Below are 45,029 nucleotides of genomic sequence, written 5' to 3'. Positions count from 1 at the left end.
AACCCGGCGGTGACCAGTACGCCGCGCTGCTGCGGCAACTGTTCGACCTGGAGGTGCCGGGCACCTCCACCGCCGGCGACGTCCCGGACCTGACGGCGGCTGGCGTCCCGGACCTGACGGCGGGCGCACCTGGCGTGACCGGCGACGGCGCCCCGGAGCATGGAGGTGACCGGTGAACGCGCTGCGGCTGGGCACCCGGGGCAGCGCGCTGGCCATGGCCCAGTCCGGCCGGGTCGCCGCCGCGCTGCGCGCCGCCACCGGCCGCGACGTCGAACTGGTGGAGATCGTCACGGCCGGCGACCGGTCCTCGGCACCCGTGGCCGCGCTCGGTGTCGGGGTCTTCGTCTCCGCGCTGCGCGACGCCCTCGCCATGCGGGAGATCGACTTCGCGGTCCACTCGTACAAGGACCTGCCCACCGCCGGCCCGGCCGGGCTGCTGATCGCGGCGGTGCCGCCCCGCGAGGATCCCCGCGACGCGCTGCTCAGCCGGGACGGCCGGATGCTCGCCGAGCTGTCACCCGGCGCGACCATCGGCACCGGGGCGCTGCGTCGCATCGCCCAGCTGAACGCGCTCGGCCGCCAACTGGCGGTCACCCCGATCCGGGGCAACGTCGACACCCGGATCGGCCGGGTCCGTGGCCCGCAGGCAGATCTCGACGCGGTCGTGCTGGCCCGGGCCGGGCTGGCCCGGCTGGGGCGCCTCGACGAGATCACCGAGACCCTCGACCCGATGCTGATGCTGCCCGCTCCCGCCCAGGGAGCGCTGGCCGTGGAATGCCGGGCCGATGACACCGACCTGGTCGAGCTGCTCAGTGTGCTCGACCATGCACCGACCCGGGCCGCGGTCGACGCGGAGCGGTCGTTGCTGGCGACGCTGGAGGCCGGGTGCAGTGCACCCGTCGCGGCGTACGCCGAAGTCGCCGAGGGGGATGACGGCGACGAGATCTATCTGCGTGGGGCGGTGATCAGCCCGGACGGACTCCGGGAGATCCGCCTGTCGCGTACCGGTCCCCCGGACACCGCCGCCGAGATCGGTAAGGCACTCGCCGCCGATCTGCTCGACGCCGGTGCCGACACGATCCTTCCGGGGACCACGCCCGGCGGCCCGACCGGGGCCGCGCAGGTCGGGGTGGTCACCCAGCGACCTTCAGCGCCCGATCGGTCCGGCGCGACGACCCAGAACATGGGGAGCATAAATGACCCGCACCCGTAAGCTCGCAGGCCACATCGCGTTCGTGGGGGCCGGCCCCGGCGACCCGGGCCTGTTGACCCGCCGGGCGCACGACGCCCTGGTCGAGGCCGACCAGGTGGTGTTCGACCGTGCCGTGCCGGAGAGCCTGCTCGCGGCGGTCCGCGCCAACGCCAAGGCCGACGCCCAGCTCAGCCCGGCCGAGGGCGCCCCCGGCGACGTGGCCAAGGTGCTGATCTCCGCCGCCCGCTCCGGGCAGGCGGCGGTCCGGCTCGTCGCCGGCGACCCGTTCGGTCACCACGGCGTGGTGACCGAGGTGCAGGCGGTCGCCCGCACGGCGGTGCCGTTCGAGGTGGTGCCCGGGGTCAGCCAGGCCGAAGGGGTGGCCAGCTACGCCGGGGTCCCGCTGCCGGGGGTACGGACAGTGGCCGACGTCGACGACACGGCCGGTCTGGACTTCGACGCGCTCGCCGCCGCGATCGGCCGGGGCTCGTTGGCCGTCGCCGTGGACGCCGGTGAGCTGGCCGCCGTACGGGACGGACTGCTCGCCGCCGGCGTCGACGGCGCGACGTCGGTCGCGGTGACCGGCGACGGCACCGGCGAGACCCAGTACACGACCACGTCGACCGTGGACAACTTCGTCGCGGCGGCGCTCGGCTTCACCGGCCGGGTGGTGCTCACCCTCGGTGCCGGGGTCACCGAGCGGGACAAGCTCAGCTGGTGGGAGAACCGGCCGCTGTACGGCTGGAAGGTGCTCGTTCCCCGGACCAAGGAGCAGGCCGGGGTGATGAGCGCCCAACTGCGGGCGTACGGTGCCATCCCGTGTGAGGTGCCGACGATCGCCGTCGAGCCGCCCCGTACCCCGGCGCAGATGGAACGCGCGGTCAAGGGCCTGGTCGACGGCCGGTACGCCTGGGTGGTGTTCACCTCGGTCAACGCCGTACGGGCGGTGTGGGAGAAGTTCGCCGAGCACGGGCTGGACGCCCGCCACTTCGGCGGCGTCAAGATCGCCTGCATCGGTGAGGCGACCGCCGACGCGGTCCGTGACTTCGGCATCCAGCCTGAGCTGGTGCCGGCCGGTGAGCAGTCCTCCGAAGGGCTGCTGGCGGAGTTCTCGCCGCACGACGAGATCCTCGACCCGGTCGGCCGGGTGCTGCTGCCGCGCGCCGACATCGCCACCGAGACCCTCGCCGCCGGGTTGACCGAGCGCGGGTGGGAGGTCGACGACGTTACCGCGTACCGGACGGTGCGGGCGGCGCCGCCGCCGGCCGAGATCCGCGACGCGATCAAGTCCGGTGGCTTCGACGCGGTCCTGTTCACCTCGTCGTCGACCGTGCGCAACCTGGTCGGTATCGCCGGCAAGCCGCACGCCCGCACGGTGGTCGCGGTGATCGGCCCGAAGACCGCCGAGACCGCCACCGAGTTCGGCCTGCGGGTCGACGTGCAGCCGCCGCACGCCTCCGTACCGGACCTGGTCGAGGCGCTCGCCGGTTACGCGGTGGAGCTGCGGGAGAAGCTGGTGGCGATGCCGGCGAAGCAGCGGCGCGGTTCCAAGGTGCAGGGTCCGACCGCGCTGCGGTTCCGCTGAGCACCGGACGCCGCCGAGCCAGGGGAGCGCGTCGATGACGTACCCGCAGAGCAGGCCCCGACGGCTGCGCCGGACCGCGGCGGTACGCCGGCTGGTCGAGGAGACCCGGCTGGCCCCGGCCGAGCTGGTGCTGCCGATGTTCGTCAAGGAAGGGCTGGCCGAGCCGCGACCGGTTCCCTCGCTGCCCGGCGTGCTGCAGCATTCCCGGGACTCGCTGCGCAAGGCCGCCGCCGAGGCGGTCGCCGCCGGCGTCGGCGGGATCATGCTGTTCGGGGTGCCGGCCCGCCGCGACGCCGTCGGCTCCGCCGGCACCGATCCGGCGGGCGTGCTCAACGTGGCGATCCGTGACGTGGTCGCCGAGGTCGGCGACGCCACGGTCGTGATGAGCGACCTGTGCCTCGACGAGTTCACCGACCACGGGCACTGTGGGCTGCTCGCCCCGGACGGCACCGTCGACAACGACGCCACCCTCGCCGCGTACGGGCAGCTGGCGATCGCCCAGGCCGAAGCCGGCGCCGACATGCTCGGCCCGTCCGGAATGATGGACGGGCAGGTCGGCGTGGTCCGCCGAGCGTTGGACGCCGCCGGGCACACCGACACCGCCCTGCTGGCGTACGCGGCGAAGTACGCCTCGGCGTTCTACGGTCCGTTCCGTGACGCGGTGGAGTCGGCCCTGGTCGGCGACCGACGTACCTACCAGCAGGATCCGGCGAACCTGCGGGAGTCGCTGCGGGAGGTCGAGCTGGACGTCGCCGAAGGCGCGGACCTGGTGATGGTCAAGCCGGCGCTGCCCTACCTGGACGTGATCGCGGCGGTCCGCCAGCGGGTGCACGTCCCGGTCGCCGCCTACCAGGTCTCCGGCGAGTACGCGATGGTCGAGGCGGCTGCCGCCAACGGCTGGGTCGACCGGGACCGGGTGATCATGGAGACGTTGACGTCGATCAGGCGGGCCGGCGCCCAGGTCGTCCTCACCTACTGGGCGGTCGAGGCGGCCGAGGCCCTGGCCGGCTGATCCGACCTGGGCTCAGCTGCGTACGCCCAGGCGGTGCATCAACATCGGGATGTCCGCGCCGTAGTCCCACCAGTCCCGGTCCGACCGGTAGCCGATCTCGGTGTTGATCGAGACGATCTCCTCGTCGCCCTCGGCGTTCCAGGTCTGCACCTCGGCCAGCGCCGGTTCGACGGCACGCAGCTCCAGCAGCATCCGTGCCTTGATCGCCCGGTCGATGCCGCGTCCCTGGTGTGCCTGGGCGACGATGGTGTCGTACTGGTCGGCCCGGGTCGGGTGCTGCGCCGGCACCACCACCTCGGTCAGACCGGCGACCTCGCCGCTGGCCGGGTGCCGGGCCAGCACGATGTACGGCGTCATGCCCCGTCGGTGCAGGCAGCCGAGACTCTCCCGCAGCCGTTCCGGTTCGTACGAACTGGGCCGCAGGTCCAGGTCACCGTCGGCGGGGTCGCTCTGCTCGGCCTTGGTCCGGGCGTACGCCTCGACGAGATCGTCCGGCGGTCCACCGGGGTGGAACTCCACCTCGTAGCCGCTGACCGTGTCCTGGGCCATCTTCTCGATCGCCGCCCAGTCCACCGAGGCCAGCCGCAGGACACTGCGGATCTCCCGGAACTGCCGGGCGAAACCGAACGACTCGTAGAACTCCACCGCGCAGGTGCCGCCGATCACCTCGACCCCGACCGAGCTGAAACCCTCGTGGTACGCCCGACGCACCGCGAGCGACAGCAACTGCCGGCCCAGGCCGGTCCGCCGCACGTCCGGACGCACCAGGATCTCCAGGACACCGATGTCGCCGAGCAGCAGTACGTTCACGTGTCCGACGACCTCGGTGCCGCCGCGAGCGTCGGGCTGCTCCGCCAGCCAGCAGATCCGCCGGACCCCCGGCATCGTCTCGGTCAGGTACTCCCGCAGGAAATGCGGTCGCCACAGCGGGTCGCCCGGAAGATCGGTCCGGAAAACCTGGTTGAGACAGTCCAGCAGAGACGAGATCTCGGCGGACGACGCGGTTCGGGGGTCCCACTCGCGCACCATCACGCGTCTAGCTTGCCGGCAACGCGGCTGATGCGAAAGTGGCAGGCGCAGAATTGTGCCCGACCGATTGCGCTAAGTGCGACTCCGTACCCCGTACTCGTTGGCCGTGTCGAAGACCGACTGGGCGTAGGGTTGGACGTTGTTGTACGACAGGATGGCACTCCACCAGTCCGAAGGTGTGGACAGATCGCGTCCGTTCCGGCACAAGTAGTTAGCGGCGGCCAGGCTCGCGTCGTCGATATCCTGCGGATCGACCACCCCGTCGTTGTCGGCGTCCACCCCGAATTCCGCCCACGTCGTCGGGATGAACTGCATCGGACCGACCGCCCGGTCGTAGACCACGTCATTGTCGAGGCGTCCGTCGTCGGTGTCGGCGATTCGTTGCCGGCCGCCGGCCCCGTCGAGCGGCAGCCCGACGATCGGTGGTACGGCCCGCCCTTCGGTGTCCAACCTCGATCCGTTGGCCGTGCCGTGGGTCGACTCGATCATCCCGATCGCGGCCAGGGTGGTCCAGCTCAGCCGGCAGCCGGGAGTGGTGGTCGCCAGGACCAGTTCGGCGTAGCCGTACGCCTCCAACGCGACCACCGGGATGGCCAGCCGGCTGGTGGTCTGAGTCGCCCAACCGGTCAGGACCGCCGCCGGGCGGGTCGGCCCGAGCGGCGGCACCGGCCCGCCCGGGTCGTCGAGTGGCGGCGTCGTCGGATCGAGCAGGTCCGGGTCGGTGAGCGCGGGTACGTCCGGGACGGCGGTCGTCTCGACCGGCCCAGGGGTGCTGACGGGTTCCCGCAGTCCAGCGGCGGCCGGCACCAGCACCGCGCCTGCCGTACCGCTGCCGGCGATCAGTGCCAGCAGCAGCACGCCGGGTAGCGCCAGACGCCCGCTCGGACGGCGGCACCAGGCACCGACCGCGCGGGCCGCGCGACGGCCGGAGCGGGCGACCGGTCGGGCGATGGGCCGCAACCGTGCCGGGTGCAGCCGACCGACCCGGCGGGTGAACGGCGGATCGTCGCGTCGGTGTCGACCGGCCGGAGTCGGCTCGGTCCCCGCTTGGCTGGTCGGTTCCGCCCCGGTCCCCGCTTGGCTGGTCGGTTCCGCCCCGGTCCCCGCCTGGCCGGCCGGCTCCGCCCCGGTTTCAGGCTGATCCGTCCCGGCCTCAGCCGGCGTTCGCTGCTCCGGCAGGTCCGGCGTCGGCAGGTCCGGCGTCGGGCTCTGCGACGTCGCCGACGTGGGCGGCTCCGCCGTCGGCTCCGCCGGCGGGGTCGGCGTCGGTGCGGCCGACGTGGACTCAGGTGCCGGTGCCGGCACCGCCGGACGTAGCCGTGCCGTCGGCGTACCTGCCCCGTCCTCGACCATGCCGTCGAGTATCACCCATCCGGCCGACGACGTCAGTTCCCGCCGTACCCTTATCCACATGCCCCGGTACGAGTTCCGCTGTCGCGCCTGCGGCGACACATTCGAGGTCAACCGTCCGATGACCGAGGCCGGCGAGCCGGCGTCCTGCCCTCAGGGCCACGCCGACACAGTCAAACTGCTCTCCACCGTCGCGCTCACCGGCCGGGGCGGCGGCTCAGTGGGAGCGCTGCCGACCGCACCACCGTCCGGTGGTGGCGGGTGCTGCGGCGGCGGGTGCGGATGCTGACCGCCACCGCGCCCCGCTGACCGTCACCGACGACGCCGCAGGTCAGCTACCCGCCTCCTTCGTGACTGGCCAGGTTGCCGACCTGCGGCAGGATGAACTGCGACTTCCAGCGGGGCGGAGGTTCCACCGGTGTCGGCATCGACCGCACTGCCGAGCGGCCTGGTCACCTTCATGTTCACCGACATCGAAGGCTCTACCAGGCTGGCCCGCCTGCTCGGCGGCGACTACCGTCCGATGCTGCGCGAGCACCGACGGCTGGTCCGGCGGACGCTGTCCGCCAGTGACGGCACCGAGCTGTTCACCGAGGGCGACTCGTTCTTCGCGGCGTTCGCTGATGCGGCCGCCGCTCTCGACGCCTGCCGCCGGGCCCAGCGGGCGCTCGCCGCGCACGACTGGTCCGCGCCGGATGCCGTGCCACGGGTCCGGATGGGGTTGCACACCGGGTACGCCGAACCGGTCGGTGGCGAGTACACCAGTCCCGAGGTGCACCGGGCCGCCCGGATCGCGGCGGCGGCACACGGCGGGCAGGTGCTCTGCTCGGCGGCGACCGCCCGGGCCGCCGATCCGTTGCCGGCCGACGTCTCGTTGCTCGACCTCGGCCTGCACCGGCTTCGTGGCTTCGACGACCGGGAACGCCTGTTCCAGCTGATCGCCCCTGGTCTGGAGCGGCAGTTCCCCCGGCCACGTACCGCCGACGCGGCCAGTCACAACCTGCCGAACCAGATCAGCTCCTTCGTCGGCCGGCGGATCGAACGCCGGGAGCTGCGACGACTCGTCGCCGCGCACCGGCTGGTCACCGTGGTCGGTGCCGGCGGTTCCGGCAAGACGCGGCTCGCGGTCGAGGTCGCCGCCGCGTCCGGCACCGTCGACACCTCGTCCGACACCGCATCCGGCGACGTCGACACCGCGTCCGGCACCGCCGGCTACCCCGACGGGGTCTGGTTCGTCGACGTGGCCACCGTGACCGACCCCGGGCTGGTCGCGTTCGCCATCGCCGCCGTGTTCGGGCTGCGCCCAGAGCCGGGACGGCCGATCCTGGACACGGTCGTCGAGTACGCCGCCGCCCGACGGTTGTTGCTGGTGCTCGACACCTGCGACGCCCAACCGGCGGCCTGCGCCGAGGTGATCACCCGGCTGCTCACCGGCGGTCGGCAGGTCCGGGTGCTGGCCACCAGCCGGGAGCCGATGGGCGTACCGGGTGAGGTGGTGTGGCGGATTCCGCCGCTGTCGGCGGAGCCCGGCCCGGCCGGCGGGCCCAGCGACGCCGTAGCGCTGTTGCTCGACCGCACGGTGGCCGCCCGGGGCGGCCGGCCGTTGGCGCCGGCCGAGTCGGGCCAGCTGCACCGGGTCGCGTCCCGGCTGGACGGGCTGCCGTTGGCGATCGAGCTGGCGGCGGCCCGGCTGCGGGTGCTCTCCGTCGGGCAACTGGTGGATCGGCTCGACGACGTACTGGGGGTGCTGGACGCGGGCCGGGAGGAGCCGGCCGGGGTGGACCGCTCCGCCGGGCGGCGGCACGGCACCCTGCAGGCGACGGTCACCTGGTCCTACCGTACGTTGGCACCCCGGGCCGCCCGGCTGCTGCGCTGGATGTCCGTCTTCGCCGGCCCGGTCGACCTGGCCACGGTGGAGTGGCTGCTCGACGACGACCCGCTCGGCCCGCTGGCGGTGCTGGTCGACAAGTCGATGATCCAGGCCGAGCCGGCGGCCGGCGACACCAGCTACCGGATGCTCGACCCGATCCGGGCGTACGCCGCCCGGCGGCTGGTCGAGGCAGGTGAGGAGCAGTCGGCCCGGGACCGGCACGTCGACTGGGCCTTGCACGCGCTGCAACGTGCCTATCTGGGCCCGGACGGGCAGCCGGTCACGTTGTCGCTGTACGCGTTGGATCCGCTCGCCGACGAGTTGCGGGCGGCGCTGCGGTGGAGCGCGACCGGCGGTAGCGCCCGGCGTGGTCTGCAGCTCGCCAGCGGGCTGGACCAGTGGTGGCGGGAGCGCGGCCTGGCCCGGGAGGGGCGGCTGTGGCTGTTCCGGCTGTACGGGCGGATCGCCGAGACCGGCGAGGTGATCCCCGAGGCGGAGCTGGCGGCCGCGTACCACATGCATTCGCAGCATGCCGGCGCGGACGGTGAGTTCGGCGAGGAGCTGCGGTTCTCGCACCGGGCCGAGGCCGTGGCCCGGCAGGCCGGCGACGCGGGCCTGCTGGCCCGGGTGCTGGCCGGCCGGGGCGCCTCGTTGATCGACCTCGGTCAGTTCGACGAGGCGGAGCGGGTGTGCCGTGACGTCATCGACTGGGCGGCGGCCAACGGGGTGGCCGGTGACGCGTTGTTCGCCGTCTACAGTCTGGCGGAACTGCTGTGCCGGCGGGGGGCGCTGGACGAGGCGGCCGAGGTGCTGGCGGGCGCCCGGCCGGCCGAGGCCGCCCGGCCGGCCGAGCGTGGCCGGCGGACCGTCGACATGCTGCTGGGCCTCGTGGCGCTGGCCCGGGTGGACCTGGTCGCCGCCCACGACCACCTGGTGGTCGCGCTGCGGTCCCGGATGCGGTACGGCTTCCACCGGCGGGCCTGCGACACGTTGAACGCGATGGCGGTGCGCTGCGCGCAGGGTGGGGACCCGGCGACGGCGGCCCGGTTGTTCGGTGCCGCGCAGGCGACCCGTACCGCATTGCGCAGCAGCGCCGGGATGTTCGGCGGCTACTGGGCGCAGGAGCAGGACCGGGTGCGGGCGGTGATCGGCGATGCCGCCTTCGACGCCGGCTACGCGCAGGGCAGTCGGATGAGCCTGGTCGAGGCGGCGGCGCTGGCACTGGCGGTGGAGCATCCGGACCTGACCTCGGGTGCCCGCTGGTTCGGCGACGACCCGACCGGGCTCGCGGCCGGCCGCTCCGGGCTGGTCGTCGACCGGTCCGGGCTGGTGACCGACCGGTCGACCGGCGACGGGAGCGCCGCCGGCTGAGCGGCCGGCGGCGCGTCCGTACGGTGGCGTTGGTGGTTATCCGACGGCCGTCAGGTGCCCGGCCGGGACGAGCCGCTCGGCGCGTTGCAGGTCGGCGGCGTCGACGATCGGCGCGCCGAAGATCCGGACCGCCTGGTAGTAGGTCCAGGCGAGGCTGAGGCAGGCCGGCCGCACGACGCTGCTGTACCGGGCGCAGACCCGCTTGAGGTCCTCGTAGAAGGCGCTGTCCACCCGGGCCTTGTTGGTGGCGGAGAACTGGCCGATCGCCTTGTAGTTGCGGTAGCCGAAGTCGTGTCGGTGGCAGGAGAGCCGGAAGTCGAAGCCGAGTGGGTTGTCCGGGCTGGACGAGCAGTAGTCGGTGGACCAGTCGAACTGGTAGGCGGCCCAGGGGCCCGGGTTCGCCCGGGCCGAGTTCCAGGCGCTGTAGCTGCTGGCGCTGGTCTGCGTCCAGTTGGACAGCACCGCGGGCTTGTCGGCGGGAACGGCACTGGCCGGGGTGGCGAACCCGAGGGCGGCGGTGAGGCCGAGCAGTACGGCGCTGAGCAGTGCGGACGTGCGACGGTACATCGCGATACCTCCGGTGGACGGCTCGTGGTGTGTGGCGTCGGTGCTTGTTACCGGTGGGTCACAAGCGTGTCCACAGTCTTGCCGTATCCGCTGACATCGATCTTTAGGGCGCCTGTTTCTTTGTCGACCGGCGCGTAAACAGACCATCCGCCGCCGAACGGGCACTCAGCTGGCGGCGGCCTCGGCGCCGGGCAGTGCCGCCACCCGGACCAGTGCGACGACGCGGTCGTCGCCGGTGCCGTCCATCCCGATGGAACGTCCGATGATCCACACCCACCGGTTGTCGTAATACGCTGACAGATCGGGCCGTACCTGTTCAACCTTCAGGATCAGTTGGTATCCGCCGTACCGCCAGTCCTCCTTGTTCAGTTGCAGGACCGTCCCCGGGGTGATCGCGGGAATGGTGGGTCGTGACGGCGGTTTCACAGGCTGCTCCGAAACTGGCGGTTGACGGCTCGCCGAGAGAGCATCGACAACACACAGTCCCAAAGCAATGTCTCTAAGCAAGATTTGAGGCGACGGGATACGACCCGACGCCGGACGGACGCATTCGGGCCGAGGTGATGTCCAGGTGATCGCGATCCGCTGGTCCGCAACGACTATGTTGTGGACGTGAACGGGGACCCGAAAGTGAAGGTGGACCGGCGGTGATTCACTTTCCCGCCGTCCGCCAGGGCCCGTTGAAGGCGTTGAGCCTGCGCCTGTTCGCCGCGGTCGCCCTCGTCTTCGCGGTCGTGGCGGTGGTCTACGCCGACCGCGACGGCTACCGGGACGCCAACGGCGACGGGATCTCGCTGCTCGACTGCTTCTACTATGCGGTCGTCAGCCTCTCCACGACCGGGTACGGCGACATCGCGCCGATCAGCGACGGTGCCCGGCTGGTCAACGTCCTGATCATCACGCCGGCCCGGGTGGTGTTCCTGATCATCCTGGTCGGTACCACCCTCGAGGTGCTCACCGAGCAGTACCGGACGAACCTTCGACTGACCCGGTGGAGAAGGAAAGTGAAGGACCACGTCATCATCTGCGGCTACGGCACCAAGGGCCGCAGCGCCGTGTCGGCCCTGCTGGAGAACGGCTTCGACAAGCAGCACATCGTCGTCGTCGAGAGCAGCGGCATCGCGCTGCGCCAGGCCACCGCCGCCGGCCTGGTCGCCGTCGAGGGATCGGCGACCCGCTCGTCGGTCCTCAACGAGGCACACGTCAAGCACGCCAAGGCGGTGATCATCGCCACCGACAGCGACGACGCCTCCGTCCTGGTCACCCTGACGGCCCGCCAACTGACCGCCGGCAAGGTACGGATCATCGCCGCCGCCCGCGAGGCCGAGAACGCCGCCCTGCTGCGCCAGAGCGGGGCGCACCACGTGATCGTGTCGTCCGCCACCGCCGGCCGGCTGCTGGGCCTGTCCACCTCGGCGCCGCCGCTGATCGACGTCGTCGAGGATCTGCTCACCCCTGGTCAGGGCATGGCACTGGCGATGCGTTCGGCCAACCGTGACGAGGTCGGACTGCCGCCCCGACAGCTGAACAACCTGGTGATCGCGCTGATCCGGCGCGGCCGGGTGGTGTCCCTGGCCGAGCCGGACAGCGTCGAGGTGGAGACCGGGGACCTGCTCGTCTACGTCCGCGACGACCGGACCTCAGCGAGCACCCCGTCGACCAGCTGACCGCGTGCGGCCAGCCGGTCGACCAGGGCCGACCTCGCGCGGGGTCAGGGGGTCAGTCGATGGACCAGGTGTCGCCGCTGCGCAGCAGCCCGGCCAGTTGCTCCTCCGGGGTCCCCTCGGCCTGGGCCATCGCCGCGCCGACCTGTGCCTGGATCAGGCTGTCGTAGCTGGGCCGCGGCACGCTGCGGAACACCCCGATCGGCGTGTTGCGCAGGTCGGCACCGGGCAGCCGGGACAGGGCGAACGCGTACGCCGGCTCGTCGATCGTCGCGTCGTGCACCACGATCTCCTCGGCCGGTACGGTGGCCGTCTCGCGCACTTCGAGGCCGAAGCCGCCCGGCGGGTGGACCACGCAGAACCGGCCTTCGGCGCCGAAGGTGATCGGCTGCCCGTGCTCCAGCCGGATCAGGTAGTCGTCCCGGGTGGCCGGCTCCTTGAGCTGGTCGAAGGCGCCGTCGTTGAAGATGTTGCAGTTCTGGTAGATCTCGACGAACGCCGACCCGTTGTGCTCGGCGGCGGCCCGCAGCACCGACTGCAGGTGCTTGCGGTCGGAGTCGATCGTCCGGGCGACGAAGGTCGCCTCGGCCCCCAGCGCCAGCGACAGCGGGTTGAACGGCGAGTCGGCCGACCCGACCGGCGTCGACTTGGTGACCTTGCCAAGCTCCGACGTCGGTGAGTACTGGCCCTTGGTCAACCCGTAGATCCGGTTGTTGAACAGCAGGATCTTCAGGTTGACGTTGCGCCGCAGCGCGTGGATCAGATGGTTGCCGCCGATCGAGAGCGCGTCACCGTCGCCGGTCACCACCCACACCGACAGGTCCGGACGGGAGACCGACAGGCCGGTGGCGATCGCTGGGGCGCGACCGTGGATCGAGTGCATCCCGTACGTGTTCATGTAGTACGGGAAGCGCGACGAGCAGCCGATGCCGGAGACGAAGACGGTCCGCTCGCGCGGGATGTTCAGCTCGGGCATGAACGACTGCACGGCGGCGAGGATCGCGTAGTCGCCGCAGCCCGGGCACCAGCGCACCTCCTGGTCGGACTTGAAGTCCTTGGCGGTGAGCTTGAGTGCCACCGGCGTGCCGGTGCCAGCGCGGCCGTTGGGAGCGGGCTCAGACATTCTTCACGACCTCTTCCAGCATGGTCTCCAGCTCGGTGGCGGTGAACGGCAGGCCACGGACCTGGTTGTAGCCGATCGCGTCGACCAGGTACCGGGCCCGGATCACGTGCGCCAACTGGCCCAGGTTCATCTCCGGGATCACCACCCGGTCGTAGGAGCGCAGCACGTCGCCCAGGTTGGCCGGCAGCGGTGCCAGATGCCGCAGGTGTGCCTGGGCCACCGGCAGCCCGCGCTGGCGCAGGGTGCGGCAGGCGGCACCGATCGGGCCGTACGTCGATCCCCAGCCCAGCACCAGCGTGCGGGCGTCGCCGTCCGGGTCCTCGACCTCGACGTCGGGCACCGGGATCGTGTCGATCCGGGCCTGACGGGTGCGCACCATGAAGTCGTGGTTGGCCGGGTCGTAGGAGATGTCGCCGGTCTTGTCGGCCTTCTCCAGTCCGCCGATGCGGTGCTCCAGGCCGGGCGTGCCGGGAATCGCCCACGGCCGGGCCAGCGTCTGCGGGTCCCGCAGGTACGGCAGGAAGGTCTTGCCGTCGGCGTCGTTGGGCGCGGTGGCGAACTCGACCTGCAGGTCCGGCAGCGAGTCGACCTCCGGCAGCAGCCACGGCTCGGAGCCGTTGGCCACGTAGTTGTCCGACAGCAGAAGCACCGGCGTGCGGTAGGTCAGGGCGATCCGGGCGGCCTCGATCGCCGCGTGGAAGCAGTCCGACGGTGAGCGGGGCGCGATCACCGCGACCGGTGCCTCACCGTGTCGGCCGAACAACGCCATGTTCAGGTCGGCCTGCTCGGTCTTGGTCGGCATCCCGGTCGACGGGCCGGCCCGTTGCACGTCGACGATGAGCAGTGGCAGCTCCAGGGCCACCGCCAGGGAGATCGTCTCGCTCTTGAGGGCCACCCCGGGGCCGGACGTGGTGGTGATGCCGAGCGCCCCGCCGTACGAGGCACCGAGCGCCGCACCGACTGCGGCGATCTCGTCCTCGGCCTGCATCGTGATCACCCCGAGCCGCTTGTGCTTGCTCAGCTCGTGCAGGATGTCCGAGGCCGGAGTGATCGGGTAGGCACCGAGGAAGACCGGCAGCTTGGCACGCACCCCGGCGGCGACCAGGCCGAGCGACAGGGCGGCGTTGCCGGTGATGTTGCGGTACGTGCCGGGGCGCATCCGGGCCGGGTTGACCTCGTAGCGCACCGCGAAGTCCTCGGTCGTCTCGCCGAAGTTCCAGCCGGCCCTGAACGCGGCGATGTTCGCCTCGACCAGGTCCGGGCGTTTGGCGAACTTGCGCTGCAGGAACCGGATCGTGGACTCGTACGGCCGGGAGTACATCCACGAGAGCAGGCCCAGCGCGAACATGTTCTTCGCCCGCTCGGCGTCCTTCTTCGAGACCGACAGTTCGGCGAGCGCGCCGATGGTCATCGAGGTGAGCGCGACCGGGTGCAGGGCGTAGCCGTCGAGCGAGCCGTCCTCCAGCGGGTTCGCCGCGTATCCGACCTTGGCCAGGTTGCGCCGGGTGAACTCGTCGGTGTTGACGATGATGTCCGCCCCGCGCGGCAGGTCGGCCAGGTTGGCCTTCAACGCCGCCGGGTTCATCGCGACCAGTACGTTCGGCGAGTCGCCGGGGGTGAGGATGTCGTAGTCGGCGAAGTGCACCTGGAAGCTGGACACTCCGGGCAGGGTGCCGGCGGGTGCCCGGATCTCCGCGGGGAAGTTCGGCAACGTGGAGATGTCGTTGCCCAACTGCGCGGTCTCCGAGGTGAACCGGTCACCGGTCAGCTGCATCCCGTCGCCGGAGTCGCCAGCAAACCGGATGACCACCCGATCCAGTTGACGGACCTGCTTGGCCACGTGCGCTGACCTCCTCGTTTCCGGCCGGCGGCGCGGACCACGGTCCGCCTCGCCAGCTGCTGCCCGAATGTGCGGCGCGAGCCCGCCGGTGCCGCGACGCGGCGACTGTCGGTGCCAGGGTAAGGGCGTCCTAACCATCCTCGCACCTTCGGGAAAGCCTACGTCGGATCCAGTCGGATACCCGGCTCGGGTCCGCCGGGTGGGACTGGAATCACCTCGTGTTCACCCGGGCGCGGTCCGGGTGGCGGGCCCGGCGACACCCGGACGGGCGGGCACCCTTGGCCCGTCGGCCGGTAGACTGCCGGACATGCAGGGCTACCTCGGCTCGTACGCGACGTTGGGGTTGCTGTTGCTGGTGAGCGTGGCGTTCTTCGTCGTGGCGTACGGTGCCAACCGGCTGCTGCGCCCGGCCCGGCCGGCCGATCCGGTCGGTAAACGCGCCAGCTACGAGTGCGGCCTCGACCCCGTGGGCGGCGACTGGGCGCAGGCCCAGATCCGCTACTACGTGTACGCCTTCCTCTACGTGCTGTTCGCGGTGGAGGCAGTGTTCCTCTTCCCCTGGGCGGTGATCTTCGACCGGCCCGGGTTCGGCCTGGTCACCGTCGCCGAGATGGGGATCTTCGTCGCGGTGCTGGCGCTGGGCATCCTCTACGCCTGGCGCCGCAACGTGCTCCGCTGGACCTGACGGACGCGCCGTGCCGGGGCTGACGGACGCGCCGTGCCGGGGCTGACGGACGCGCCGGACCGGCGGGCTCAGGCCAGCGCGCGGCGGGACACCGCCGGTGGCCGGTCGCCACGGATCGACGCGACCATGTCCAGGACCTGTCGGGTCGCGGCCACCTGGTGCGCGCGGAACACCCGGGCGCCCAGCCAGGCGGAGACCGCCGTCGTGGCCAGGGTGCCGGTCAGCCGCTGGTCGACCGGTACGTCGAGGGTCTCGCCGATGAAATCCTTGTTCGACAGGGCGACCAGGACCGGCCAGCCGGTGGCGACCAGCTCGTCGAGACGGCGGGTCACCTCCAGCGAGTGCCGGGTGTTCTTGCCGAAGTCGTGCGCGGGATCGATCAGGATCCCGTCCGGGCGTACCCCCAGCGCCACCGCCCGCTCGGCGAGCCCGGTCACCGTGGCGACCACGTCGGCCACGACGTCGTCGAACGCCGCGCGGTGCGGCCGGGTACGAGGCGTGGTCCCACCGGTGTGTGAGCAGAGCAGCCCGGCCCCGGTCGCCGCAGCGACCTCGGCGAGCTGCGGATCCGCGCCGGCCCAGGTGTCGTTGAGCAGGTCCGCGCCGGCGGCGACCGCCTCCCGGGCGACCTCGGCCCGCCAGGTGTCGATCGAGATGACCAGGTCGGGGAAGGCGGCCCGGACCGCCGCGATGGTGCCGACCGTACGGTCGATCTCCTCGGTGACGTCGACCGCCGTACCCGGTCCGGCCTTCACCCCGCCGATGTCGACGATGTCCGCGCCGTCGGCGACGGCCTGTTCGACGGCGCGCAACGCGGCGTCGGCCGCGAAGGTCGCGCCCCGGTCGAAGAACGAATCGGGCGTACGGTTCACGATCGCCATCACCGCCAGGTCGCTGGCGGCGAAGACCCGCCGACCCAGCCGTAGCGGGTCCGCCATGGCACCTCCTTGCCGCAGTCCGCGCCGGCGCCGCCTGCGGCGGTCCGCGTCAGTGAGGGTAGTCGGGTGCCGGAGGGCGTCGGGCGGACCGCGACTCGCCGTCGGGGGGTCGCCCTCGCCGCGTCGACATGCCACGATTCGGTCATGGATCAGTTTTTCCTCGTCCTGGTCGCCGCGCTGACCGTCGCCGGGGTCGTCTTCGGAGTCACCGTCCTGGTCACCGGCAACGATCCCGGCCTGACGCCGGTGGAGCCGGACGGGCGGGCGGTGCCGCTGCCCGGCACCCGGCCACTGCTGGAGCAGGACATCACCCGGGTCCGGTTCGACACGGCGGTACGGGGCTACCGGATGGCGCAGGTCGACCAGGCGCTGCGCCGGGCCGCGTACGACATCGGCTACAAGGACGAGCTGATCGAGGTGCTCCAGGCGGAGGTGGCGGCGTTGCGCGAGGGGCGGACCGAGGACGCCGAGGTGCTGCGCCGGGCCCGCGACGCGGCGCTGGTGGCGGCAGCCGAGCCGGCCACGGCCGACATCGACCTCGCGACGGCCCCGCCCGGGTCCGGCAGCGGCGACGCGGCGGCGCCGGAGCGGGACAACGACGCGGCTGCGGCGGAGCAGGCCGGCGTCACGGTGCCGGCCGGCCCGGCCGACGGCACCGGGTCGACCGCCGCGCGGCCCGGCGACGGTGCGGCCAGGTGAGCACGTCCGGCGAGGCCGAGGCCGCGACTCCCGGCTCCGGCGAGGTCACCGCGACCGTCATCGTCCGGGCCCCCGCCGCGCGGGTGTTCGCCGCCTTCACCGCCTGGGAGCGCCAGTCCGACTGGATTCCGTTCACCGAGGTGACGGTGGCCTCCGGCGACGGCGGCGAGGGCAGCCTGATCGTGGCGGTCACCGCGGTCGGTCCGGTGTCGCTGCGCGACGAGATGCGGGTGGTCCGGGTGGATCCGCCGTACGAGGTCCGGGTGGTGCACTGCGGCGCGCTGCTGCGCGGCCCAGGAGTGCTGCGCTGCACGCAGATGGACCACGACCGGACCCAGGTCGTCTGGCACGAGTGGTTCCACCTGCCCGGCGGTGTCGCCGGCCGGCTGGCCTGGCCACTGCTGTGGCCCGGCTCGAAGGTCAGTCTCACCCAGGCGTTGAAGAAGTTCGGCCGGCTGGTCGAGGCGGGGGCGCTGCCGTGACCGCCGGTGGGCCGACCGTGCCGACCCTGCCGATCGGGCTGAGTGCCGGCGCGGACGGCCTGGCCCGCTGCGCGTGGGGTGCCGACCCGCAGGAGTACCGCCGCTACCACGACCAGGAGTGGGGGCGCCCGGTACGCGGCGACGACGCGCTGTTCGAGCGGCTCACCCTGGAGGCTTTCCAGTCCGGGCTGTCCTGGCTGACGATCCTGCGTAAGCGGGAGGCGTTCCGCGCCGCGTTCGACGGCTTCCGGATCGCGAAGGTCGCCGGGTACGGTCCCGCCGACGTGACGCGCCTGCTCGCCGACGCCGGTATCGTCCGCAACCGGGCCAAGATCGAAGCGGCGGTGGCCAACGCGCGGGCCGCCCTGGATCTGCCGGCCGGCCTGGCGGACCTGCTCTGGTCGTACGCACCGCCGCCACGCGCCGGTCGGCCGGCGTCGGCGGCCGACGTACCGGCCCGGACCCCGGAGTCGACGGCGCTGGCCAGGGCGCTGAAGCGGCACGGTTTCCGGTTCGTCGGTCCGACCACCGCGTACGCCCTCATGCAGGCGACCGGAATGGTGGACGACCACGTCGACGGCTGCCACGTGCCACCACCGTTGCCGGTGCGCTGATCCGCACACCGGGTGCCGTGGTGGGATAGGGACATGCAAGACGAGACGACCCCATCCGACCCGCCGACGGGCACTTCCGACGCGGGTGGCGGCACCGGCGCCTGGGCGGTGGTGATCCCGGCCCAACGGTACGAGGCGGAGCGGCTGTTCCACCACGACTCCCTCGAGCTGACCGGCCTGGACGGCGGGCCGCGCCCCGCGTTCGGCGCACCGGTGCTGGTGGTGACCGACGGCGAACAGCCGTTCGTGGTGGCGCTGGGTCGCGTCGGTGCCGCCGGCGGCGGCACCGAGGGCGGCGAGACCCGGGCCGGCGGCCCGCCACCACTGGTGGTCCACTACACCTGCCGGGCGTTCGACGATCCGGTACCGGCGTCCGCGCTCGTGCTCGCCGGCCCGGTCACGGCGGTCGACGTCGCCACCTACCGCAGCCTCGCCGGCCAGCTGGCGCCGACCGGCGACCGACGGACCTGGCTGGTCAGTGTCGATCTGCCGATCGAGGCGCCGACGGCGGCCGAGGCGGTCCGGGTGTTCTGGTCGTACGTGCGGGAGCTGGGGCCACGGGAACTGCCGGCCTTCGTGTACCCCTCCGGTGACGAACTGGCGATGCAGGCGTTCGTGCTCGGTGCCGAGGCCAACCAGGACCCGGAAGAGGACGACTGACCGGTGCCGTGGGGCCGGATCGGCGTACGGCTCGTCCCGGCGTACGGCTCGTCTCAGCGGCCGTCGAAGACCGGCCGCTGCTTGGCGACGAACGCCGCGGTGGCGTGCCGGTGGTCGGCGGTGCCGCCGCACAGTGACTGGGCATGTTCCTCGGCGGCCAGCGCGTCGGCGAGCGTGCCGGAGGCACCGACCGACAGTTGGCGTTTGATCGCCCCGTACGCGACGGTCGGCCCGGCCGCCAGCCGCGCGGCCAGTTCCTGGGCGGCCGGCAGCACCTGCTCGTCGTCGTCGACGAGCCGGTGCAGCAGCCCGATCCGGTGCGCCTCGGCGGCCGGCACCGGCTGGGCCAGCAGCATCAGCTCGACGGCCTTCGGGAAGCCGACCAGTCGGGGCAGGGTCCAGGACGCCCCGGTGTCGCCGGCCAGGCCGACGTTGGCGAACGCCATCAGGAAGCTGGTCCCCGGGCCGCCGATGCGCAGGTCGGCGAGCATCGCGAGCGAGGCACCGGCGCCGGCCGCCGCGCCCCGCACGGCGGCCACGACCGGCTTGGACAGCCCGGCCAGCCGGGCGGCGATCGGGTTGTAGTGCTCCCGTACGGTGTCCAGCGGATCGCGGTCGCCCGACTCCAGCGTCGCGACGTGTTCCCGCAGGTCCTGGCCGACGCAGAAGGCACGGCCGGCACCGGTGAGGACGACGGCCCGGCAACCGGGGTCGCTGTCGCACTCGGCCAGGACCTCGCGCAGCGCCTCCTTGAGCGCGACGTCGAGTGAGTTGAGCGACTCCGGGCGGTGCAGGGTCAGTGTCACGACCGCGTCGGTGCGGTCGACGAGCAGTGGGTCGGTCACAGCTGGTGGTCCCTTTCGTCTGCTGGCCGCCGGACGATCGGGACCGGCAAGCGGCGGTCGGTGCGGGTCGGTACGGGTCGGCGGTGGTTTCAGCGGTGGTTGATGTCCAGGCAGGTGTCGACGTAGCGGTCGGCGGCGGGTCGCAACCGGGCGGCGTGCCGGTCGAAGAAGGTGGCGGCGCTGGTGCCGGGCCACCGTTCCGGAAGCAGCGCCGGCGGCAGCTGCGGATCCTGGAACAGGAATCCCCGCCAGGCGTGCACCAGCCGGAAGCGGGCGGCGTAGGCCTCCTCGTCGCTGCTGCGGACCGTCACCCGGGCGAGCAGCGGGCGTTGCTCGGCGACGAACCGTTCGTACGCCTGCCCGATCTCGGCCAGGTTCCAGGCCCGGCGGACCAGCGCGGCGGCGCCGGCGGTGCCGCCGGTGTGCGCGGCGGTGAACCGCTCGAACCGGACGCCGGCTTCGGCCAGCAGACCGTCCACCTCGCTGGCGGTCCGGGTCGCCACCCAGGTGTGTTCGTCGAGCATCCCGTACCCGAGGTAGCTCAGGTTGGCGCAGAGCCGTTGCCGCTCCCGGCGGGCGCTCGGGGCGTCCAGCACCAGCAGGTCGAACTTGCCGTCCCAGCCGATCCGACCGGTGCGGTAGATCCGGGCGGCGGCTTCGTCCAATCGCCGGGCGGCCTTGGGCGTCAGCAGATAGCCTGGCCCGGCGGCCATTCGCGACGGGTGCAGCCAGCCCTGGCGCACCATCCGGGACACTGCGGTCCGCACCGCCGGCGGCGCGATGCCGAGCGGGGCGAGCAGTCTGACCAGGGCAGCGACGGGTGCCCGACCGCCCCGTGGGCGGAGGTGGTCACCGAACAGGTCGAAGAGCGCCGACCGTGCCTGCATGACCGCACATTGTGACAGCCCAGTTCAAGATAAGCTAGATGCTGTCACAGCATTGTGGCCTCGGTTTGGGTCCGGCGGTGTTCATCAGGGAAAATCGTTGGTCGGCACCGTGGCAGTGGCACGCGGTGAGACTGACGAGGTGGCTGGGGCACACCCAGCGGCCCTGGGGCAAGTCTGAGGGGAGACAACATGGCGGCGATGAAGCCGCGGACGGGCGACGGTCCGCTGGAGGTCACCAAGGAGGGCCGGGGCATCGTCATGCGGGTTCCGCTGGAGGGCGGGGGCCGACTCGTCGTCGAGATGACGCCCGACGAGGCCAACGCGCTCGGTGACGCGCTGAAGGCCGCCGCAGGCTGATCGAGCCGGACCCGCGGGGCAGCGCTGGCCCACGGGTCGACATAGCGACGGTTGACGAGTCCGCCGACCCGGTCCCCACCGGGTCGGCGGACTCGGTATGCCGTGGGCATCAGTCGTTCGCGTCCCAGGAGGTAACCCCGGCGTGTTCGCCATCCGTCTGCCGGCGGACACCGTTGTCGCCGACACCGTCGTCCTGCCCGTCACCGCCGCGCGTGCCGGCGTCGACATCCGTATCGCCGCACCACCACAGCAACTGCACGTCGAGGGCGACCGGTCGGAGCTGGTCGCGTCCGCCGCCGCGCTGGCGGCCCGGACCGGCCACACCGGCGACCCCGGTGAGATCGAGGTACTGCACCGGCCACGGCTCGCCCCGTACCGGGTGGTGCTGGTCGGGGTCGGTGCCGGCGACGAGGCCGGCTGGCGGACGGCGGGTGCCGCCATCGGCGGGATGATCCGCCACGAGCAGGCCGTCGAGGTGCCGTCCGACAGTGCCTGGCTGGTCGCCGTCGGGCCCGATCCGACCACGGCACCAGGGTCCGAGACCGTTCCGGACGCGGTCCGGGGTTTCGCCGAGGGATGCTGGCTGGCCGGCTACCGGTTCGCCGTCCCGCCGCCGGGCGACGGCGCGGCGATCGCGTCGGCCCGGCCGCAGCCCGACCCCGGTCCGGCCGGTACGCCGCAGATCCTGCTCGCCGCCGAGTCGACCCCGGCGGTGGGGCAAGCGCTGCACACGGCCCGGGTCACCGCCGCCGCGACCCTGCTGGCCCGCGACCTGACCAACATGCCGTCCTCGGTCAAGAACCCGGCCTGGTTCGTCGACCAGGTGCTCGCCGCCGCGGCGACCCGGCCGGGGCTCACCGTCACCGTGCGCGGCCCGCGGGAGCTCGCCGCCGAGGGATTCGGCGCACTGCTCGCGGTCGGCGCCGGCTCCGCGTCCACGCCACGGCTGGTGGAGATCGACTGGGCACCGCCGGCGGCCCGCCGGCACGTGGTCCTGGTCGGCAAGGGCATCACCTTCGACACCGGTGGTGTCTCGATCAAACCTGTCGACGGCATGAAGCTGATGCGCAAGGACATGGGTGGTGCCGCCGCCGTGGTGGCCACCGCGCTCGCCGTCGCCGACCTGGCGCTGCCGGTACGCCTGACCGTGCTGGCCCCGCTCGCGGAGAACATGGTCAGCGGGAGCGCGTTGCGCCCCGGCGACGTGGTGCGCCACTACGACGGGCGGACCAGCGAGACCACCAACTCCGACGCGGAGGGGCGGCTGGTGCTGGCCGACGCGATCGGTTACGCGGTCAGCCGGTACGAACCGGACCACCTTGTCGATCTGGCCACGTTGACCGGCGCGAACGCCGTCGCGCTCGGCCGCCGGACGGCGGCCCTGTACAGCGACGACGACGCGCTTGCCGGACAGTTGCTCGCCGCCTCGGCGGCCGCCGGTGAGAACGCCTGGCGGATGCCGCTGCCCGGCGACTACGTCGAGTACCTGGGCAGTGAGATCGCGGACCTGTTCAGCGCGCCGGACCGGGGGGCCGGCTCGGTGGTGGCCGCCCTCTACCTGCGCGAGTTCACCGGTGCGCTGCGGGACCGCTGGGCGCACTACGACATGTCCGCGCCGTCCTGGTCCGACGACGAACATGCCGAGCTGACCCGGGGAGCGACGGGCTGGGGCGTACGGACGCTGGTGCGCTGGCTGGCCGCCGTCGACCCGCCCGCATGACCAGCCGTCCGGTCGGCGTGAGCGGCGTGAGCTGCGTGGCAGGCCGTCCGGTCGGCACAGTCGGCGTGGCCGGCCGACGTTCAGCGCCGGACCGCAGCCAGCAGCCCGTCGCCGGCCGGCAGCAGCGCCGGCACCCACTCGTCGGCCTCGCGGACGGCCTTGACCAGCTCGCGGATGGTGACCGTCTCGGCGTCGCGGGCGGTCGGGTCGCCGATCCGGCCGTCGGCCAACACGCCGTTGACCGCCAGGATGCCGCCGGGGCGCAGCAGCCGCAGCGCCGCGTCCACGACCGCGCCGTACTCGGCGCTGTCGCCGTCGACGACCACCATGTCGTACGCCGCGTCCGCCAACCGGGGCAGTACGTCGCGCGCCCGACCGGTGATGATCCGGGTACGCGAGGCGGCGAACCCGGCCTCCAGAAAGATCCGGCGGGCCATCCGCTGGTGTTCGTTCTCCACGTCGATCGTGGTGAGTACGCCGTCTGCGCGCATGCCCCGCAGCAGCCAGACGCCGCTGACTCCGGTGCCGGTGCCGATCTCGACGACCGCGCGGGCGTTGCCGGCGGCGGCGAGCAGCCGCAGGGCGGCGCCGGTGTCCGCGCTCACCGCCCGCAGTCCGACCTCCTCGGCCAGGCTGCGGGCGGTACGCAGCACCAGGTCCTCGGCGGCGTATCCGGCGACGAACTGGAGGGCCTGGGGTGCGGTCGTCCAGGCGGGGGGGCGGGTGACCGGGGTGATGGCGCACCTCCAGCGGGGGGTCGGGTGGCGGTTGCCGCTACGAGCGTAGAGCGCCGCCGCAGGTCCGACCCGCCCGGCCCGGAAACCCTTCGGCGACCGCTGAATGTTCCTCGATTTTCCGTGCAATCCTGGACGGTGAGCGATGTCGCCGTACGGACGGGTGCCGTCGCCCTGGGGGATGGACTGGGAGGCAATCGTGACCGACGGCGGTAACTGGCACCGGGCCGACGGGAACCCGGTGCCGGGGCACCAGCCGCCGGTCGGTGGCTGGCCGCAGACGCGACCACAGCTGCCGTCCGGGTCGACGGCGTCGCCGTGGTGGTCGGACGCGTTGCGGGATCCGTGGCGTGACCCGTACGCCCCGTCGGCGGTGGTGGTCGAGGTGCCGCCGGTCGGCGCGGGCACCGCCGGTGGGCCGGAGGTGGTGTCCGACCCGGATGCGACCGCCCGGCGCGGGCTCACCCCGCTGGTGATCGTGTCGGTGATCACCGCGCTGCTCGCCGGCAGCCTCGGCGGGGCGCTCGGGTTCGCCTTCGCGGTTCGCGGTGGGGCCGCGACCGGCGGTACGGCGCTCGGTGCCGGCCCGGGGGATCCGCCCGGCCTGGCGCAACGTCCGGCCGACTCGTTCGCCGGTGTCGCGCAGCGGGTGCTGCCGAGCGTGGTCACCGTCCAGGTGAGCGGCGCCGCCGGGCAGAGCGTCGGTTCGGGGTTCGTGGCGACTGCGGACGGCTACGTGATCACCAACGACCACGTGGTGGGCGTCGGTGCCCGCGAGGCGGTGGTGCTGTTCAGCGACGGGTCGACGGCGGGCGCGTCGATCGTCGGGCAGGATCCGGAGTCCGACGTCGCGGTGATCAAGGTCGACCGGACCGGGTTGACCCCGGTCGAGTTCGGTGACTCCGACGCGATCGCCGTCGGTGACCCGGTGCTGGCCTTCGGCTCGCCGCTGGCGCTGACCAACACGGTCACCTCGGGCATCGTCAGCGCGATCGACCGGACGATCCGGGCGGGGGAGCCCGGCGGGCAGCAGCGCTACTACGCGGCCATCCAGACCGACGCGGCGGTGAACCAGGGCAATTCGGGCGGACCGTTGGTGGACGGGGCAGGCCGGGTGATCGGCGTCAACTCGGTCATCAAGTCGTTGGCCGCCGACGAGGAGACCGCCGGCAACATCGGTCTCGCCTTCGCCATCCCGATCAACCACGCTCAGCGGATCACCCTGGACATCATCAACACCGGGAAAGCGCGGCGGACCGTGTTCGGCGCCAACGTCACCGACGCGGCCGGCACGCCGGGGGCCGGCGTACGGCTGAGCGACGTCGTCGACGGCGGCCCGGCGGCTGCGGCCGGCCTACAGGCCGGCGACGTGGTGCTGCGCATCGACGGCCGCCCGCTGGACCAGGCGACCGATCTGATCGCCCTGGTGCGCAAGTATCCGCCGGGCGCGGTGGTCGCGGTCGACTACCGACGCGGTACGGAGAGCCGGTCGGCGTCGGTGACTCTGGCCGCCGACGCCAAGTAACAACCGGTCGGCCCTCCCGGACCGGCCCGCGACGTGCGTACTCTTGCCTTCGACGGCGGCGAGGGAGGCGACTTCGTGTTCGACAACCTGAACTGGTGGGAGATCGGGCTCATCCTGATGCTCGCCCTGTTGATCTTCGGCGACCGGTTGCCGCAGGTGATCTCCGACGGTCTGCGGATGGTGCGCAATCTGCGCAACATGGCTCGCAACGCCACCTCGGACCTCAGCCGCGAGCTGGGCACCGACATCCAGCTGGAGGATCTGCACCCCAAGGCGTTCATCCGCAAGCATCTGATCAGCGAGGAGGACGAGGCGGCGCTGCGCAAGCCGTTGCAGGGCGTCTACGACGACCTGCGGTCCGACATCGGTGGGGTGCGTGACGAGTTGCGCGACGTCGCGGCGGCGGCCGACCTGAAGTCGACGACGGCGCCGGCGCGCGACGCGGCCGTGCGGTCCGCGCCGGCAGCTACCGCGCCCGCCGCGCCCGCTAAGCCGGTCGACGTCGACGCCACCTGAGTCCGGCGGATCGAGGTGGCGGTCGGCGGCGGATCAGCGGCCGGCCGGGCGTAGCCCCAGCGGCTTGCCGAGCAACGACTCGCGTCGGACCGCCAACCGGTCGGCGACGCCGACGAGGGCCTTGGCGGCGGCGGCCGTCGGGTCGGCCAGCACGATCGGATTGCCCGCGTCGCCGGTCTCCCGGACCCGGGTGTCCAGCGGAATCTGCCCCAGCAGCGGCACCGCCGCGCCGACCGTCCGGGTCAACGACTCGGCGACGGTGGTGCCGCCGCCGCTGCCGAAGATCTCCATCCGCTCACCGGTGGGCAGCTCGAGCCAGGACATGTTCTCCACCACGCCGACCAGTCGCTGATGGGTCTGCAACGCGATGGCACCCGCGCGTTCGGCGACCTCGGCGGCCGCCGCCTGCGGCGTGGTCACCACCAGGATCTCGGCGTTGGGCAGCAGCTGGGCCAGGGAGATCGCCACGTCGCCGGTGCCCGGCGGCAGGTCCAGCAGCAGCACGTCCAGCTCGCCCCAGTAGACGTCGGCGAGGAACTGCTGCAACGCCCGGTGCAGCATCGGCCCGCGCCAGACCACGGCGGCGTTGCCGGCGGTGAACATGCCGATCGAGATGACCTTCACGCCGTGCGCCTGGGGCGGCATGATCATTTCCTCGACCCGGGTCGGCTTGCCCTGGGCACCGAGCATCCGGGGCACCGAGTGTCCGTAGATGTCGGCGTCGATCACCCCGACCGACAGCCCCCGGGCGGCCAGGGCGGCGGCCAGGTTCACCGTCACGCTGGACTTGCCCACCCCGCCCTTGCCGCTGGCCACCGCGTACACCCGGGTCCGGGAGCCGGGCTGGGCGAACGGGATCACCGGTTCGGCGCCCGCGCTGCCGCCGCGCAACTGCTCCTGCAGCGCCTTGCGCTGCTCCGGGCTCATCACCCCGAACTCGATCTCGACGCCGGTGACCCCGGAGACCCGGGTCACCGCCTCGGTGATGTCGCCGCGCAACTTGTCCTTGAGCGGGCAGCCGGCGACGGTGAGCAGCAGCTCCACCCGTACCAGGCCGTCGGCGCCGACCACGACGGAGCGCACCATGCCCAGCTCGGTGATCGGCCGGCGGATCTCCGGGTCGTTGACCGTGGTCAGGGCGGCGTTGACGGCGTCGGTGACGGTGCTGGTCGGTGCGGACATGACCGCCATGCTACGTCGCGGTGACCGGTCAGCGCCGGTCGCCGTCGACCTGCTGCGGTCCCTCGAGTGGCCGGCGTTCCAGCCGGTGTCGGCGGTGTGCCTGTTCGTCGAGTTCCTCCGCGAGCCGGCTCAGCTCCGAGCGCAGGAAGTCACGGGTCGCCACCTCGCCCACCGCCACCCGCAGCGAGGCGATCTCCCGGGCCAGGTACTCGGTGTCGGCCTTCTGCATCGCCGCGCGCCGCCGGTCCTCCTCCAGCGAGACCCGGTCCCGGTCGGCCTGCCGGTTCTGCGCCAGCAGGATCAGCGGCGCGGCGTACGAGGCCTGGACCGACAACATCAGGGTCAGGAACGTGAAGGTGTACGGGTCGAAGCGCAGGTCCGCCGGGGCGAGGGTGTTCCAGGCGATCCAGCCGACGACGAAGACCGTCATGTAGACCAGGAACCGGGCGGTGCCCATGAACCGGGCGATCGCCTCCGCCCACTGCCCGAACGCCTCCGGGTCGTAGCGGGGCAGCGACAGCCGGCCAGGATCACGCGGCTGGTCCAGACGCACGGTCCGGCGGTGCTCAGCCATCTGTGCTCCCGTCGTCGAGCGGGGTGTCCCGGTCCCGCCAGTCCGCCGGCAGCGAATGGTCCAGCACGTCGTCCACGGTCACCGCGCCGACCAGCCGGTTCGTCGCGTCGACCACCGGCATCGCCACCAGGTCGTAGGTCGCCATCCGTCGGGTGATCTCCAGCAGCGGCGTCTCCGGCTGCAGCGGGTCGATGCCGTTGTCGACGACTCCACCGAGCAGTTCCGCCGGCGGCTCCCGCAGCAGCCGCTGGAAATGGACCACGCCCAGGTACTTGCCGGTCGGGGTGGCCATCGGCGCCCGGGCGACGAAGACCTGGGCGGCGATCGCCGGCGGCAGCTGCGGCTCACGGATGCGGGCCAGCGCCTCGGCTACGGTGGCGTCCGGGGTGAGGATGACCGGCTCGGAGGTCATCACGCTTCCGGCGGTGCCCGCCTGGTACTGCAGCAGCTGACGCACCGAGTCGGCCTCGTCGGGCTCCATCAGGTCCAGCAGCACGTCCTGCTCCGGCGGCGGCAGCTCGGCCAGCAGGTCGGCCGCGTCGTCCGGGTCCATCTCCTCCAGAACGTCGGCGGCGCGTTCCCGGTCCAGCGCGGTCAGGATCGCCACCTGGTCGTGCTCGGGCAGCTCCTCCAGTACGTCGGCGAGGCGTTCGTCGTCGAGCGCGGCGGCGATCTCGTGCCGGCGGCTGTCCGGGAGATCCTGCAGGGCGTTGGCCAGGTCGGCGGCCCGCATCTGGTCGAGTACGGACAACAGTCCGGCGGTGCCCTGGGTGTCCGGCAGCCCGATCAGCCCGCGCACCCGGTGCCAGTCCAGCTGGTGCAGGTGGCCGCGCCGGGTCAACCGACCGGTGATCTCCCGGACCGCGACCCGGGTCAGCGACCACTCGCCGATGCGGTTGGCCTCCATTGCCACGTCGACGACGGTGCCGGGGCGTTCGTCGGCGTCGAAGGCGACCCGCCGGTCCAGCAGATCCTCCAACACCAGCAGTTCGTTCGGCCGTTTCTCGAACCGCCGCAGGTTGAGGGTGCCGGTGCCGAGCAGCACCGACTCCGGGTCGACCGCGGTCACCCGGCCCATCGGGAGGAAGATCCGCCGACGCATCGGCATCTCGGCCACCAACCCGACCACCTGAGGGGGCCGGTTGGTGGTGCGTAGCCGTACCACCGCGTCCCGGACCCGCCCGACCTGGTCGCCGTTGGGGTCGAAGACGGCGAGCCCGGCGAGCCGGGCGATGTACACCCTGTTCGCCATAGTCACGGGCACAGCCTACGGGCCGTAGTGTTTCTTTCATGTCCAGCCTCGGCTACGAGATCGTCGACGTCTTCACCGACCGGCCGTTCGCCGGCAATCCACTCGCCGTCGTCTTCGACGCCCAGCAGCTCGCCAGCGACCAGATGCAGGCGATCGCCCGGGAGTTCAACCTGTCCGAGACCGTCTTCGTGCTGCCGGCCCGGGCCGCCGAAGCGAACTACCGGGTGAGGATCTTCACACCCGAGCGGGAGCTGCCGTTCGCCGGCCACCCGAGCGTCGGGGCGGCGGCGACCGCAGCCCGACGAGGGCTGGTGGCGGCCGGCACCGTCGTGCAGGAGTGCGGTGCCGGGCTGCTGCCGATCGAACTGTCCGAGGATGGTTACGCGGCGCTGCGTGGCGGTGAGCCGACCGTGGGGGCACCGCAGGATCCGGAGCCGCTGCTGGCCGCCGTCGGACTCGGCCCGGCGGACCACGCCGGTCCGGCGCCGCGTCGGGCCGGCTGCGGGCTGGAGTTCGACTACCTCTGCGTACGGCCGGAAGCCGTCGCCCGCGCGGTGCTCGACTCAGGCGCGGCGCAGGCCGCCGGGGTCGGGATGGTCAGCGTCTTCTCCTGGGGCCCGGCGACCGGTACGGACCATCCGGTGGCGCACAGCCGGGTGTTCTGCCCCGGTGCCGGCGTCGTGGAGGACCCGGCCACCGGCTCGGCCGCCCTCGGCCTCGGCGTGTGGGCGGTGGCCAGTGCCCTGCTGCCGGCCAACGGGCAGTCACGGTACGTCGTCCGGCAGGGCGCGGAGATCCACCGACCGTCTACCATGGATTGTACGGTGACCGCGTTGGGTGGGCGGGCCCGGGGCGCGACGGTCGCCGGCCATGTCGTACCGGTCGCGGCCGGCCAGATCGCCGTCCCGCCGTTCGTCGGCTGAGCTACCCGGCCGACCTCCCACGTCGCCTGATCAGCGGCGCCGCACCCGGTGCAGCCGGAACGGGCGCCGGGTGCGCCGGACGGCCGGGTTGGGCCGGGGCGGCGCGGCCAGGGAGTCGTCGGGCAACGTCGACCCGGCCGCGACCGGGCCGTCGGCCGGCGTGAGCCGGTACAGCCGGCACCGCGTCGCCCAGACGCTGACCAGGTCGGCGGGGTTCTCGGCGGCGTTGAGTCGCTTCGCGGCCACCTGCGGAGCGACCGCGTCCCAGTCGGCGCTGCCCGGCTCGACCAGCGCCACCTCCGCCGGCCAGGTCACGATTCGCCCGCCGTGGTCGCCGCGGAGCGTGACCGACGCAGGTTCGCCGGCCACCAGGTCGGCACCGGACTGCTCGCCGGCGCCGGTGACCAGGTACAGCGCACCGTCGACCGGATGGCACCACATCACCCGGGCCGGTCCACCTGCCGTCGCGATCCAGGCGACCGACGCCTTACGGACCGCCTCGGCGATCAGCGGGGTCGACCCGGCGGGTTCGGGCGGGGCGGATTCGTCCTTGTTGGTCACCCTGCCATCGTGCCGCAAACCCGCCGACCTGTCCGCTGCCGCGATCTGTGAGGATCGTGTCCCGTGTCCTCCGGTGCCCGCAACCCCGCCCCGGCCGGCCGGGGCGAACTGCTCGCCACCGGCGCCACGGCCATCGCCGTACTGGCCGTGTCGACGTCGGCACCGCTGATCGCGTTCGCCGCCGCGCCGGCACTGGCGGTCGCCTTCTGGCGCAACCTGCTGGCCACCGGCGCGGTCGCCCCCTTCGTGCTGGCCCGCCGCCGCCCGGAGCTGCGGGCGCTGGCCGCGCCGGTCGGCCGCCGCCAGCTCGGCTGGTGTGTCCTGGCCGGGGTCGCGCTCGCCGCGCACTTCGGCACCTGGATGCCGAGCGCCCAGCTGACCTCGGTGGCGACCGCCACCGCGCTGGTCGCCACCCAGCCGGTCTGGCAGGGCCTCATCGCGCTCGGGCAGGGCCGCCGCCTGCCGCTGCTGACCTGGGTCGGGATCGCGGTGGCGGTGCTCGGCGCGGCGCTCGCCACCGGTGCCGACATCGGCTTCGACGCCCGTGCCGTCGCCGGAGACCTGCTGGCACTCGCCGGTGCGATCTTCGCCGCGATCTACACCGCGCTGGGCGAGCACGCCCGGCGGACGGTCAGCACCACCACGTACACGACGATCTGCTACGGCGTCTGCGCGGTGGTGCTGCTGGTGGTCTGCCTCGCCGCCGGCGTACCGCTGACCGGTTTTCCCGGCTCCACCTGGCTCGCCGTGCTCGGCCTGGTGGTCGGGGCGCAGTTGCTCGGCCACTCGATGTTCAGCTACGCCCTGAACAAGATCCCGGCGACCACGGTCAGCGTGCTGATCCTGCTGGAGGTGCCCGGCGCCGCGTTGATCGCCTGGGCCTGGCTGGGGCAGGTGCCCCGGGCCGCCGCGTTGCCCGGCCTGGGGCTGCTGCTGGTCGGTGTCGCCGTGGTCGTGCTCGGCGGCACCCGGGTCCGGACGCCCCCACCACTGCCACCGGAGGCGGGCCCGCCGGAACACCCGCCGGCCTAAGCTGGACGTATGGGTGAGGTCCTCTCGGTGAACGTGGCGGTGCCCCGGCCGAACCCGGCGAAGCAGACCGGTGTCACCGGGATCGACAAACGACCGGTCACCGGCCCGGTCCAGGTGCACGCCCCGGGGCCGCGCGGCAGCGGCGGCCCGCCCAGCGGACTCGTCGGCGACCAGATCTTCGACACTCGCCACCACGGCGGTGACGACCAGGCGGTCTACGCGTACGCCCGGGAGGACCTCGACCACTGGCAGACCGCACTCGGCCGGCCGTTGCCGGCCGGTGTCTTCGGCGAAAATCTCACCCTGGCCGGGATCGACGTCAACGGTGCCCCGATCGGGCAGGAGTGGCTGATCGGCGACCAGCTGCGGCTGCAGGTCAGCGCGCCCCGGATCCCGTGCGGCACGTTCGCCCACTGGATGGCCGAGCAGCGCTGGGTCGTCCGGTTCACCGAGGCGGTCCGGCCCGGCGCGTACCTGCGGGTAGTCGCCGACGGCCCGGTACGGGCCGGCGACCCGGTGACCGTGCTGGCCAGCCCGGACCACGACGTGACGGTCGCGACCGTGTTCCGGGCGCTGACCCGCGAGCCGGAGCTGCTGCCCCGACTGCGCCCGGCCACCGCACTGCCCTCGTCGGTCCGCGAGCTGGTGGACCGCCGTACCGCCCGGTGACCCGCGCCGCCGCGAGCACCGGCGCGGGTCAGTAGGCGGCGGTCGAGTTGCTCACCATCAGGAAAATGAAGCCGAAGTAGGCCAGGAACACCAGGGCGCCCAGTACGGCGAGGGCGACGCCGATCCAGCCGATGATCACGCCGGCCTGGGCGAGCCCCTCGCCCTGCTCCCCGGTACGCCGGATCTCGTCGCGGGCGCGGCGGCCCAGGACGATCGACACGATGCCGATCAGCGGGCAGCTGAACAGGCTGACCAGCGACACGATGAACGAGGCCAGGGCCATCGTGTTGGTCGGTGGCGGTGGGGCGTAACCGGGCCACCCGCCGGCCGGCGGGTACGGCTGACCCGGCGGGTACGGCTGGCCGGGGCCGCCCGGGTGGCCCGGCGTCGGCGGCTGGTCGGACTTGCCGGGATCTGAGTCGTACATCGTCTTCCCCTCACGATGGTCGGTGACACGATGGTCGGTGAACTGTGCGCACCGGCGTCACCCGGACGGACCGTGGACTACTGGTTCTGGCTGATGCTCGCGATGACGGCGATGGCGATCACGATGGAGGCGAGCAGCGAGATCCCGAACGAGATCCAGCCGGTGATCATCCCGGCGACCGCCATCCCGTCGCCCTGTTCGGGGCGGCCCTGCTCGGCGGCGGTGCGGATCTGCCGCCGAGCGGAGTGGCCGAGCAGCGCGCCGACGATGCCGATCAGGCCGGGGACGAAGTATCCACAGAGGCCGAGGATGCCCAGGATCCCCAGGACCAGCGCCGCGATCGCCCGACCGTTGACCGGGTTGGCAACGGCCACCGGGTAGGGGTAACCCGCCGGATAGCCCGGGGTGGCGTACCCGGCGCCCGGAGCGTACGCCTGCTGATCCGGGTACGCCGGGTAGCCCGGAGCGGCCGGCTGCCCACTGACCTGCCCGGCCGGGTCGTAGGAGCCGTACGGCTGCTGCTGACCCTGCCAGGAGGGGTCGCTCCAGTTGCCGGGCTGCTGGGGTTGGCTCATCACCGTAGGTCTTTCTGTCGAAGTGGCCGGTCGCCCGCGGTCGGAACGGACGGCGCGTCCGGCCGGAGCGCGGTGGCCCACTGTCGCAGCAGGCTGCGCGCACAGGGTAGACGGTCGCCGCCAACGCGCGGCTGCCGCACGTCGTTGCTCCTGACGACGCCAGCGGGCAGGATCAGCGCATGGGCTTTGACGCACGTACCGTGCTCCGTTCCAGCGCACCGACCCGACCGTCCGGTCCGTCCGCGCTCCCGGCGCCGGGCGCCGGGCCGGACGCCACCACCCGGGTCGGATCGGGCCCGGCCGACCCCGACGGGGTAACGGTGGCCGGCGGCCCCTGGCCGGAGCCGAGCAGCCTGCGGCTGGACGGGCGGGTCGCCCTGGTCACCGGCGCCGGCAGTTCGGACGGGATCGGGTACGCCACCGCGCGCCGGCTCGGTCAGCTCGGTGCCCGGGTCGCGATCGTCTCCACCACCCGCCGGATCCACGAGCGGGCCGCCGAGCTCGGCGCGACCGGTTTCGTGGCGGACCTGACCGACGAGGCCGAGGTGGGTGCCCTGGCCGATGCCGTCGCCGAGCAGCTCGGCGACGTCGAGGTCCTGGTGAACAACGCCGGACTGGCCAGCCGGGCGAGCCCGGAGGTGCTGCGCCCGGTCGCGCAGCTCAGCTTCGACGAGTGGCGGGCGGAGATCGACCGGAACCTGACCACCGCCTTCCTGTGCAGCCGGGCCTTCATCGGCGGGATGTCGGAGCGGGGCTGGGGCCGAATCGTCAACCTGGCGGCCACCGCCGGCCCGGTGAACGCCCTGCCGACCGAGGCCGGCTACGCCGCGGCCAAGGCCGGGGTGGTCGGGCTCACCCGGGCACTGGCGATGGAGCTGGTCGCCGACGGGGTCACGGTCAACGCGGTCGCCCCGGGGACGATCTACACGGCGGCGTCCACGGTGACCGAGCTCAAGCAGGGCATCGGTACGCCGATCGGCCGCCCCGGCACCCCGGACGAGGTAGCGGCGGCGATCGCGTTCTTCTGTTCGCCGGCCGCCTCCTACATCACCGGCCAGATGCTCGTCGTGGACGGTGGCAACAGCGTCCAGGAGGCCCAGTACCGCTGATCAGGGCGTTCCGAGCCCGGCGCTGCGGATGGTCACGACGAGCAGGCCGCAGCAGCACAGCAGGCCGACGACGGTGCCGAGGTAGCCGAGGAACAGTCCCCAGTCGGCCAGCGCCCAGCCGTCCGCACCGGTCCGCCGGATCTGGCGTTTCGCGAGGTGTCCGAGCACGATCGCGGCCGGGGCGAACACGAAGGCGCTGGCCAGCGTGAGGACCGCCAGCATGTTCAGACCCCGGGCCGGCGGTGCTGGCCGGCCTGGCGGCGGTCGGTCCGCGTCCGGTGGCACCGGTCGGCCCATGGCTCAGCCCGGTCGGCCCGGTGACGCGGTCGGGTCGGCGGCCGACCAGCCGGGTCCGGTGAGTCTGGCCAGGGCCCGTTCCACCGCGATGCAGTGGTCCTCGACGTAGTCGATTCCGGCGGCGTCGGCGATCTCCCGGGCCTGCGTCGAGGCGATCCCGCTCTGCAGCCACACGGCGGGTGCGCCGACGCGGACGGCGTCGCGCACGACGTCGATCGCATCCGGTACGGGCCGGAACACGTTGACCAGGTCCACCGGGACAGGCAGGTCGGCCAGGCTCGGCCAGGTCCGTTCGCCGAAGATCTCGTCGACGTACGGGTTGACCGGGATCACCCGCCAGCCGTACCGGATGAGCTGCGCCGGAACGCTGTGGGCCGGTTTCGCCGGATCGCGGGACGCACCCACCACCGCGATCGTCCGCGCGTCCGCCAGGATCTGTTGCGGGTTTCTCATCGGTCGAGCGTATGCGCGGCGGGCGGCGCGTGGCCGGCTACCGGCCGACCGACTCAGCCGATGACCGGCTCACAGCAGGGCGAGCTGGCCGGGGAGTTGGCGGTCGGCGGTGCCCGGCGGGCCCGCGGTGTCGGTGCCCGCGGTGTCGGTGCCCGCGAGTTGGCGGGCGGCGCCGGGGCCGGCCGGAGCGAGTCCGTGCCGGCGGGCGGCCATCCGCACCCGGGCGACGATCTCCCGCTGGTAGGACTGCGGCAGGTAGGCGCCGGACCGGAACAGCGCGCGGTAGCGGGCGACCAGGTGCGGGTGGGTGCGGCCGAGCCAGGCGGCGTACCACTCGCGGGCACCGGGCCGTAGGTGCAGCGGCAGCGGAGTGACGCTGACCGCCCCGGCACGGGCGATCGCGGCGACGGTCGTGTCGATCGACTCGGCGTCGTCGGTCAGGCCGGGCAGGATCGGTGCCATCAGTACGCTGACGTCGAACCCGGCGTCGGTCAGCGTGCGGACGGTCGCCAGCCGCCGGGCGGGGCTGGGCGTACCGGACTCGACGGCCCGCCACAGTGACTCGTCGACGAAGCCCACCGAGACGGCCAGGCTGACCGTGGTCGCCCGGGCGGCGCGGCGCAGTAGCGGCAGATCCCGCAGGATCAGCGTCCCCTTGGTGAGGATCGAGAACGGGTTGGCCGCGTCGTGCAGCGCGCCGATGATCTCCGGCATGAGCCGGTAGCGCCCCTCGGCCCGCTGGTAGCAGTCGACGTTGGTGCCCATCGCGATGGGCTGGCCCGACCAGCCCGGTGCGGCCAGCTCGCGGCGCAGCAACTCGGCGGCGTTGACCTTCACCACGATCTTGCTGTCGAAATCGAGCCCGGCGTCGAGGTCGAGGTAGGTGTGGGTGTTGCGGGCGAAGCAGTACGCGCAGGCGTGGCTGCACCCACGGTACGGGTTGACCGTCCACTCGAACGGCACCCGGGAACCACCGCGCACCCGGTTGATGATCGACTTGGCGTGGATCTCGTAGAACGTCATGCCGGCGAAGCCGGGGGTGTCGAAGGTGCGCGGGACGGCCTCGGGCAGCGCCAGCGGCAGGGGTGGAGCCGCTGGCGCTGCCCCGGGTGGGCCGGCCCCGTCGGGGGGAGCCGACAAGGTGTCCCAACGCATGTGGTCCATTCGAACACACGTACGATCGGGGGGCAAGTGCGACGCGCGGGTCGGCCCGCGCGACCACCGACGTCGCGACGTCAGCCGACCGCCGGTGGTGGCGGCCCTGCGCTGTCGCGACGCACCAGCTCGGCGCCGACCTCCTCGATCATGGCCGCCCGTGGGCCGCCGGACACCTGCAGCGCCATCGTCATCGCCCGGGCACCCATCTCGGCCAGCGGCAGCCGTACGGTGGTCAACGCCGGGGTCACGTCGCGGGCGACCGGCATGTCGTCGAAGCCGACCACGCTGAACTGCTCCGGTACCGCGATGCCGCGCGAGCGCAGCAGCGCCAGGACGCCGATGGCCATCGAGTCGTTGAGCGCGGCGATCGCGGTGAGACCGGGCTCGGCGTCGAGCAGGCCGGCGGCGGCGGCCGCGCCGCTCGCGCGGTCGAAATCGGCGTACGCGATCCGCCGGGCGGGCAGCTTCTGGCCGTGTTCCCGGGCGGCCCGTCGCAGTCCGGTGAGCCGGTCGGTGGTCGTGGTCAGCACCTTGGGGCCGGCGACCACCCCGAAGTGGGTGTGTCCGAGCGAGTAGAGCTCGGCGCCGAGCAGGTAGCCGCCCATTTCGTTGTCCGGCACCACCGCGTCCCCGGCGTGGGAGTGCCGGCCGATCACCGCGACCCGGCCGCCAGTGCGTTCGTAGACCCGCAGTTTGCTCTCCAGCAGGGCGGTGAACGTCTCGTCGTGGTAGCCGGAGCCGGCCAGGACGATCGCCGCCGCCTGGTGGGCGCGCAGCAGTTCGACGTACTGCAGTTCCTTGTCCGGGTCGCGGTAGCTGTTGCAGATGATCACCAGCCGGCCGTGCTCGGTGGCCACCCGCTGCAGGCCCCGGGTGATCTCGGCGAAGTACGGATCCGACACGTCGTGGACGATCACGCCGACCGCGCTGCGGTGGGCCCGGGCCAGCGACTGGGCGTGCGCGTTCGGCACGTACTGCAGCTCCTCGACGGCGGCGAGGACCCGTTCGCGCAGCGCTTCGGTGACCGGCTTGCTGCTGCCGTTGATGATCCGTGAGGCGGTGGCCGGTGACACGCCGGCGCGTTTCGCGACGTCCGCGAGCGTGGCCACGATCCGCTCCTCTCCCGGACTCCACGCGCGACCCGGTCGGGCGCTGCGCCGGCTGCGGGCGCACTGCCTCGCGGGCGGTCCGGAAACGTTGTCGCTGAGGATAGCGTGGCGCGGCTCCGGTCGGCCGGAAAGCCCTTGCCGTGGGATGAGTGCAACCAGTAACGTACGCAGGAAAGCGCTTACCTACCGCGTGGCGCACCGTTCCCGACCAGTCAAGGAGGCGAGGCATGTCCCGTACCCCCATCGGGATCGTCCTCAACGGCGTCACCGGCCGGATGGGCTACCGGCAGCATCTGGTCCGGTCCCTGCTCGCGATTCGTGACCAGGGTGGACTGCCGCTGGCCGACGGCACCCGGCTCTGGCCCGAACTTGTGCTGGTCGGGCGCAACGAGAACAAGCTCCGCGAGCTGGCCGACCGGCACGGGCTGACCGACTGGACCACCGATCTGGCCGCCGCGCTGGCCCGACCGGACACCCGGATCTACTTCGACGCGCAGGTCACCGCGGCCCGCGAGAAGGCCCTGCGGTTGGCGATCGACGCCGGCAAGCACATCTACACCGAGAAGCCGACCGCCGAGGACCTGGCCGGCGCGGTGGATCTCGCCCGGCTGGCCGACGCCGCCGGCATCAAACACGGTGTGGTCCAGGACAAGCTCTTCCTGCCGGGCCTGCGCAAGCTGGACCGACTGGTCAAGGGCGGCTTCTTCGGCCGGATCCTGTCGGTACGCGGCGAGTTCGGCTACTGGGTGTTCGAGGGCGACTGGCAGCCCGCCCAACGCCCGTCCTGGAACTACCGGGCGGCCGACGGCGGCGGGATCACTGTGGACATGTTTCCACACTGGCACTACGTACTGGAGCAGATCTTCGGTCGGGTCCGGTCGGTGACCGCGCACGTCGCGACGCACATCGACCGCCGCTGGGACGAGACGGGCGCGCCGTACGACGCCACCGCCGACGACGCGGCGTACGGCATCTTCGAAATCGACCGGCCCGGCCCCGACGGTGGCCGCGTCGTCGCCCAGATCAACTCCTCCTGGGCGGTCCGGGTGTACCGCGACGAGCTGGTGGAGTTCCAGGTGGACGGTACCGAGGGCAGCGCGGTCGCCGGGTTGCGGCACTGCCGGGTCCAGCACCGGTCGACCACCCCCAAGCCGGTGTGGAACCCGGACCTGCCGGCGACCGAGCAGTTCCGCGACCAGTGGCAGCCGGTGCCGGACAACGAGGAGTTCGACAACGGGTTCAAGGCCCAGTGGGAGCTGTTCCTGCGGCACGTCGTCGAGGACACCCCGTACAGCTGGGACCTGTGGGCCGGGGCGCGCGGGGTGCAGCTGGCCGAGCTGGGCCTGCGGTCGGCGCGGGAGGGCCGTCGGATCGACGTCCCGGAGCTGACCGGTGAGTGACCCGGCACCCGGTGCCGGGCACCCGTCCGGTGCCGGCACGCCGGCACCGGCACGGTTCGCGCTCAACGCCGCCACCACGAAGTTCTGGCCGATGGATGAGATGGTGGCCGGCTGCGTGGCGGCCGGCGTCCGGGGGATCGGGCTGTGGCGCGAGGAGACCGCCGCCTACGGACTGGACCGGACCGCCGCACTGGTGCGCGACGCGGGCCTGGCGGTGACCTCACTGTGCCGCGGTGGGTTCTTCGCCGACGACGACTGGTACGACGACAACCGGCGCGCCATCGACGAGGCGGCCACGCTCGGGGCGCCGGTGCTGGTCCTGGTCTCCGGCGGACTACCCACGGCCGGTGCCGGGCCCTCGGCTGGCCGGCCCGACCGGGACCTCGACGGTGCCCGGTCGTGGGTCGGCGAGGCGATCGGCCGGCTGGTGCCGCATGCGCTCGACGCCGGGGTGCGCCTGGCGATCGAACCGCTGCATCCGATGTTCTGCGCGGACCGGTGCGTCGTGTCCACGCTCGGTCAGGCGCTGGACCTGGCTGATCCCTATCCGGCGGCGGCGGTCGGCGTCGTGGTGGACACGTACCACCTCTGGTGGGACGACCAGGTGTGGACGCAGATCGCCCGGGCGGGACGGGCGCAGCGGATCGCCTGCTTCCAACTGGCCGACTGGATCACTCCGTTGCCGGCCGGGGTCCTGCTGGGGCGGGGGCTGCCCGGCACCGGCTGTATCGCGCTCGACCGGTTCGTCGCGGCGGTCGACGCGGCCGGGTTCACCGGGCCGGTCGAGGTCGAGGTCTTCCACGAGGAGGTCTGGGCGCGGCCCGGTGCCGACGTGCTGGCCGAGGCGGTCGCGGGCTATCGGGCGGTGCTGGACGGGCTGGCCGGCCGGATCGACACGGTGGCCGGCGGAGCCGGCACGCGCTGACCGACGTCGGTCCGGTCCCGGACCCCTGCGGCACGCGCTGGCGGGCGGGGGTCCGGTCCCGGACCGGGACCGGACCAGACCCGTCGGACGGCCTGCCCGTCAGTGCTGGTGCGAGGCGAGCTTCTGTCGGACGTCGTCCATGTCCAGCGCGCGCACCTGCTCGATCAGGGACTCCAGTGCGGACTCCGGCAACGCGCCGGGCTGAGCGAAGACGACGACCCCGTCGCGGATCGCCATGATGGTCGGGATCGACCGGATGTCGAACTTCGCGGCGAGCTCCTGCTGTGCCTCGGTGTCGACCTTGCCGAAGGTGATGTCGGTGTGCTTGCCGGCGGACCGTTCGTACACCGGGGCGAACCGTACGCAGGGCCCGCACCAGCTGGCCCAGAAGTCGACCAGGACGATGCCGTCGCCGGAGGTCACCTCGTCGAAGTTGTGGGTGGTCAGCTCAACGGTCGCCATCGATGTCTCCGATCGCCAGATTTGGGGCGGTGACGCCCCGGGTCTACCGAGGCAAACGACGCCGGGGTCGGTGGCATTCCCGATCGGTGGGCGCGGAAACCCGGGGCGCGACGAGGTTCGGACCGTGGCGGAGCGGGCCGCGAGACCCGATCTGGGAGTGCGGAAAGACGCATCCAGTACGGCTACCGAAAGTGATGGGAGCGTTTCCAGCTGTTTTTGCAGGTGGCGGCGGTTCGTGGCCCGTTCTGTCGGGATGACATGGGCAAACGATCGATGTCGCGACCGCAGAAGTTGACGGCGGTAATTACTCTTTGTAATGTAACAAAAGCATAACTGTGACCTCCGTCTCGGTCCGGGCTCTTCCCGGGCGGTGGTGGGTCCGGCAGAATCTCTAGCTATCAGAGCGTGGACGGCGGGTGCCGGGGAGGGCCCCGCCGTTCATTGCGTCCAGGGTCGGAAATTCCGGTAGTACCCGGGCCGCACCGCCCGATCGGCCCGCCGCAGGATCAGCTCCGCCGCACTGGTGTCCCGGCCGTCCGAGCGGCCTCCGTACGCTCTGCAGAGCGTGGAACGACAGCAGAGCACGCCACCCGTCGACGGGCGGTCGACGGAGCCTTCCCCCGCCGTACCGCCGACCACCCATCCGGTCGGGGCCGAAGCCGGCGCGGACGCCGTAGTCGTCGGAGTGGGTCCCTGGCCGGGCGAGTGGCCGACCGACCCGCGCTACGACCCTGAGCTGCTCGCCGCCGGCGACCGCCGCAACGTCGTCGACCGCTACCGGTACTGGCGGCGGGAGGCGGTGGTCGCCGATCTCGACCACCGCCGGCACGAGTTCCACGTCGCGATCGAGAACTGGCAGCACGACCTCAACATCGGCACGGTGGTGCGCAACGCCAACGCCTTCCTCGCCGCCGAGGTGCACATCGTCGGTCGCCGGCGGTGGAACCGGCGCGGTGCCATGGTGACCGACCGCTACCAGCACGTCCGGCACCATCCGGACATCGGTGACCTGCTGGACTGGGCCGCGCGGGCCGGGCTGGCGGTGATCGGCATCGACAACCTCGCCGGCTCACGGCCGCTGGAGACCGTACACCTGCCGCGGCGCTGCGTGCTGCTGTTCGGCCAGGAGGGGCCGGGGCTGTCCGACGCCGCCCGCGCCGGCTGCGACCTGCTGTACTCCATCGCCCAGTACGGCTCCACCCGGTCGATCAACGCCGGAGTGGCCAGCGGGATCGCGATGCACGCCTGGATCCGGGCCCACGCCGGACCGCCGCCGGATCCGGTGACCGGCGAGCGGTCCGGGTGAGCGGCGGGCGGCCCGGGTGCGTTCGGGCGCAAGTGCGTCCGGTCCCGTCCCGCGCGGGACGCCCGGCCCGCAGCCGAGGGAAAGAATGACCGAAAAAGCCGGTTCGCTTGACGGGTGAGCGGCGGACGCGCAACGTAGGTGACGTGGGCGTGATGGTGAGTTGTCCCCGGTGCGGCGGTCCGGTGCGGCCGCCCGACCTGATGCACACCGAGACCCGTTGTGACAGCTGCGGGCCGGTGCCGCCGCTGCATGTCGCCGAGCACATCGGACCCGACATCGTGGCCAGCGCGGTGACCCGGCTGCTCGCCGACGTCGCCGCCCCACCCGGGCCGGTGCCGATGTGGGCCGTCTGGCCGCTGCTGCCGGGGTGGACGCTGACCGGGGTCGGCTGGGTCGGCGAACAGCGCGGAGCGGTCCGGGCCACGGTCACCGCGTTCAGCGGACCGGCGCCGGTCTCCGGCGGACCCGCCGATCTGGTGCTCGTCGCGGAGGAGCCCGGCGTCGGGCTCGGTACCCGGTTCGCCGGTCTGCCCGGACCCGATCCCGGCGACTCACTGGCCGACGTGCTCGGCAGCGGTGCCCCGCACGCCAAGATCCGGGCCGACGGCCACCCGACTCCGCTGTGGTCGGTCGAGGCCGAGCCGGGCCGCTGCGCTTACGCGGGTGAGGCCAGAGGACTGTGGCTGTACGCGGTGACCTGGCCGGCCGACGCGGGCTACCTGCTGGCCGAGGACATCGTGCTGCACGATCTGTCCGAGGAGGTCCCACCAGGGATGATGTACGGAGCGCCGTCGCCGTACCTGCACGGGAAAGCGTGAACACCTTTTCCCACGATCAACTACACCACCACGGGACGAAGGACTGATATTCTAGTATCGCCGGGACGAGGGTCGCGGCGCGCCACACGGAGGGGGATGGCCCGCAATGGTCAAGAAGGTCCTCACCTGGGGCGGAATCGCGTTCTTGATTTTCTTCGTCGCGTTCCGGCCAGATTCGGCGGCCGACGTGTTCAAGTCGGTGGGTGGCGGCATCGTCGAGGTCGCGCAGGGTTTCGGCGACTTCTTCACCAGCCTCGTGGCCTAGTCGCCCATGGGCAACCCCTCCGAGCCCCCTGACGCCGATGACGACGCCGCCCGACGGCGCCGCCAACGTGACACCGAACCGATTCCGCGCGTTCGCCCAGAGGACGGCCCGCACTTCGGTGCCGGGCCGTCCTACAGCGACGGTCCGTCGTACTCCGACGGTCCGTCCTACTCCGCTGACGCTGGGTACGGCGGCGGCACCCGGCGGGTGCACGACGAACCCATCATCAGCTACTCACCGCCCGACATCTCCGCTGACGAGATCGCCGGCCTGCAGGCCGACGCCTCCGGCATGCCGGTGCAGCCGCGTCGGGTCCTGCCCCTGGAGGACGAGCCGACCCCGCTGGTCGCGCGGTACCTCTTTCCGACCGAGCGCTACCGCGGCGAGTGGAAGCGACACTGGATTCATCTGCTCACCCCGCTGCTCGTCGGCGTCGTGGCGACCTTCGTGCTCGGCTACCTCTCCGGCTTCCTCGCCGGTCAGGACGTCGGCGGCCTGACCACCGTCGCGGTGCTGATCTGGCTCGGTGTGCTCGGCTGGGTCGGCTGGAAGATCGCCGACTGGTGGTTCGACCGCTTCATCCTGACCAACAAGCGGGTGATGGTGGTCAACGGCATCATCACCCGCAACGTGGCGATGATGCCGTTGCTGCGGGTCACCGACATGAAGTACGAGCAGTCACCGCTCGGTCGCTTCCTCAACTACGGCACGTTCATCCTCGAGTCCGCCGGTCAGGAGCAGGCCCTGCGCGAGGTCAAGAACCTGCCCAACCCGAACGAGCTCTACCTGCGGGTCGTCGAGGAGATGTACGAGCCGCAGGCCGTCGAGGCACGGCTGAGCAAGGAAGAGGCGGCTGCCAAGGACGACGGCTGACGGCCGTCGCCGTCGTGGCGTGCCCGCCGAAGCTGGCCCGGCCGGCGTACCGTAACGAGGGACGGGAGGCAGCCGGTGACGCCCAGAGACTCGATGGAGGAAGACTTCCGCGAGTTCGTCGCGTCCCGGTCCGGCGCACTGCTGCGCACCGCGTACCTGCTCGCCGGCGACTGGGCCACGGCGGAGGACCTGCTGCAGACCGCGCTGACCAAGACCTACCTGGCCTGGAAACGCCTCGGCCACATCGAAGCCGTCGAGCCGTACACCCGGCGGGTGCTCGTCAACACCGCCACCAGTTGGTGGCGCCGACGCTGGCACGGCGAACGTCCGACGGAGATACTGCCCGAGCAGGCCGGCCCGGATCCGATCCAGGAACAGCTCGACCGCGACGTCCTCTGGCGACACGTCAAGGCCCTGCCGGCCCGCCAACGCGCGGTGCTGGTGCTGCGGTTCTACGAGGACCTCTCCGAGGCGCAGACCGCCGCGTTGCTGAACATCTCACCCGGCACGGTGAAGAGTCAGACCTCCCGGGCCCTCGGCACGCTGCGCAAGAAGCTGATCGCGCAAGGGTACGACCCGGCACCTCAGTTCGCCTCCGCCGCCCGCCGACAGCCCGTCGTCGGCCCACCCGTCATCGGCCCATCCATCGTCGGCTCACCTGCCGAGTCGGCGGTGGCCGGCACGGCCGTCCCCGCACAGTCCACCCCGGTGACCGCCACGGTGCCCGGCGGCATCATGCCGATCGGGCCGTTCGCCAGCAAACTGGTGGCGAAACGGTGACTTCTCCGACGACGCCGCCCAGCCCGGGCAGGTTCCCGCCGGTCGGCGCCGACGGCCCGATCCGCGACAACCTGAGCGCCGTACGGCCGCGTTCACCTGGCGTGAGGACCGACGACCTCGAGCAGGCGCTGCGACGCTGCCTCGCCGACCACGCGGCCGGCCGACCGCGTACCACGGGCGCCGTGGCCACCGCCGACGTGGCGGACTGGGCGATCCGGCAGGCCCGCCGCCACCGTCGGGTACGGGCCGGCGGCGCGGCGGCGTTCGGCGTCTGCCTACTGGCCGCCGCCAGCGTCGCCTCAGGCCAGGTGCTGCCAGCGTCGGGCGGGGCACCGACGCTGCTCGCCGAGCCGGCGGCACCGCCGCCACCGGTGCAGACCGCCAGTCACGCGCCGGCGGCGGCCGCACCGCTGCCGTTGCACGGCGACCTGCGCCGGCAGCCGCTCGCTGCGGCGCCGCCCCTGCCGGTGGACCTGGTGGTCGCCGGTGAGCTGCACACCACCGACGGCCGCCAGGTCGATCTCGGCCCGATCGAGGCCGTCGCCCAGGCGAGCCGGATCTCCGACGGCTGGCTGCTGGTCGGTGCCGCGCCCGCCGACGACCCCGCCGGGGTGTGGTTCGTGACGCCGGACGCCCCGCCGAAGCCGGTGCTCACCGACGTCGACGCGGTCGCGGTCGACCCGGCCGGTTCCCGGATCGCCTGGCGGCACGGCACGCAGTTGGCCGTCGCGTCGCTGGTCAGCGGCGAACTGACCGACACCACCACCAGCAAGGCGCCGGAACCGGGCCGGCCGGTCGGCTTCGCTGGCGACGCCGTACTGCTGGCCCGCGACAGCGACAGCGACGGCAACGGCCGGGCACTCGGCGTCTGGCTGCCCGGTCAGGGCGGGCTTCCGCGCTGGACCGACTCCGCGAGCGCCGTATACGGGGCGCTGCCCGACGGGCGTACGGTGGTCGCGCAGGTCAGCGACGGTGGCGGCCGGTCCTGCCTGGCGTTGCTGGACGTCGCCCGCGAGTTCGTCACCACCCGCAGCGCCTGCGCACTCCCGCTGACCGGCGACGGCCGGGGGGCCGTCTCCGCTGACGGCCGGTGGCTGGTCGCCAACGGCGTGGCGGACGCCCGCTCGGCCAGCGAGTCGGAGCTGGCGATGCTGGTCGACCTGGAGAAAGTCTTCGACGATCAGGTAGGTTCGGTCCGCGAGGCCGGCCAGCGGCTGACCGGGGCGACCGTCTGGGCCGACCAGGTCACCGTGGTGCACGCCGCCGGAGTCGACCAGGTCGTACGCATCAACGTGGACCGGATCAGCAACGAGCAGGAGGGCGCGGTGGAGCAGCTCGACGTGCCGCTCTCGGCGGCCGGGACCGTGCCGGTGCTGGTCGCGGGATACCCGGACCGACGATGACCGTCGGCACCGGGATCGACCTGCACGCGCATTCGAACGCCAGCGACGGCACCGACACCCCGGCGGAGCTGGTCGGCCGGGCCGCCGACGCGGGCCTGGTCGTGCTGGCGCTGACCGACCACGACACCACCGCCGGCTGGGCACCGGCCACCGGGGCCCGACCGACCGGGCTGACCCTGATCCGTGGTGCCGAGATCTCCTGCCGGTGGCA

At 72.6% G+C, this 45,029-nt stretch carries 48 protein-coding genes and 2 pseudogenes (1 of these 50 cut by a window edge); 29 read left to right on the top strand and 21 right to left on the bottom strand.

The window, feature by feature from the left end; genetic code table 11:
* The 4 genes and pseudogenes from O7608_RS31880 to hemB all read left to right on the top strand — a co-directional run.
* A pseudogene (locus O7608_RS31880) lies at positions 1-176 on the top strand (glutamyl-tRNA reductase); the annotation flags it as partial.
* Positions 173-1,114: pseudogene (gene hemC / locus O7608_RS31875) on the top strand (hydroxymethylbilane synthase); the annotation flags it as partial. The pseudogenes O7608_RS31880 and hemC, both read left to right, overlap by 4 nt.
* Positions 1,115-1,196: 82 nt before the next feature.
* The gene (locus tag O7608_RS31870) at positions 1,197-2,777 is read left to right on the top strand and encodes a bifunctional uroporphyrinogen-III C-methyltransferase/uroporphyrinogen-III synthase (RefSeq protein WP_289208045.1); all 1,581 of its coding nucleotides are present in this window, start codon (positions 1,197-1,199) and stop codon (positions 2,775-2,777) included.
* Positions 2,778-2,811: 34 nt separating this feature from the next.
* On the top strand, positions 2,812-3,789 hold the full coding sequence (gene hemB / locus O7608_RS31865) for a porphobilinogen synthase (protein WP_289208044.1): 978 nt from the start codon (positions 2,812-2,814) through the stop codon (positions 3,787-3,789).
* 12 nt (positions 3,790-3,801) lie between these two features.
* Here hemB and O7608_RS31860 read toward each other — a convergent pair whose 3' ends face one another.
* Both O7608_RS31860 and O7608_RS31855 read right to left on the bottom strand, forming a co-directional pair.
* Positions 3,802-4,818: a GNAT family N-acetyltransferase gene (locus tag O7608_RS31860; protein WP_289211133.1), complete on the bottom strand. Its 1,017-nt coding sequence runs from the start codon at positions 4,816-4,818 to the stop codon at positions 3,802-3,804.
* Positions 4,819-4,890: 72 nt separating this feature from the next.
* The gene (locus O7608_RS31855) at positions 4,891-6,171 is read right to left on the bottom strand and encodes a lytic transglycosylase domain-containing protein (protein ID WP_502959158.1); all 1,281 of its coding nucleotides are present in this window, start codon (positions 6,169-6,171) and stop codon (positions 4,891-4,893) included.
* A 58-nt stretch (positions 6,172-6,229) separates the two neighbouring features.
* Here O7608_RS31855 and O7608_RS31850 point away from each other — a divergent pair, with 58 nt between their 5' ends.
* A complete protein-coding gene (locus O7608_RS31850) occupies positions 6,230-6,457 on the top strand; it encodes an FmdB family zinc ribbon protein (RefSeq protein WP_289208043.1) in 228 nt (75 codons plus the stop codon).
* A 171-nt stretch (positions 6,458-6,628) separates the two neighbouring features.
* Positions 6,629-9,409 (top strand): ATP-binding protein, encoded by a 2,781-nt coding sequence (locus O7608_RS31845; RefSeq protein WP_353850590.1) that lies wholly within the window; start codon positions 6,629-6,631, stop codon positions 9,407-9,409.
* A gap of 36 nt (positions 9,410-9,445) precedes the next feature.
* Here the strand turns inward: O7608_RS31845 and O7608_RS31840 are convergent, their stop codons facing one another.
* Positions 9,446-9,976, bottom strand: coding sequence for a phospholipase (locus O7608_RS31840; RefSeq protein WP_289208042.1), 531 nt, complete (start codon positions 9,974-9,976; stop codon positions 9,446-9,448).
* 165 nt (positions 9,977-10,141) lie between these two features.
* Positions 10,142-10,402 (bottom strand): hypothetical protein, encoded by a 261-nt coding sequence (locus O7608_RS31835; RefSeq protein ID WP_289208041.1) that lies wholly within the window; start codon positions 10,400-10,402, stop codon positions 10,142-10,144.
* Positions 10,403-10,623: 221 nt separating this feature from the next.
* On the opposite strand from O7608_RS31835, the gene O7608_RS31830 reads away from it, so the two are divergent.
* Entirely contained in the window at positions 10,624-11,643 is a 1,020-nt protein-coding gene (locus tag O7608_RS31830; RefSeq protein WP_289208040.1) for a potassium channel family protein, read from the top strand.
* Positions 11,644-11,695: 52 nt separating this feature from the next.
* Here O7608_RS31830 and O7608_RS31825 read toward each other — a convergent pair whose 3' ends face one another.
* Together O7608_RS31825 and O7608_RS31820 are read right to left on the bottom strand one after the other, a co-directional pair.
* Positions 11,696-12,763: a 2-oxoacid:ferredoxin oxidoreductase subunit beta gene (locus O7608_RS31825; protein WP_289208039.1), complete on the bottom strand. Its 1,068-nt coding sequence runs from the start codon at positions 12,761-12,763 to the stop codon at positions 11,696-11,698.
* Entirely contained in the window at positions 12,756-14,603 is a 1,848-nt protein-coding gene (locus tag O7608_RS31820; protein WP_289208038.1) for a 2-oxoacid:acceptor oxidoreductase subunit alpha, read from the bottom strand. The genes O7608_RS31825 and O7608_RS31820 overlap by 8 nt, the downstream gene beginning before the upstream one ends.
* A gap of 307 nt (positions 14,604-14,910) precedes the next feature.
* On the opposite strand from O7608_RS31820, the gene O7608_RS31815 reads away from it, so the two are divergent.
* Positions 14,911-15,288, top strand: coding sequence for an NADH-quinone oxidoreductase subunit A (locus O7608_RS31815; RefSeq protein WP_282225398.1), 378 nt, complete (start codon positions 14,911-14,913; stop codon positions 15,286-15,288).
* A 68-nt stretch (positions 15,289-15,356) separates the two neighbouring features.
* Here O7608_RS31815 and folP read toward each other — a convergent pair whose 3' ends face one another.
* Positions 15,357-16,226, bottom strand: a complete 870-nt coding sequence (gene folP, locus O7608_RS31810; RefSeq protein WP_289208037.1) for a dihydropteroate synthase — start codon at positions 16,224-16,226, stop codon at positions 15,357-15,359.
* Positions 16,227-16,370: 144 nt separating this feature from the next.
* Here folP and O7608_RS31805 point away from each other — a divergent pair, with 144 nt between their 5' ends.
* The 4 genes from O7608_RS31805 to O7608_RS31790 are packed head-to-tail and all read left to right on the top strand — an operon-like array spanning position 16,371 to position 18,681.
* Positions 16,371-16,925, top strand: coding sequence for a DivIVA domain-containing protein (locus tag O7608_RS31805; RefSeq protein WP_289208036.1), 555 nt, complete (start codon positions 16,371-16,373; stop codon positions 16,923-16,925).
* Complete coding sequence (locus tag O7608_RS31800) at positions 16,922-17,407, top strand: SRPBCC family protein (protein ID WP_289208035.1); 486 nt, start codon at positions 16,922-16,924, stop codon at positions 17,405-17,407. Before O7608_RS31805 ends, O7608_RS31800 begins: the two co-directional genes overlap by 4 nt.
* Positions 17,408-17,439: 32 nt before the next feature.
* Positions 17,440-18,021 (top strand): DNA-3-methyladenine glycosylase I, encoded by a 582-nt coding sequence (locus O7608_RS31795; RefSeq protein WP_289211132.1) that lies wholly within the window; start codon positions 17,440-17,442, stop codon positions 18,019-18,021.
* A gap of 33 nt (positions 18,022-18,054) precedes the next feature.
* Complete coding sequence (locus tag O7608_RS31790; RefSeq protein WP_289208034.1) at positions 18,055-18,681, top strand: hypothetical protein; 627 nt, start codon at positions 18,055-18,057, stop codon at positions 18,679-18,681.
* A gap of 53 nt (positions 18,682-18,734) precedes the next feature.
* On the opposite strand, the gene O7608_RS31785 is transcribed toward O7608_RS31790, so the two are convergent.
* Both O7608_RS31785 and O7608_RS31780 read right to left on the bottom strand, forming a co-directional pair.
* On the bottom strand, positions 18,735-19,526 hold the full coding sequence (locus tag O7608_RS31785; RefSeq protein ID WP_289208033.1) for an enoyl-CoA hydratase-related protein: 792 nt from the start codon (positions 19,524-19,526) through the stop codon (positions 18,735-18,737).
* Positions 19,527-19,615: 89 nt separating this feature from the next.
* Entirely contained in the window at positions 19,616-20,413 is a 798-nt protein-coding gene (locus O7608_RS31780; protein ID WP_289208032.1) for a PaaX family transcriptional regulator, read from the bottom strand.
* A 189-nt stretch (positions 20,414-20,602) separates the two neighbouring features.
* Here O7608_RS31780 and O7608_RS31775 point away from each other — a divergent pair, with 189 nt between their 5' ends.
* Both O7608_RS31775 and O7608_RS31770 read left to right on the top strand, forming a co-directional pair.
* Complete coding sequence (locus tag O7608_RS31775) at positions 20,603-20,770, top strand: DUF3117 domain-containing protein (protein WP_007455245.1); 168 nt, start codon at positions 20,603-20,605, stop codon at positions 20,768-20,770.
* Positions 20,771-20,867: 97 nt separating this feature from the next.
* Positions 20,868-22,490 carry a leucyl aminopeptidase family protein gene (locus O7608_RS31770; protein WP_421357719.1) on the top strand — a complete coding sequence of 541 codons (1,623 nt, stop codon included), beginning with the start codon at positions 20,868-20,870 and terminating at the stop codon, positions 22,488-22,490.
* A gap of 80 nt (positions 22,491-22,570) precedes the next feature.
* Here O7608_RS31770 and O7608_RS31765 read toward each other — a convergent pair whose 3' ends face one another.
* Positions 22,571-23,143: an O-methyltransferase gene (locus tag O7608_RS31765; protein WP_289211130.1), complete on the bottom strand. Its 573-nt coding sequence runs from the start codon at positions 23,141-23,143 to the stop codon at positions 22,571-22,573.
* Between the two features lie 280 nt (positions 23,144-23,423).
* Between O7608_RS31765 and O7608_RS31760 the strand changes: the two genes are divergently transcribed.
* Positions 23,424-24,749: a S1C family serine protease gene (locus O7608_RS31760; RefSeq protein WP_289208031.1), complete on the top strand. Its 1,326-nt coding sequence runs from the start codon at positions 23,424-23,426 to the stop codon at positions 24,747-24,749.
* A gap of 75 nt (positions 24,750-24,824) precedes the next feature.
* Complete coding sequence (locus O7608_RS31755) at positions 24,825-25,265, top strand: twin-arginine translocase TatA/TatE family subunit (protein ID WP_289208030.1); 441 nt, start codon at positions 24,825-24,827, stop codon at positions 25,263-25,265.
* 33 nt (positions 25,266-25,298) lie between these two features.
* On the opposite strand, the gene O7608_RS31750 is transcribed toward O7608_RS31755, so the two are convergent.
* Genes O7608_RS31750 through O7608_RS31740 form a run of 3 tightly spaced genes read right to left on the bottom strand, consistent with a single transcriptional unit; the run spans position 25,299 to position 28,273 of the window.
* A complete protein-coding gene (locus O7608_RS31750) occupies positions 25,299-26,447 on the bottom strand; it encodes a P-loop NTPase (RefSeq protein ID WP_289208029.1) in 1,149 nt (382 codons plus the stop codon).
* A gap of 28 nt (positions 26,448-26,475) precedes the next feature.
* A complete protein-coding gene (locus tag O7608_RS31745; RefSeq protein WP_289208028.1) occupies positions 26,476-27,021 on the bottom strand; it encodes a DUF1003 domain-containing protein in 546 nt (181 codons plus the stop codon).
* Entirely contained in the window at positions 27,014-28,273 is a 1,260-nt protein-coding gene (locus tag O7608_RS31740; RefSeq protein WP_421361357.1) for a magnesium transporter MgtE N-terminal domain-containing protein, read from the bottom strand. The genes O7608_RS31745 and O7608_RS31740 overlap by 8 nt, the downstream gene beginning before the upstream one ends.
* A gap of 38 nt (positions 28,274-28,311) precedes the next feature.
* On the opposite strand from O7608_RS31740, the gene O7608_RS31735 reads away from it, so the two are divergent.
* Positions 28,312-29,196, top strand: coding sequence for a PhzF family phenazine biosynthesis protein (locus O7608_RS31735; RefSeq protein ID WP_289208026.1), 885 nt, complete (start codon positions 28,312-28,314; stop codon positions 29,194-29,196).
* A 30-nt stretch (positions 29,197-29,226) separates the two neighbouring features.
* On the opposite strand, the gene O7608_RS31730 is transcribed toward O7608_RS31735, so the two are convergent.
* The gene (locus tag O7608_RS31730; protein ID WP_289208025.1) at positions 29,227-29,757 is read right to left on the bottom strand and encodes a pyridoxamine 5'-phosphate oxidase family protein; all 531 of its coding nucleotides are present in this window, start codon (positions 29,755-29,757) and stop codon (positions 29,227-29,229) included.
* Between the two features lie 63 nt (positions 29,758-29,820).
* Here O7608_RS31730 and O7608_RS31725 point away from each other — a divergent pair, with 63 nt between their 5' ends.
* Positions 29,821-30,789 carry a DMT family transporter gene (locus O7608_RS31725; RefSeq protein ID WP_289208024.1) on the top strand — a complete coding sequence of 323 codons (969 nt, stop codon included), beginning with the start codon at positions 29,821-29,823 and terminating at the stop codon, positions 30,787-30,789.
* 9 nt (positions 30,790-30,798) lie between these two features.
* On the top strand, positions 30,799-31,458 hold the full coding sequence (locus O7608_RS31720; RefSeq protein ID WP_289208023.1) for an MOSC domain-containing protein: 660 nt from the start codon (positions 30,799-30,801) through the stop codon (positions 31,456-31,458).
* A gap of 28 nt (positions 31,459-31,486) precedes the next feature.
* Here O7608_RS31720 and O7608_RS31715 read toward each other — a convergent pair whose 3' ends face one another.
* Entirely contained in the window at positions 31,487-31,885 is a 399-nt protein-coding gene (locus tag O7608_RS31715) for a DUF4190 domain-containing protein (protein ID WP_289208022.1), read from the bottom strand.
* Positions 31,886-31,962: 77 nt separating this feature from the next.
* Positions 31,963-32,460, bottom strand: coding sequence for a DUF4190 domain-containing protein (locus O7608_RS31710; RefSeq protein WP_289208021.1), 498 nt, complete (start codon positions 32,458-32,460; stop codon positions 31,963-31,965).
* 179 nt (positions 32,461-32,639) lie between these two features.
* Here O7608_RS31710 and O7608_RS31705 point away from each other — a divergent pair, with 179 nt between their 5' ends.
* Positions 32,640-33,569 carry an SDR family NAD(P)-dependent oxidoreductase gene (locus tag O7608_RS31705; RefSeq protein WP_421357708.1) on the top strand — a complete coding sequence of 310 codons (930 nt, stop codon included), beginning with the start codon at positions 32,640-32,642 and terminating at the stop codon, positions 33,567-33,569.
* On the opposite strand, the gene O7608_RS31700 is transcribed toward O7608_RS31705, so the two are convergent.
* The 4 genes from O7608_RS31700 to O7608_RS31685 form a co-directional block, all read right to left on the bottom strand.
* Entirely contained in the window at positions 33,570-33,791 is a 222-nt protein-coding gene (locus O7608_RS31700; protein ID WP_289208020.1) for a DUF4190 domain-containing protein, read from the bottom strand.
* Between the two features lie 78 nt (positions 33,792-33,869).
* The gene (locus O7608_RS31695) at positions 33,870-34,319 is read right to left on the bottom strand and encodes a CoA-binding protein (RefSeq protein ID WP_289208019.1); all 450 of its coding nucleotides are present in this window, start codon (positions 34,317-34,319) and stop codon (positions 33,870-33,872) included.
* A 69-nt stretch (positions 34,320-34,388) separates the two neighbouring features.
* Complete coding sequence (locus O7608_RS31690; protein WP_289208018.1) at positions 34,389-35,474, bottom strand: Rv2578c family radical SAM protein; 1,086 nt, start codon at positions 35,472-35,474, stop codon at positions 34,389-34,391.
* 80 nt (positions 35,475-35,554) lie between these two features.
* Complete coding sequence (locus O7608_RS31685) at positions 35,555-36,586, bottom strand: LacI family DNA-binding transcriptional regulator (RefSeq protein WP_289208017.1); 1,032 nt, start codon at positions 36,584-36,586, stop codon at positions 35,555-35,557.
* 227 nt (positions 36,587-36,813) lie between these two features.
* On the opposite strand from O7608_RS31685, the gene O7608_RS31680 reads away from it, so the two are divergent.
* Positions 36,814-37,986 (top strand): Gfo/Idh/MocA family protein, encoded by a 1,173-nt coding sequence (locus O7608_RS31680; protein WP_289208016.1) that lies wholly within the window; start codon positions 36,814-36,816, stop codon positions 37,984-37,986.
* A gap of 91 nt (positions 37,987-38,077) precedes the next feature.
* Positions 38,078-38,911, top strand: a complete 834-nt coding sequence (locus tag O7608_RS31675) for a sugar phosphate isomerase/epimerase family protein (protein ID WP_289211129.1) — start codon at positions 38,078-38,080, stop codon at positions 38,909-38,911.
* 99 nt (positions 38,912-39,010) lie between these two features.
* Here the strand turns inward: O7608_RS31675 and trxA are convergent, their stop codons facing one another.
* Positions 39,011-39,373 (bottom strand): thioredoxin, encoded by a 363-nt coding sequence (gene trxA / locus O7608_RS31670; RefSeq protein ID WP_289208015.1) that lies wholly within the window; start codon positions 39,371-39,373, stop codon positions 39,011-39,013.
* 685 nt (positions 39,374-40,058) lie between these two features.
* On the opposite strand from trxA, the gene O7608_RS31665 reads away from it, so the two are divergent.
* From O7608_RS31665 to O7608_RS31635, 7 genes are all read left to right on the top strand, one after another.
* Positions 40,059-40,679 (top strand): TrmH family RNA methyltransferase, encoded by a 621-nt coding sequence (locus tag O7608_RS31665; protein WP_289211128.1) that lies wholly within the window; start codon positions 40,059-40,061, stop codon positions 40,677-40,679.
* 152 nt (positions 40,680-40,831) lie between these two features.
* Positions 40,832-41,497 (top strand): DUF6758 family protein, encoded by a 666-nt coding sequence (locus O7608_RS31660; protein WP_353850589.1) that lies wholly within the window; start codon positions 40,832-40,834, stop codon positions 41,495-41,497.
* Between the two features lie 106 nt (positions 41,498-41,603).
* Positions 41,604-41,762: a hypothetical protein gene (locus O7608_RS31655; protein WP_282225420.1), complete on the top strand. Its 159-nt coding sequence runs from the start codon at positions 41,604-41,606 to the stop codon at positions 41,760-41,762.
* A 6-nt stretch (positions 41,763-41,768) separates the two neighbouring features.
* Positions 41,769-42,635, top strand: a complete 867-nt coding sequence (locus tag O7608_RS31650) for a PH domain-containing protein (RefSeq protein WP_282225421.1) — start codon at positions 41,769-41,771, stop codon at positions 42,633-42,635.
* Positions 42,636-42,710: 75 nt separating this feature from the next.
* Positions 42,711-43,415: a SigE family RNA polymerase sigma factor gene (locus O7608_RS31645; protein WP_289208014.1), complete on the top strand. Its 705-nt coding sequence runs from the start codon at positions 42,711-42,713 to the stop codon at positions 43,413-43,415.
* Between the two features lie 101 nt (positions 43,416-43,516).
* Complete coding sequence (locus O7608_RS31640; protein WP_289208013.1) at positions 43,517-44,818, top strand: serine/threonine-protein kinase; 1,302 nt, start codon at positions 43,517-43,519, stop codon at positions 44,816-44,818.
* Positions 44,815-45,029: the start of a PHP domain-containing protein gene (locus O7608_RS31635; protein WP_289208012.1), read on the top strand. Its footprint extends 643 nt past the window's final position; 215 of the gene's 858 nt are visible here — the first part of the coding sequence; it begins with the start codon at positions 44,815-44,817; its stop codon lies beyond the right edge, outside the window. The genes O7608_RS31640 and O7608_RS31635 overlap by 4 nt, the downstream gene beginning before the upstream one ends.

This window comes from Solwaraspora sp. WMMA2056 (assembly GCF_030345095.1).
Lineage (GTDB): Bacteria > Actinomycetota > Actinomycetes > Mycobacteriales > Micromonosporaceae > Micromonospora_E.
The sequence above is the reverse complement of the archived record's forward strand: the minus strand, read 5'-3'. Positions and strand labels throughout refer to the sequence as shown.

What these genes read in the sequence shown, in the direction of transcription:
- O7608_RS31825 (WP_289208039.1), bottom strand. Translation starts at nt 12,763, where the DNA reads ATGTCTGAGCCCGCTCCCAACGGCCGCGCTGGCACCGGCACGCCGGTG.
- O7608_RS31745 (WP_289208028.1), bottom strand. Translation starts at nt 27,021, where the DNA reads ATGGCTGAGCACCGCCGGACCGTGCGTCTGGACCAGCCGCGTGATCCT.
- O7608_RS31680 (WP_289208016.1), top strand. Translation starts at nt 36,814, where the DNA reads ATGTCCCGTACCCCCATCGGGATCGTCCTCAACGGCGTCACCGGCCGG.
- O7608_RS31705 (WP_421357708.1), top strand. Translation starts at nt 32,640, where the DNA reads ATGGGCTTTGACGCACGTACCGTGCTCCGTTCCAGCGCACCGACCCGA.
- O7608_RS31790 (WP_289208034.1), top strand. Translation starts at nt 18,055, where the DNA reads ATGCAAGACGAGACGACCCCATCCGACCCGCCGACGGGCACTTCCGAC.
- O7608_RS31840 (WP_289208042.1), bottom strand. Translation starts at nt 9,976, where the DNA reads ATGTACCGTCGCACGTCCGCACTGCTCAGCGCCGTACTGCTCGGCCTC.
- O7608_RS31850 (WP_289208043.1), top strand. Translation starts at nt 6,230, where the DNA reads ATGCCCCGGTACGAGTTCCGCTGTCGCGCCTGCGGCGACACATTCGAG.
- O7608_RS31805 (WP_289208036.1), top strand. Translation starts at nt 16,371, where the DNA reads ATGGATCAGTTTTTCCTCGTCCTGGTCGCCGCGCTGACCGTCGCCGGG.
- O7608_RS31740 (WP_421361357.1), bottom strand. Translation starts at nt 28,273, where the DNA reads ATGGCGAACAGGGTGTACATCGCCCGGCTCGCCGGGCTCGCCGTCTTC.
- O7608_RS31770 (WP_421357719.1), top strand. Translation starts at nt 20,868, where the DNA reads ATGCCGTGGGCATCAGTCGTTCGCGTCCCAGGAGGTAACCCCGGCGTG.
- O7608_RS31690 (WP_289208018.1), bottom strand. Translation starts at nt 35,474, where the DNA reads ATGCGTTGGGACACCTTGTCGGCTCCCCCCGACGGGGCCGGCCCACCC.
- trxA (WP_289208015.1), bottom strand. Translation starts at nt 39,373, where the DNA reads ATGGCGACCGTTGAGCTGACCACCCACAACTTCGACGAGGTGACCTCC.
- O7608_RS31845 (WP_353850590.1), top strand. Translation starts at nt 6,629, where the DNA reads ATGTTCACCGACATCGAAGGCTCTACCAGGCTGGCCCGCCTGCTCGGC.
- O7608_RS31860 (WP_289211133.1), bottom strand. Translation starts at nt 4,818, where the DNA reads ATGGTGCGCGAGTGGGACCCCCGAACCGCGTCGTCCGCCGAGATCTCG.
- O7608_RS31650 (WP_282225421.1), top strand. Translation starts at nt 41,769, where the DNA reads ATGGGCAACCCCTCCGAGCCCCCTGACGCCGATGACGACGCCGCCCGA.
- O7608_RS31655 (WP_282225420.1), top strand. Translation starts at nt 41,604, where the DNA reads ATGGTCAAGAAGGTCCTCACCTGGGGCGGAATCGCGTTCTTGATTTTC.
- O7608_RS31700 (WP_289208020.1), bottom strand. Translation starts at nt 33,791, where the DNA reads ATGCTGGCGGTCCTCACGCTGGCCAGCGCCTTCGTGTTCGCCCCGGCC.
- O7608_RS31855 (WP_502959158.1), bottom strand. Translation starts at nt 6,171, where the DNA reads ATGGTCGAGGACGGGGCAGGTACGCCGACGGCACGGCTACGTCCGGCG.
- O7608_RS31660 (WP_353850589.1), top strand. Translation starts at nt 40,832, where the DNA reads ATGGTGAGTTGTCCCCGGTGCGGCGGTCCGGTGCGGCCGCCCGACCTG.
- O7608_RS31710 (WP_289208021.1), bottom strand. Translation starts at nt 32,460, where the DNA reads ATGAGCCAACCCCAGCAGCCCGGCAACTGGAGCGACCCCTCCTGGCAG.
- O7608_RS31775 (WP_007455245.1), top strand. Translation starts at nt 20,603, where the DNA reads ATGGCGGCGATGAAGCCGCGGACGGGCGACGGTCCGCTGGAGGTCACC.
- O7608_RS31720 (WP_289208023.1), top strand. Translation starts at nt 30,799, where the DNA reads ATGGGTGAGGTCCTCTCGGTGAACGTGGCGGTGCCCCGGCCGAACCCG.
- O7608_RS31780 (WP_289208032.1), bottom strand. Translation starts at nt 20,413, where the DNA reads ATGCAGGCACGGTCGGCGCTCTTCGACCTGTTCGGTGACCACCTCCGC.
- hemB (WP_289208044.1), top strand. Translation starts at nt 2,812, where the DNA reads ATGACGTACCCGCAGAGCAGGCCCCGACGGCTGCGCCGGACCGCGGCG.
- O7608_RS31750 (WP_289208029.1), bottom strand. Translation starts at nt 26,447, where the DNA reads ATGTCCGCACCGACCAGCACCGTCACCGACGCCGTCAACGCCGCCCTG.
- O7608_RS31715 (WP_289208022.1), bottom strand. Translation starts at nt 31,885, where the DNA reads ATGTACGACTCAGATCCCGGCAAGTCCGACCAGCCGCCGACGCCGGGC.
- O7608_RS31675 (WP_289211129.1), top strand. Translation starts at nt 38,078, where the DNA reads ATGGATGAGATGGTGGCCGGCTGCGTGGCGGCCGGCGTCCGGGGGATC.
- folP (WP_289208037.1), bottom strand. Translation starts at nt 16,226, where the DNA reads ATGGCGGACCCGCTACGGCTGGGTCGGCGGGTCTTCGCCGCCAGCGAC.
- O7608_RS31870 (WP_289208045.1), top strand. Translation starts at nt 1,197, where the DNA reads ATGACCCGCACCCGTAAGCTCGCAGGCCACATCGCGTTCGTGGGGGCC.
- O7608_RS31735 (WP_289208026.1), top strand. Translation starts at nt 28,312, where the DNA reads ATGTCCAGCCTCGGCTACGAGATCGTCGACGTCTTCACCGACCGGCCG.
- O7608_RS31695 (WP_289208019.1), bottom strand. Translation starts at nt 34,319, where the DNA reads ATGAGAAACCCGCAACAGATCCTGGCGGACGCGCGGACGATCGCGGTG.
- O7608_RS31815 (WP_282225398.1), top strand. Translation starts at nt 14,911, where the DNA reads ATGCAGGGCTACCTCGGCTCGTACGCGACGTTGGGGTTGCTGTTGCTG.